The sequence below is a fragment of the Paenibacillus lacisediminis genome (assembly GCF_046567315.2).
Genome location: NZ_JBKIAX020000007.1, coordinates 1 through 57,671, shown reverse-complemented (window position 1 = coordinate 57,671; position 57,671 = coordinate 1). Strand labels below are relative to the sequence as shown.

The following is a 57,671-nucleotide window of genomic DNA, read 5'->3' as shown; positions in this document are numbered from 1 at the left end:
GGAAATCTCAAAATAACGACATAAATTACCTCTATTTTCGGCAGAGGTTCAGTTTGCACATAAGAGGGCCGCCCGGAAATCCGGACGGCCCTTCAATTTTAGATGAAAAACTTCTCCTTAACCAGCGGGCTGTTTTTAAAATTGAGCAATCTTCTTAGACGCCTCATGCCCTCGATGACGTAATTGGAGGGATCCGGATCGATGGAAACGAATTCCAGACCAACGGCAAAGCCGATGCAATAGTCATGCCAGTTGGAATAATGCTCTCGGGTCAGGCTTACGCTCTCCTGCACGTACATCCGCGCTTCATCGGCGGTTAACCAGCCCAACCGCTCGCCGGCCACACATTTCAGTACGTTGACGGCAAAATCGTACGATCCCACTCCGCCGGACGGCATGCGCCGCAAGTAATAATCGGCTACGGCCAGCTTATGCTGTACGTATGGACTGGCCTCGGCTTCAATTCTGCGTGCACGCTCCGTTTTGGGCAGCAGACACAGCTCCCGGTACATTCGTTTAAATTCATCGCGAATCCCTTTGGAGGCTTGCCATTCCAAACTCATCTTAAGCTGCTCAGGGTTTTCCACCCCATGCGGAGCTAAAGTCCTCTTCAAATAGAGCTCGCCTCGATACGTTTTCTCCGGATTGTTAATATAGTAATCCGCCGCTGCCCCTACGGGGATCACAGCCAGCATGGTGTATGCGTCAGCTTTCCAGCTTTCCATATTAATTGTTGGCCGCAATTGCCACGGCACTTCCTCCGTTTCTCAGCTTATTTATACATTAGGAAACGCTTGCTTCGGTACAGCAGTATGATAAACCGGCAATATAATAAACATAAAATAGCAGCGAGCCAATGGAACATTACCGGGAATTTCTCGTTATCGCCGCCTAGACCGTCCCTGGCATTCACATAAAGAACGAGCGAAGACGAGGAATCCGCACTTCCTTGCTTCCCTTCCCAATAATCACGTAATGACTGTAATGCCGGGCCGGAAAAATCCTGGACAATCCCCTGAAGTTCAATCTCATGGTTTTCGTAGATCCGCTTGCTCTCGTCATAGCCGGTCAAAGCAAGAACGGTGATATCCCCCGCCTTACCCTGGCTAATGTATCCTGTCATATGGTCCATCAAGTTCCTCTGGGTCGCTGCACTTTGCAGCATATAAGAGGCGGTCGCTCTCCCCTCGGCATCCTCCTGTTCAATCTCAAGAATGCCTGTAAAAAACGCGTTCGTCAGCTTCAGCCGAACCGCGCTTCCGGGAGGAACGCTTTGCAGTTCTTCCGCCGTCGTGACCAAAGGCGGTTCGGACGGAAAGACCTCCTGCTTCACATATTCCGGGAAGGAAACTTCCATATTGGAGTACCAGACAATCGGCAACATAATATGCAGCAAAACGATACAGAAAAAGAGTCCTTTTCTCAGCCATAAAAAACTTGCCAGCTTCTTTAAAAATCCCGTCAGCGAATGCTGGCCCCATTCTTTTTGGAGCTGTCGCATTTGCTTGCGGCGGCCCTTACCGAACCGCGGCAGCCCGCATATGTATGCATCGATTTTGGCCAAGCCCATGGCCGCTTCGCTATCCCCCGGATGAAGCCGCAGCATCCGATCGTATGCCTCCCGGGCTGAGTCCATGCGCTCCAGCCGAATATAACACCGCCCCAACAACGACAGAACTTCCGCGTCATCGGGCCTTGCGGGCCTGATCCGCTCAAGCTCATCCCGGGCTTCATCCGTACGTCCTATGTTCATCAGTATGGTGGCGCGAACGACCATCACTTCCTCATCTTCGCCAAATTGGCGAACCCACAGGTCGCAGGCAGACAACGCCTGCTCCAACTCACCATTTTGCCGGTAAAACTCGATTTGCAGGCGAAGGAGATTTGGATCTCGTTCAAAAATGCCAAACGCCCGCTGCAGCGCTGCCCGCGCTTTCTCCGTTTCGCTTCCCAGCATCGCCTGGATAAAATCTTCGCGGGCATGCAGATAGGCTTCAACATCGATCCCTTCCGCTCCGCTCGGGACGGAATATCCCAATGCTGCCGCAGGCGAGCTCCTAAAGGCATATTCGCATACCTTAGGGTATTGCTCTTTGAAGCCGGAAGGATCGTTAGTGAACCTCTCCTCCAGCCCGAAGGCATCATCCAGCAACTCCCACACCGCTTCGGGCAAAAAATAGTGCTCATTCAAATATTCAAGCATCCGGTTAGCCAATAAACTCTGATTCCCCAGCTCCCAAATAATGTCGTCGTTCAGCAGTTCCGCCCACAAGGAAACATTGCAGCGGGAAGCAAAATTCAAATATAAATCGTCCAGCTCCTCTATAAATTCCGCCACCAGCTCTTCAGGCGACTGCCTCAATGGTGGGCCTTCTCTCCGGCTGTCTTCCAAATTCCAAACCTCTTCAAACGCCGGAAATTCCAAAGACTCCGCATTGGGCTCCTCTTCCTCAGTTTCCCCCTTCTCTTCGGCGCCTTCCTCTTCCAAGGCTTCGTCTTCCTCTTCCTCCGTTTCCTCTCCGTCCAGGAAAACGTCCAGGAAAACTTCGCCCTGTTTAGCCAGCTTCATCGCCTCGTCAAAAGCTTCCCGAAGCCGTTGATAACCCTCCGGGTCATCCTCCGGATGGTATTTTTTAAGCATCCGGGCATATGCCTTACGAATTTGCGATTGATCCTGTGTCGGATCAATCCCAAGGATTTTCCATATGTTCAAACCGTCATTTCACCGCCGGGCATCTTAATTTTCATCTGTCTTTACAGACAGCAACTAGTAGAATGATCCGGAAATAATATGGCTTATCTGCGGACAGGGGCCATGGATCACTTTATTCTATATTAGTCTTGTACTCAAGTATCGTCTGTCCCCATAAAATAGAGGAACTTTTGGGTCTTATTTTCCGAACTTGAGCCTATTCATCACCATAGGGGAACTTTTGGGTCTTATTTTTCGATGAACACGTCGAAAGGCGGCCTTTCGCCACCAAATCGTAAAAATAGCGCCATAAAATTCCTCTATTTCCGCAACATGGGGGATATCGCCGAAATAGCGCCCTTTTTTTCCTTTATGTTGTCACCCGAGATCTTCAATAGACTATTTTTCCGTATTCTCAAGTCCAGAATCGTCTACTAGTTTATTATCGACATAGATTTTCCCCGGGTTAACAGTTATTCGTTATTTGTATAATGAAATTTTCAACAATTTCAAAATCAGCCGCTTTTATCCGATAAACTTAATATATAAAATGAACTACGAGGTACATAACTATGGCAAAAATCGGTATCGACCTGGGAACATCGAATTCCCTTGCAGCTTATTGGACAGAGCATGGTCCGGTCATTATTCCTAACTCGCTCGGCAAGCATTTAACGCCTTCCGTGGTCAGTTTGGACGACAACAACGAAGTTTTGGTAGGCCAAATCGCCAAGGAGCGGATGATTACACACCCCCATCTTACAGCCGCCACTTTTAAACGTTATATGGGAACGGACAAGATGTACCGGCTTGGGGAGCATGAGTTTTCTCCCGAGGATTTATCCTCTTTTATACTGCGGGCCTTAAAAGAAGACGCCGAAGCCTACTTGGGCGAAGAGGTCGAAGAGGCCGTCATTAGCGTGCCCGCCTATTTTAACGACGCGCAGCGGAAAGCGACGTTGCGCGCGGCGGCTTTGGCCGGATTGCATGTGGAGCGGCTCATCAGCGAGCCTACCGCGGCGGCGGTGTCTTACGGCCTGCACCAGCAGGAAGCGGACACTAGGTTCCTTGTTTTTGACTTGGGCGGCGGCACGTTTGACGTATCCGTGCTTGAATTGTTTGAAGGCGTGATGCAGGTGCAGTCGATCGCCGGGGACAATTACCTTGGCGGGGAGGATTTTACCGGGGTGCTGCTGTCGCATTTCGCGGAAACTCACGGAATTGATTACGCGAACCTGGCCACCAAAGAAAAGACGGCGCTCATTAAACAAGCGGAAATGTGCAAACTCGTTTTAGGGAACGAAAACACGGGGGAAATGGTGTTTGTGCACGAAGGCCAAACCCTGCAGCTGACGGTGAACCGCAGCCAATACGAACAACTGGCCGCGCAGCTTCTCCTGCGGCTGCGGAGCCCGATTGAGCGCGCGCTTCGCGATGCGTCGCTAGCGCCGCATGACCTCGACGCCGTCATCCTCATCGGAGGAGCCACCCGGATGCCGATCATCAAATCGATCGTCAGCAAAATGTTCGGAAGACTTCCCTTTTCACAGATTAATCCGGACGAAGCGGTCGCTTTGGGCGCCGCCATCCAGGTGGCCTTGAAAAACCGTGACGCCAGCCTGCAGGAAATGATCCTGACCGATGTATGCCCGTTTACGCTGGGAACAAGCATAGCCAAAGAGATTAAAGAAGACGTTTATGAAAGCGGCCATTTTCTCCCCATTATCGAACGCAACACGCCGATTCCGGTCAGTAAAGTGGATCGCGTATATACGATTCGGGACAATCAGACATTCGTTCGCGTCGACATCTACCAAGGCGAAAGCCGCAGAGTGGAAAATAACGTCCGGCTGGGCAATCTCGATATCCAGGTGCCTGCCGCTCCCGGAGGCGAACAGAGCATCGACATTCGGTACACCTACGACATCAATGGCGTGCTTGAGGTTGAAGTTACGGTAGTAAGCACCGGCGAGAAAAAAACGATGATTATCGAGAAAAACCCGGGCCAAACTTCCCCGGAACAGATCAAAGCCCGGCTGGAAGAGCTGAAGCATCTGAAAATCCACCCGCGCGACCGCAACGAAAACCGCCTGCTGCTCGCCCGCGGAGAACGCCTATACGAGGAATCCCTAAGCGAAAAACGAGATTACATCGCTAGTCTGATCCTGGATTTCGAACGGGTTCTCGCCTCGCAGAACGAACAGGAAATCAAGAAGAAGAGCGTCATCTTCAAGCAGAAGCTCGACTCGCTGGAAAGGTGGACCGAGTTTTAAAAGTTTCAAAAGCCGCCCCTGAATAAACTCGGGGATCGGCTTTTTGTTTGTTGACACGGAAAATGGAACCTGATATAGTTCTTTTAGAATTTTGATAATGATTATCATTATTGATTTAACGAAAATGAAAATACTAGATTACATATGGGGGAGGTTTATCATGTTTAAGAGAAAATCCGTACTTTCCGTTGCGGCCTGCGTCTTTACGCTGACCCTGGTCTTAAGCGCTTGCGGCGGCGCCAATCAGGCGGGCGGGAGTACGAACACCACCGCACAAAATACGGGCACTAAAGCCGCTGCCGAGGCGAACGGCCATGCCGAGGTGACTGCCGCCGGGACTCGTACTTACGATACGGTCAAGGGGCCGGTCGAAATTCCGGTGAAGCCGAAACGGATCGTGACCGACTTCTACGCCGGAGAGCTGCTGGCTGTGGGTGGCAACGTGGTAGGCGCCGAACCGGACGCCTTCAACAATCCGTTCCTCAAGGATCTGCTGGCGAACACCGAGGATGTCGGGGCAAACCCTGTCAATTTGGAAAAAACGCTTGAGCTGGCGCCCGATTTAATCGTGGTGATGTACGACGAAAATTACGACGAGCTGTCCAAAATCGCGCCAACGCTGTACCTGCCTTACGGTACGACCACCGACATCCACAACACCGTGGAAACGTTCGGCGACATCGTAGGCGAGCCCGAGAAAGCCAAAGCCTTCCTGGCCGACTATGACCAAAAAGCCGCCGAAGGCCGGGAAAAGTTGAAAAGCGTAGTGAACGAGGACGACACGTTTGGGATCTATGAGCTGACCAATAAAGGCGAGTTATGGATTTTCGGGGACAACGCCGGACGCGGAGGCCAGGTACTGTATAACGCGCTGAAGCTTAAGGGGCCGGAAAAATGGGATCCGAAGGAATCCACCTTCCAGCTATCGCTGGAGGCGCTGCCGGAATATGCCGCCGATTACATGTTCCTGACGACCTACGATCCGGACAAAACCGGGGAAGCGCTGAACAACCTGAAAGCCTCCCCGGTTTGGAGAAACATCGATGCGATCAAAAACAATAAAGTGTTTTACAATGACTTCGACACGTTTTACCGCTACGACCCGATCGCCATCAAGGAACAAATCGGCCTGTTCGTCGATATGATTATCGCCAGCAACAAAGGAAAATAAAAGCGGGGGTCGCCCAGGCGGCCCTTTCCCCTTCAGGCGCCATCGACATAAAGCCGGTTCCCCGGCCGCGCTTTTGGGGCATCGTTTTTGGACTGCAGCAGGCCGGCGTACCCTCAAAATTCCGGCATAACATCCCGTTCATATTTTAAGGCAGCTTCCTGACCGGTTTTTTAGGCTGCCGGGGCTTCCAGGCCACGAGCAGCCCGGCCGCGCCGCAAGCTTGATTAACGGAGTCAAGCCGTTCCTCCCCTACTTCCCACATCCACTGATCATTGCCGATCCGGGTCAACAAGCCGCGTTCTTGGCTGCCGGTAATCCAATCCTCCAGCTTCACGCCGTCTATCACCATGTTTAAATGCCGGCTATTCAACAGATTGCACGGATATATCATCCGCAGCATTTGATCTACATAACGGCCTTCTCCGTTATACAGACCCGGCGTTTCATGTTTAAACGCAAAACCGTTCTCGTACGGGAACAATGCCGTGCCGTTGTCTCCGCCCGCATAGTAATACGAATTCGTCATTTTGCCCGCAGCGTATAATATCCCATAGGGAACTTGGGCCCTCTCCGCCACATCTTTAAGCCAGCCCGTCAATTTTATGTATACGCTGTCGGCCGGAAACTCGCACAAGGCGGCAAGATGCGGGAAGCTTCCGAACCCGCCGGTTTGGCGGGAGAAGGCGGCGTGCCAAGGCACGGAACCTTTTCTTTCACAGTAAAGCCAGAAAGAATCGGCCTCCCCTGCGAAAATCTTCTCTTTTAACCGGTCCAGGGGCACTTCCACGAGATCGTGGTCCCCTTCATGGTCGCCTGGAACCGCGGAATCGGTAGGTACTAACGGACTGAACCCGTCTATTTGTGTTAAATGCAACGCAACGCCGAGGAACCCATCGTCATGAAAAATCCCTTGCCTTTGATCAAACGGCTGGGCCTTGCTCTCAGCCAACCTGCCCCGCTCAGCTCGCTTTTCTCCCGTCCCCCGCCGCCGATAAAGCCTTGGGGCTTTTGCCCTCGAGGTTCGTGGTCTCTTTTCCGTACCTGATAAAAATCCACACCCCGCATAGGATCAACACGCCCGCCGAAAGCTGCAGCGCAGTCAGACTTTCCTTCAACAACAGCCAGGCGAGCAGCGAAGCGAACACCGGTTCGCCGAGCACAGCCATCGACACGGCCGAGGCGCTGAGATATTTCATCAGCCAGTTAAACAGATAATGTCCAAACAAGGTGGGGACGATAGCAAGCAGCAGGAAAATCCCCCACTCGCGTGGAGCATACCCGGTAAACGGCTGCCCGCAGATGACGTTAAATACCGCCAGTGAAGTTGCCGCGACAGCGAACACCAGAAAATTGTAGACAAAAGCGCTGATATGCTTTAGGAGCTGCTTGCCGGCCAGCATGTGGATGGCGACGGCGACCGTCCCTAGCAGGGACAGTAAATCGCCGGTCACCGCTTGCCCGGACAGCGAAAAATCCCCGGAACCGATGGCGATTGAACCGATGAGCGCCATGCCAATGCCAAGCATCATCGCCTTGTTGATTTTTGCCCCAAACAGGAAAAAGGAACCGAACATGACCAGGATCGGCTCCAACGTCAAGATGACGGTAGAACTGGCTACGGTGGTCAAACGGAGCGACTGCATCCACAGCAAAAAATGAAGCCCCAGCATACAGCCGGAGAAAAGCAGCTGCGCCCACTGCTTGGCGCTAAGCCGGAATATCTCCTCGCGGTATTTCCACAGCAGCGGGAGCATCAACAAATTGGTTAAATATAAGCGGTACATCGCGATCACCGACACTTCCGCGCTCGACCAGCGGACAAAAATCGAAGAGAAAGAAATGGCGATGATCCCGATGATGTAGAGGATTTCGTATTTCGCCGATAGTTTGGCACTCGAATTCATACTGGCAGGTCCCTGCTTCCGTGGTTAGTCTATATCCGTTCATAATGCGAATCGCAAACCCCTATATTATAGCGAAACCGCGAAATATCCTCAATCAAATTTGGCAACGAAAAATGGTGAAATTCCGGTCCGGCTTTCCCCGGCAGGCAGATCGGGTTACAATGAAGATACAAACGATTCCCCGCTTAAAAGGAGCCTTACATATGCCAATAACAAGAGAGTTGTTTACGGACGCCGACTTTCAGGAAGCCCTTGACCGCAAGCAGCGCGTTCGTGTTTTCCGGGACGACCATCTTATCGAAAATAACACGCAGATCATTCGTTTTACCGAAGAGACGATTATTACCCAATCCGGTGTCAGCGACATTACTTACCATCCGCGCCGGGAATGCCAGTTTTTCGAGATTCGCAAATAAGGGAGGTTATTCGAGATGAATCCAACGCCTTTGATCCAACCGATCGTATCCAAATCATGGGTCCTTGCCCGCATGTACGAGCCCGACCTTGTCATTGTCGATTGCCGCTTTGAGCTCGGCCATCCGGAGGCGGGGCGCGAAGCTTACGCCGCCGCCCATATTCCCGGTGCCGTCTTTCTCGATCTCGAGGAAGATCTCTCGGCACCGGTAGACGTGCACGGCGGGCGCCATCCGCTGCCCGCCCCGGAAACACTCGCGCAGCGGCTGGGCCGGGCGGGAATCGGCAATGCCTCCCGGGTCGTCGCGTACGACGACCAAGGGGGCATAAACGCCGCCCGGTTATGGTGGCTGCTGCGCTGGTTGGGCCATGACGAAGTCTACGTCATGGATGAGGGCTTTGCCGCCTGGCAGGCCGGCGGCTACCCGGTCACCGATGAGCGGCGGACTGTCGTACCCGCCGCCTTCACTCCCTCCCTCCGGCCGGACATGCTGGCCGGCGTGGAGGACGTCCGCCGGTCGCTCGGCAATCCCGGCACCGTGCTCGTCGACTCGCGCGCCGCGGAACGCTATGCCGGCCTCACCGAGCCGCTGGACGCCAAGGCCGGGCATATCCCCGGCGCGCTCAACCGCTTCTGGAAGGAGCTGCTCGACAAGCGCGGAGCCTGGAAAAGCGACGGCGAACTGCGCGAGCTGCTGGCGCCGGTAACCGCCGCGCTGAACGAAGGCCGAGAGGTCATCGTGTACTGCGGCTCCGGTGTCAGCGCCTGCCCCAACGTACTCGCCTTGCACAAGCTCGGCTATCCGCAGGTGAAGCTTTACGCGGGAAGCTGGAGCGATTGGATCAGCTATGCGGAAAATCCAATTGCTCCAGGAGAAGAATAAGAGCCGAGATGCCGCGTCGGACACTGGCTTGGGGGCTTTGACAGGTTAGGGGCAAGTGACCTGTTTCGACCCTTATTGGCGTTCTCGTTCAACAGCTTGAAACAAAGAAGAAGAAAATAGTTTTTTCTCCGATGGTAATTGCTGTATCAATTCACTTGTCTATGCGTTACCGCATATGTTAAAATCGCAATAGAAAGACCGAGTGCAGCGAACACTCGGCCTATACAATTGGCTTGGATGGGTTTCCCTTCTAAGCTGAAAAGGACAAAAACCCACCTTTGGCCGCTAGACCTTGGGGTGGGTTTTTACTTTCTCTTGTATTATTCGCGATGTATGTTAGAAGAGCAATGACAAATGTTGAAAAAGCGATCATGATGAGACTTGCATCGTTTATTTCCATGGTTTCACCTCCTTTCGAAGGGAAACCACGCCCACCCAAGGTTCAATTGTACAACTCTATCTTTAACGTTTATTTGACATGCTCTCAGGCGTTCCCGTTTCTCGAAAATCTCAATTCTCGTATGATTTCACTTTCATCACGACCTACTTCTACAAAGCCCAGAGAAACATATAAATTGGATGCTCGTTGGTTTTCAGGCCGATGCCTAGGTAGGATTTTGGGTACAGTCGTGTTTTTTCCGGTTCAACCTAATCATCAGTGCTTGACAGTCAAGCCGACAACAGACCGTGGCCTGGAGCGAGACTCGCTATCCGGAGGCTTTGCACGATTATCCCGTTTGACCAGGTGACTGGATTTCTGAACCAAAGGGATGATCGTGCAAAGTGGTTTGGAGAGACACCTCCCTCCCCCCATCTCCGTCATCATTTATTTTGTCAAGCACTGATTTTGGTCTTGAGCCGTTTTTCGTTCCATCCACCATCCCCCACTTCAGTTTTGTTTCATTTGGCTATAAAAGAAGGCCGCGCTGAGTGCGGGCCTTAGTTTGGCAATATGTTGGGGGTGGAATTCGTACATCTCAGCCCTCAAACTTGTTTTGCCATTTGGTCGGGAAACAACACTATGTCCATTTGTATGACTTTCAACACCGGACGATTTAGTTTTAAACAAGTTTCGGAAGGTTCCTCTAAAAAGTACGATTCCCGACTTTAACTTTCAAACGCTGCGGAAAAATAGGAGATGAATATGGATATCATAATCCGAGAACTCACAGTTAAAGATTATTGTAGATTCCACCCTCGTCTTGTCTTTGACAGGCGGGCAAATCGATTTCACGGTGAAAAAAATCCCCGGCTATACAAAAAGTTATTCTGATCCTCCATTTGAAGACGCGGAGGAAGAAAACTACTCGGATTACATCGACAACCCCGATCAAATCGTGTATTTGGCTTGCTGGGGGAATCAGGCTGTCGGCCGTCTCGTATTGAAACGAAACTGGAACAACTATGCTCTTATAGAAGACATAGCCGTAGACAAAAACTACAGAGGGTACGGAATCGGGCGCAAACTGATCGAACAAGCGCATTCATAAAAATAGCGATGAAACTGCGATATTTTGGTATCTCATTTTTGAATGAGCATAGTCCCCAAATTGCCGGGCGGCCTGCGTGGCCTTAGCACAATCGCACAGCAGAACCGCGGCCTCTACGTAATTCCAATAATTTTAGCGTCTCCGCATACCTTCCCGTTCTATTGAATTCCTCAGCTTTATCCCGTATAATTCCCACCGCCTTGCACCCCCCGCATTTAATTTGCTGAAGCTTTGATCATCTTCAAAAAGCCGTACACCTGCTTCATAGAGATTCCGAGTTTCCTTGGGGCGGCAGCTTTGATTATACGATGAAGGTCGCTCATATCGGCGAACTGGATCGGCCCGAGCCTTCCGAATTTAATTTGGAAGAAGCGGGCAGCGAGAGGCCCTGCGACCTTGAACCATGTAAGCAGAGGCAAGAGCCCGCGTATGAACGCAGGCTCTTGCCTTCCCCCGGCCGGCTCGGCTTATTCCAACAACGCAACATTTAAAGCGAGAGCAGCTGTCCCAGGCCTTCTTTTAGCGGCGGTTGGGCTTTTTGAGCCGCTCCGGCCAGTTTTTTCACACTCCCGAAGATCCGGCATAGAACCAGCTCGCGTTCATAAGCTTCCTTGCCTTTCAGTGCCTCGAAGAGCGCTTCGGCAAGCTCAGGGCGGTCGATGGCTGCATTTTTAACCGGTCTTCCCTCCTCGTTGCCTCCCAGCAAAATAGACACGAGCACCGGCATATGTTCCTCATTCATGCCATGCGCCTCAATAAATGCCTCCGCATAGCCATCCTGCACCATTTGATGCTCCGTGTCCACAAGGTCCATATAGCGGCAGACCAGTTGAAAGTAAGACTCGCTGTACAAGCCGAGGCCCAATACGGCATAGGTGCCCGGCATCACCGATTTCTCGCCCGGTTCCACATCCCGGTACCAAGCGAACTCTTCCATTGCGGCATCCGCATATTCCGCCAGCTTGGGGAACAGGGCCGGGTAACCAAGCGCATTAGCAAAAAATTGATGCAGCTTGGACTTCGCCAGCTTTTTTATCGGCAGAAAATGCTTTTGGCTACTCTTCAGCTTAAGTTCGTAGCTTTTAGGAAAACCCTGCCGCAGAAGGCCGATGATGTAATCCAGCGCTTCTTCGTAAGCAGGCTCCTCTTCGGATAAGATTCGAATCTCGATCGTCTGCGTAACGTCGTTATTCCTGCCTTCGACCCGCGCCCCTTTATAGGTACTCGCAAATTTTCCGCTGCCCGCTTTCAAATAATCGGCTGCCTGTTCCGAACCCAATTGGACCGCAAGCTCCAGGTATTTTTGCCGGGTATCCGGTTCGGTGAAACCGATCTGCAGGGCCGCATATAAGAAGAATTCCATTTCGCCAACATCCAGGGTCGGCCTGTTCGGCTCCTCCTTCAAAATCCACTCGTTTCCATAATCATTGGCACAATCAAAATGCCGCGATAAAAAACGATCCTGCGCCCAGCCCTTAAACGCCGATGTATAATGCCGGATCCATTCGTTTTTGCGGTTCTGGTTCTTATGCAGCTTGGCGGAAAGACGGCGGATCAAGGGATCAATCTCTCCCGCTTCCTGCTTCATCAGATCGGGATTGACCAAATGTTGGGCGAAAAAGAACATGTCCTGCTCACCCGGCCGCACGGGCGGATCAGGGAGAATCTTGGTTTGGATAAACTGTTCCAGCGACTTTTGCAGTTGGCTCCGCTTGGGCTCATTAAACAACTGGCGGTTCAACGTTAGTTTCGATCTTTCCCGTTCAAACTCAAATACAATTTCAAACTTGTAATCAAAAAAACGGGAACCAAGCTCCTCCGAGCGGAACAGGCCGTCTACAAGCCCGCACAAGGCAGGAAAGAACTCCTCGGTCAGCAGTTCATCGCTCAACTCCGTTATATAAGCACCTGCAGCAATTTTGTAGGAACTGTCGCTCCAGGAGAACGGCTCATAAACATCGATGTGAATTTTCCCCGCTTCCCAGGTATGCTTGCCTTTTCTCCAGGCTACTTGAAGATAATCCATGATTCCTGCCTGCAGCCTGCTTTGATTTCTAAGTTCATTGATCCGCTTGCTTTCTTTGGCGTATATCGCGGTGACTTCTTTCCACACCTCATTCAAAAAAGCTTCCACGGCCTGGTTCATTGTCTGTCCTCCTGTTTCACTAAAGCGATGACGATATTTGCAACTATTTCAACGATAGGCCATGAGACATGACTTTCTCTTTATCCCAGCATTCCCCGGATCGGAGCAGCTTTCGTTTCCCCAAAGGATACATTGATTTCACTGCGGATTTCAATCCCCTGTTCAAAAAGTTCAACTTCGACGCTCAGCGCAAACGGCGTTTCAATCTGCCGAATCGTCAGGAGCAGCGTTACCTCGTTTCGCCAGGTAAAAGAGGCGGCGATCCGTTCCTCCGGTCCGGACAGGGACGACCGCCCGATGATCCATTCGGCCCGGCCCAATTCAAGGGTATGTTCTCCTTGCTTGTTTTGGATCAGCAGACTGGCCTTATTTTCGTTAAATTCCACGCGGAAACTTGTCAGACCCAACTCGTTTTCTTCAAGGCTATAGTTTTGCCCGTTTATCCGCTTTTCGGCGTCCGAGCAACGCTCCAGCCGCGGCGGTTCAAGGCGAAGCTCCCGCAGCCGGCGCTCCAGCTCTCCGGACGAACCATCAGGAACAGCCGGGACCGGCCCAAAGGCGCCAAGCAAATGATCCCATACCCCGTTCAGCACGCCCTGAAGATCGTTCGTGCCCGAGGTCATCGCAATCACCGCATCCTGCTCCGGCAAAACGATGCAAAACTGTCCGAACGCCCCGTCCCCCCGATAAACGCCATGACGGCAGCGCCAAAACTGATATCCGTACCCTTGCGCCCAGTCGCTGTCCCCGCTGTCCCCGCTGTCCCCGCCGTCCCCGTTGGAAATCTGCTTCGAGGTCGCCGCGTCAATCCAGCTTTCTTCCACTAGCCGCCGGCCGTACCATAACCCTTTTTGCAGATACAATTGGCCGAATTTGGCGATATCCTCGGTCGTAACTTTTAAGCCGTAGCCCCCCGTATGGATGCCGCGCGGACAGGTTTCCCAAGTCGGATGTTCAATGCCAAGCGGCTCAAACAACCGGGGCTGCAAAAACTCAAGCAGTGTTTGACCGGACGCCTGCTGCAAAATCGCCGACAGCATATAGGTAGCCCCGGTGTTATACAGGAAAAACGTTCCGGGCTCATGTTCCACCGGCTGCTTTAAAAAAGCCTTGACCCAGTTGCCGTCCTCCGCTTCGTGCAGCGCTTCCGTTGTATCGGCGGCATGGCCGGTGCCCATCATCAGCAAATGGCGGATTTGCATCGCGCCCAGATTGGGTGGAACCTCGTCAGGCAGATCATCCGGAAAAAAGGAGATCACCGGGTCGTCCAACGTCAGCACCCCTTCCTGCACCGCCATACCGATCGCGGTCGAGGTGAAGCTTTTGCTCAGCGAAAACAGCATGTGAGGAAGCTCAGGTCCATAGGGTGCCCACCAGCCTTCCGCCGCCACATGTCCATGGCGCACCAGCATAAAGCTGTGCAGCTCGATTGATTGCGTTTTCATTTTGTCCAGAAAATCGATGACATGACGAGCCGAAATTCCCAGCTCCTCCAAACTTTTTCTCGGCAGCATTTTTCCCAAGGTGTTCATGTTTCCATCTCCCTTATTTGGAATTTTTGGAACTTGAAACGGGCTGATTCAATTATAGATAAAAAACGGCGGCTTATGTTACGATAATTACAGAAAAAAATCAGGAGATTACGACCATGCGCAAAAAAATTGTAGCCATCGATATGGACGATACGATCTGCCATCTCGTGCCGAAAGCGATACACTATCACAATTTGCTGTACCCCGGCCAGCCGCTGACCATGGAGAAGATGACCAGCTTTGATATGACGAAAATTTGGCATCCCGATTGCAATGAGGACATTTTTTTCGGACGGCCGGGTTTGTATGAAGAGCTTGAAATTTTTGACGAGCACACGGTTGAAGAAGTGCGGAAAATCACGCTCGAACATGACGTCATCATCGTTACGGCCGCCAGACCATCCGCGGTTCCGGAAAAATGGAACTGGCTGCAGCGGTATATGCCCTTTATTCCGTACGAGAACTTTTTTATCGCCAGACGCAAGTCCCTGGTCAATTTCGACCTGCTGATCGATGACGGACCGCATAACCTGCTCCCCGCCAAGGAAGCCGGCAAATTAACGATCGGCATTCCCCGCCCCTGGAACGCGCCGATTCAGGAACGGTTCCTGATGAAAGATTCCTGGGATGGCATGAGTGAGTTGGTTAACCGCCTGCTGGCCGAAGGTTCATGAAAATGAACGTTCGGCCTCGCTTCTTTTATATCGATTTCCTATCAAGCATATAAGAATCATATATTTCTCCTCTTCGGGTTTTGGCGTTATGCTGAATGCAGCAGGAGCGTAAAAAGTTCCCATGCCGAAAATGAAGGAGCTGGGCCAAAATGAACGTTTACGACTTTCAAGCCGCGTCGATCGACGGCAAGCAAATTGAATTATCCGCCTATCGCGGAAAAGTTCTCCTGATCGTCAACCTGGCCAGCAAATGCAGCTTTTCGCGCCAATTCGCCGGGCTGCAGAAGCTTTACGAAACCTGGAAGGACCATGGTTTTGAAATTCTCGGATTTCCTTGTAACCAGTTCAATGGTAAAGAACCCGGGAGCAATGCTGAAGTGCGGGAAACGTGTCAGCGGGATTTCGGCGTAACGTTCCCTCTGTTTGAGAAAGTGGATGTTCGCGGCGAGACGGCGCACCCGCTTTTTCAATATTTGACCGAGCAGGCGCCTTTTCAAGGATTTGATCCGGAAAGTGCTGACGACCGGTGGATGAGGGATTTTTTGCGGCAAAAATATCCCGGCATCTACGCGGGCAACGGGGTGAAGTGGAATTTCTCGAAGTTTTTGATCGATCGTGACGGCCAGGTGAAAGAAAGATTCGAGCCCACGATACAGCCGGAAAACATCCACTCTTTCATTGAACGGGTCATCGGATAATTGACGGCAACCCTCTTGACAACATTACTTGCCTCCTGTATTTTTGTTGTACATACAAAATAAATTCGGAATAGATTCGCAGCTTCGATCCGATAAGGAGGAACTTTCATGCCGCAGGAACCAAACAGCGCCACAGAGCCGGCCTCTGAACAAGACGGCACTTTTTTGCACACCTGTATGTATTTCACCACCAACCGCTTGAGCCGGGCGATTACGCGCCTCGCCGACGAGGCGTTTGCCATGACGGGGCTCGCCCCGGCTTACGGTTACCTGGTGCGGCTCGTCATCGCCAACCCCGGCATCACCCAAAAGGAGCTTTCCGAGAAGCTGTACATTACCCCCTCCACGTTGACGCGTTTCATCGACAAGCTGGCGGGAAAGCAGCTGGTGGAGCGCAAGGTCCAGGGAAAAACCGTACTTGTGTACCCGACGGACAAGGGGATCGCCATGAAGGAATCGCTGCTTGAAGCTTCCAAAAAGCTGAAAGCCTCCTACGAGGCTATCCTCGGCAAAGAATTGGCCGAGGCGCTGACCCGTCAGCAGGAATCCGCAAGCGAAATGATCGAGCGCTAAAGTGTGATGTACGAGGCATAACCGCGGCGCCGGCGTGCAGAGCAGAGCACAGTACGCAGCGCGCAGCAGGAAAAGCGCCAAGGGCTTTTCTATTTTCAATAATTTTGTATGTACAAACAAAATAGAAAAAAAAGGGAGAACCATACGATGAGCTTAACGAAGGAACAAGGCCAAATCAGGCCCAAATCGAAGATTTATTACGGCTGGATTATCGTCCTGCTGACCTTTGCGACTTTGCTCGTATCGGCGGGCATCCGCTCGCTGCCCAGCGTTTTGCTCGTTCCGTTTGAGCATGAATTCGGCTGGAGCCGCGGCAGCATTTCCAGCGTCATCTCATTAGGCATTTTCCTATACGGGCTGGTCGGCCCCTTCTCGGCAGCCCTGCTGCTGAAGTTTGGATTCCGCAAAGTCATCGTATGTTCGCTGGCCATTTTAGGACTTAGCCTGGCCGTTACTCCTTTTATCCGCTCCTTGTGGCAATTCGAGCTGCTGTGGGGGCTCGTCTCCGGGCTGGCGACAGGTATGATGGCCAATGTGCTGGGCGTGACGGTCAGCAATCAGTGGTTCGTAAAGCGCAGAGGGCTTGTCGTCGGACTGCTGACGGCCAGCGCCGCTACCGGTCAACTGCTGTTTCTGCCGCTGTTCGCCAAATTGACATCCGATTTCGGCTGGAGATACGCGGTTTATATCGCCGTCGCGAGCATCGTAATCGTGCTTGCGGCCGTAGCCGTCTGGATGCGCAATCACCCGTATGACGTGGGCACCGCGCCGTACGGCTCTGACGAACTGGTGAAACCGGCCCCTTTCCAAGGAAATATTTTTCTCGCGCCGCTGCAAAATTTACGGTTGGCTTTGGGGAGCGCAACGTTTTGGCTGCTCGCCGGCACCTTCTTTTTTTGCGGCTTGTCCACGAACGGGCTCATCGGCACGCACCTGATCGCCGCTTGCGGAGATCACGGGATCCTAGAGGTGGCGGCTGCCGGGCTGCTTGCGATGATGGGGGTGTTCGATTTGTTCGGCACCACGATTTCGGGCTGGTTGTCCGACCGGTTCGACAGCCGCAAGCTGCTGTTCTGTTATTACGGGCTGCGCGGGTTGTCCCTGCTGTTTCTGCCCCTTGCGCTGAATAGCGCCTCGCCTTACATGCTTGTCGTCTTCTCCGTATTTTACGGCCTCGATTGGATCGCGACCGTTCCGCCAACCGTCAAGCTTGCGGGCGAAGCGTTCGGGAAGGAGAAATCCGGCATGATCTTCGGTTGGGTCGTCGTCGCCCACCAGATCGGCGCTTCGGCGGCGGCTTACGGCGCAGGCGCTCTGCGCGACGCACTCGGCAGCTACTCCCAGGCTTTTGTCATCGCCGGCTTCTTATGCTTCGCCGCCTCGGTGATGGCGGTGCAAATCCGCAAAAACCAAACCGGCAGCACCCGGGCGGCGGCTTAATCCGCCGTAAGAAAAACTTCTATAGAGTAAGTGAGTTTGCGTCAGAACTTCAGGCAGAATTGTAGTTGGGGAGCTCCGTAAGTGAGTTTGCGGTGGTAGCCACTACCTAGCGATAGCGGTAATTTTTACCGCTATTTTGATGTTCTCCCCCTTGTCAGCGGAATAGAGGAAATTTTTGGTCTTATTTTGATAAAAACCTTGGGTAGAACCCCAAACAGCCCCCATTTTCCAATAATAACGGTAAAAAGTTCCTCTATTTCGAATAAGCACCCTGCTTTGGCAAAAATAGAGCCCTTTTTTACCGTTATTTCCGCAGACAAGGTACGCCTACTCCCAAATAAACTAACTCCCTTGACCATTCAAGGGAGTTTAACCGGTTTCCCATACTTCACCAGCACATGCCACAGCAGCTTAAGCTCCTGCAGCACTTCCGCATAGGTGCCCCGGTCGCCCCAGGCCGTTGGGTCGCGCTTCAAATCCATGGCCGCCTCGCCGATCATGCGAACATCCACGCGCCCCTGACGTGCAATACGCTTTGCCAGGGAAGGCATCGCCGGCCCCCGAAAATCGCTGGGCACCTCCTCCACCGGAAGCGCAAAGCCTTGATGCCAATATAGCTTAATCGAATACCGGCGGCACAGCTGTTCCAGCGTTTCTCCCACCGGGGCATTTTTGAACGAAGGGTCGGCCACCAGCGCCTCGACGTCTTTTTCCAATGAAATGTCGCCGTGTACCTGGGCTTCGATATAATGGTTCAAGTTGCGCTGCGGCTCCCTCCCCGCCGGGTCGGGAAACGGCTGATCCAACCGGGCCAGCAAATGCTCGAAAAATTTCCGCGGTGTCAGCTCCTTTTCGCCAAGCGCGGAATCCCTGAGAAAAATCTCCTTCAGCAGAGCCGCCAAAATCATCTCAAACTCCGCCAACGTCCCTTTTTCCTTCGGGTCATCGTGGGAATCCATATACGTAAAGGTAGCCCGGCAGGTAACTTCCGGCGCCAGCAGGAAATAACACGACCCGAACCGTGGCGCCGGCCCGTCCGGATGGAGCATCAGGTTCAGGGCGCCGTATTTGGGCCGTTCGCCTGGCGCGGTGCTTTCCGATGGATAGGCTCCGCCGAATAGGCGTTGCTCCCAAAGATCCCGCGCCCCGCCAGGGTAGGCCGTCACGCTGCCGCTGGACAGCAGAGTCTCGAACTGGCTTTTATATAAGCCCTGCTCGACCATCGCCTCCGCAACACTGCGCATCATCGGATCCGGCCGGTCCGGATGAAAATGCATCGCGATCCGCGCATGCGCCTTCAGTTTATTCATGGCCGCCTCGCATGTAACGGGAGCAATATTCGCCATATGCAAAATCTCCTCGATTTCTTGCCGCGCACCCTCCTTATGTTTTGCCGCGTAATCCGTAACATGCTCTAATGCCAAGCTTTGCGAATGCGTTAGATTCATAGACAAGTACCTGCACTTTCCTCGTTTAGCTTCTCAACATAAACTATTAATTTATTAGTATAGGCCCAATCTTTAGAAAGCGAAATGATGTTGATCTTATAGACATTAAGCTTCCCACGAAATTTCAGGATTGACAAAACGCCTTTCTTTATAATAAATTGGTGTCTTGTTGAAAAATCAATGTGATGCAAAGGAGCGATACAGGAATGATTCGTATTGGATTGATCGGAGATTATGACCCGCAAGTTAAAGCTCATGTCGCCATTCCGGAAGCGATCCGGCTGGCGGCCGCGGATTTGGGAGGCGAAGCGCAGTTTGAATGGATACCAACGCCTTCGCTGGAGCACGATGCAACACGGAAGCTGGCCGGTTGCCATGCGTTATGGACCGTTCCTGCCAGCCCTTACGCCAGCACGTTGGGCGCGTTAAACGGAATCGAATACGCCCGGACGCAGCAAGTCCCCTTTTTGGGAACATGCGGCGGCTTTCAGCATATGGTGCTTGAGTTTGCCAGAAACGTGCTGGGCGTGAAAGAAGCCGATCATGCGGAAATGAACCCGGAAGCCTCCAAACTGTTCATTACTCCGCTTACCTGTTCGGTTAGTGAAACCACCCATACCTTCCGCCTGAAGGATGGTTCAAAAGCTGCGGCTATTTACGGAGCCCAAGAAATCAGCGAGCAGTATGGCATATGCAACTACGGGATAAATCATGAATATGCCCCTTTCCTTGAAAAAGCGGGTCTGCGGGCCGTTGGCGTGGATATCGAAGGGGAAACCCGGATCATGGAGCTGGAGCAGCATCCTTTTTACATGGGGACGTTGTTTCAGCCCGAGCGATCGGCGTTTAAAGGCATCGTTCATCCGTTGATCAAGGCATTTGTGCAGGCGGCGATGATCATTAAATAACACCAAAATTCGCGGCTCCTTTATCTATGCGATGGACTGATTTATGATAGAATAATCATGTTTAACGAAATGAATTAGAGAAAGGGACGGCTTGGATTGGCACAGTTATTTTTCAAATACGGGGCAATGAACAGCGGCAAATCGATCGAAATTTTGAAGGTTGCCCACAATTACGAAGAACAGAACAAACCCGTGCTTATTTTTACTTCAGGCATCGACAACCGCGATGAAGTCGGTTTCGTCTCGTCCCGGATCGGCTTGCGCCGAGAAGCCATCCCGATCTACGAGGATACCGATATTTTCGAAATCGTCCGAACCCACATCCCCAAACTGTACTGCGTGCTGGTGGACGAATGCCAGTTCCTGAGCGAAGGCAGCATTAAGCAATTGGTCCGGATCGTCGATGAGCTAGATATTCCGGTGATGGCGTTCGGGCTGAAAAACGACTTCCAAAACCACTTGTTCGAAGGAAGCCGGCTCCTGCTCATCTACGCCGACAAAATCGAAGAAATGAAGACAATTTGCTGGTTTTGCGCACGCAAAGCAACGATGAACCTGCGGGTGGAAAACGGCAAACCCGTCTACACGGGCGAGCAAATCCAAATTGGCGGCAATGAATCGTATTACCCGGTCTGCCGCAAGTGTCACACGAATCCGCCGTTGTAATTGTATAAAGTGAGTAAGAGAAACGCCTGACGGCGTTCTTTGATGGCTTTGACTTCTACTTTGGAGCGATTACACGACTTTAATGGCGGGCCGAACAGTAGTGTCGAGTACCTCGGCCCTTTCCAATCTGTTGTCCACATCCAGTGGACGCTGCTCTAACGGACACCAGCGACCTTATCCGCCCATTTCCCGGGTATTGCCCAGCCTAACGGACACACATGCTTCTATTTCGCTCTAAACCCGTTCATCCAGGCCGATTTGAGGTAAATAAGGTCGTCTGTGTCCGTTACATTTTGCAAACCTCCGTTTTTCCGAAAATAACGGCCCTGGTGTCCCTTAGCCCCCTCCAGGTCCCTCTTCTCCTCCCCTCTCTACCTTAGCATCGCCCTACCATGCCCGAAATTTTATAAATTCTAGAAGGTAAAAAAAGGGCGAGGGGCATCCCCCCGCCTTCTTGCGTTAAACGGACAAGCCGGAACCGTTACACCGTAGATTGCTCATCGGCCCGTATTCCCCGCTCCCCTTCAATCACGAATACCCCCATCCTTTTCAGAAACGGCAGGTAAAACTGGTAAGGAGGCTGGTTTACGGGGACGATCCGATTTAGGAACGCTTCCGCTCCCGCAGGGAACCGCGAACCGTGCTGCCCGTAGAAGTCGGCCGCGTCCTCGCGGGATACAAAAGGCTGGCCAAATTCCAGCGCTGCCTCTTGCCGGGAATAGCGGACTCCACTTTCGCGCAGACGCTCCTCGAGCTTGCCCGCCGTGAGCCGCATCCGGCCCGCTCCGGCCCCGCTTTGTCCCGTCAAGTTGCTGCCTTCATCCCAATCGACAATAACAATCAGCTTGCGGCAATACGGTAAAAAGCGTTCGGCCGACTGGCTGCCGAAATAGGACAGCAAAATGACGTCGCACCATGGCTCGCTTTCTAAGCCGTCGTTAAGCCGCACTTCGATATTGCCGATTTGCTTGGCGGCTATATCTTCGGTCAGCGAAGCCAGGGCGGCTTCGTTGATATCCACGCACACGATTTTGCCCACGCTGTCATGCCACTGCTGCGACAGGAGCCCGAGGCCGCAGCCGATGTCAAACAAAGTTTCGCTGCCCGCAATGAGGGGGCGTAACTGCTCCGCCAGCTTTTCGTGAAATCTGGTGTAGGCACTGGCTGCCTTAAACCAGCCGATCGTATTCGCATTCCAGGTAAACTGCATCGTTATCCCCCAATTCATGATTGAAATCTCAGGCTTGTTTTCTGAGCCGACGCGTAAATTTTACCGCTTTCTTGGCCGCAGCAGATACGCCGGGCCCGCTCGCCGTCCTTGATCATGATCCCGGACAGATCGGAGACGCCAAACTGCTCAAGCACTGGCGCCATGGGCGTCGAGGGACCGACGATGACCACCTTGGCCCCCCGGGACAAGGCCAGAAGGCGTGGCATCGCTTTATTGGTCAGAGCGGCGCTGGTGATGACGACAAATTCGGCCTCCGGCAAAATATATTCGGCGGCGGTATACGGAAAATCGCCCTCCTTCGGCTCGAATTCCAGAACCGACAGGTCGCACACCGGCCGGAACAGCTGATCCAAATAATGAAAATGCCCCACCACCGCCACTTTTTTGTCTCTGATGGCCGCTTGGTAGGAGATGAACGGATCGTATATCCGATCCTCCGTAAAGCGGGCGCCCAAAACGGGGACCCCGTTGGCCGTGGCGACGGGCAAAGCATTGTAATAGGCGTTGATCGCCGCCTGGCCGATGCCGGCTTCCTGCAGATTCCACGACTTCACGCATGCGGCAAGATCCCGAAGCTTCATTCCCGGATTTTTATGTCTGAGAGTGGTCGGTCTAGTCCTTCCCGCCGGCGCTCCGCTGAAGCCGCAGCCCACATTGCTGCGTACGAATGCCGTGCCGGGTCCGCACACCAAATCCTCCACCGTACAGGAGTCTTCAATCCCTTCAATTAACGCGTCGTATAGTTCCCACATACCCATTCCTCCCGTCTATTAAAGAGGTGTCATCTTTTGATCACGAAGCAGGTCATGAAGCGGATCGGGCGTCGAATCTTGAATTCAGCCGGGCCTTCCGTTGCTCACGTACCCAAAACGTACGCTCCGCTACTCAGTCCCTAGCTTCATCCAACCTTCTCGGTGCTCTAAACCTGACAAGCCTGACTTTTTGAACTCGCACTTAAAGTGCCGGGGCGTTAATCAGCTCGCCCTGGCGCAGCCGGCGGCGCACCTCCATCAGCACCTCGTCAAGCGCTTCGATCCGAACCAGGCTCTCCTGCTCTTCAGCCGTCTTTTCGATCACCTTATGGATGCCGCCGCCCCGGATCACGATCCGTTTGTGGGCACTAAGCGCCAGCAGCGGATCATGAGTGGAAATCAGTACGATTTTATCTTTGCTGGCCAGCAAATTCACCGCCTGTTTCCGGTCAATGCCGGCATTCTCGATCTCATCGATCAAAACGATCGGCGAAACGCTCATATAAGCCGTATCGGCAATCATTAAAGCCCGCGATTGGCCGCCGGAAAGCTGGGTTACCTTCGTGTCCAGGCCAAACTTCTCTCCCGCCAGCCGGTTGGCGCAGTCGAAGCACTGCTGAATCACCGCTTCTTTGTCCGCACATAAGCGGCTTTGGGCATGCATATCCAGGAACTCCCCGACACTAAGGTCTACCACAAAGTTCATATTCTGCGAAAGCTGCGCCACCAGCTTCCCCTCCATCCCAAACCGCTCCTCGTCCTCCAGCGGCCTGCCATTGACCAGAATTCGCCTCCGCGTAGGCGTATCGCCTTGGGCAACGCATTCGATGTCGGCAAGCAGCCGGCTTTTGCCTGAGCCCGTAGGGCCTACGATGCCGATGATTTCCCCGGTTCGGATCGTCAGGCTGATTTGCTCGGGATTGCCGCTTTTATCCCGGCCCCCAAGCAGGGTAATCGAACGGATTTCGCTTTCAAGCGTTTCGCTCTCCAGCATCGTCTCCAAAAAAGCGGCAAACTGAAAAGGGATTTCCACACGGGTGCAGCCGAACTCCAGCAGGCGTTCCTCATTCACCTGTTCCAACGCGGCGAACAGCGTTTGCTCCCAAGCCAGGTCATCCAGACCGAAATTAAGCAAAAAATCGCGTGCAATCGGATACAACTCCACAATCTTAGCGATTGGACTTGTTTCGATCAGCTGTTGAAATTTCATCACCATCCATCATCACCTGAACTCCATTTTTTTCATCATGCCCATCTGGTAGCTCTCGCCAATACGCATTTCACCCGTACAGTAGGAGCATACCGAGGCCGGCGTCGTAAACCGCAGCCTGGCATCCCTTAGCGTCATTGTATCGGGGGCCTTAGCCACATGCTTGCCAAGCATAAAAGCGCCCTGGCCGGTAATGCCGTTGACAAACAGAATCGCGGCCCGGCCGTTCACCTGGCGGACATTGAAACGGAACACTTCGCGCTCCGCCTGCGAGACGATGTCTCCCTTCGTGATCACGATCACATCCGCCAGTTTGAGCATGCCGATTTTGCGCGGCGTCTGCACGCCCGATAAACAGTCGATGACACAAACTCCCAAAACACCGCGGATATAAGGGGAACAGCGATTGCACAGGCCGGCGCTCTCCGTAATCAGCACATCCACCCCGATTCCTCTCCCCCACTCCACACCGTCCTCGATGTTGCTGACGAAAAAATGATCAGGACAAACTTTGCCGGAGTACCCTACCTGTACGGGCAGGCCCGCTTCCTTGTACCGAAGCTGGTCGAAGGTCGTAAGGCAGTCGAATTTAATCACGCCAAGCGTTTGTTTCTGCTCCCGCAAGCTCTTGGCAAGCTGTAAAATTACCGATGTCTTCCCCGATGAAGGCGGGCCCGCTACAGTAACCAACTTCATGCTTCACCCTCCGAAAAATTTATTATCTTTAAATTTACAGAAAAAAACTGCTAATCGGCAGTGTTGTTGATCACTAATTATAACTAAATATATTTATTTATATCTAATTATAATTTTCAATTGACAACTTATGCAGCCGATTGCTACAATGGGCGACAAAAATGAGCATTAACGGAGGTAGGGAAACCGATTGAATAGTTTACGATATCGATGGACGCTGCCGGCGCTGGTGTTGCTGCTCTTGCTCATCATCCTGATTTCCTTGAACCTGGGCCGTTATCCAATTACGCCCGGCGAGGTGCTGAAGCTGATATTAGCGGCGGTTGGTCCCGCCGAGGGCAACGCCGATGCGCAGCAGCAAGCGATTTTTTACAATGTCAGACTTCCGCGCATCATTCTGGCCTGCCTTGTCGGCTGCTGCCTTTCCGCGGCGGGAGCCGCCTATCAAGGGATTTTTCAAAACCCGATGGCCGCTCCGGACGTGCTTGGCGCCTCGGCTGGGGCCGCTTTTGGAGCGGCGCTGGCTATTTTGCTCGGAGGCGGCAAGCGGGAAATCACGTTCAGCGCGTTTTTGTTCAGCATCCTTTGCGTCCTCCTTGTGCTTGCCATAAGCAGAAGGACGAAGGGCAGGCAGGTGCTCAGCCTGATTTTATCCGGCATCATGGTCGGTTCGCTGTTTTCCGCCTGCACCTCCTTTATTAAGATGGTGGCGGATCCCAATGAACAGCTTCCGGCTATTACATACTGGCTTATGGGGAGTCTTGCGGGTACGAAAAAAGAGGAGGTTCTCTTCATTGTCATTCCAATGGTTTTGGGACTGGTGCCGCTGTTGCTGCTGCGCTGGCGCGTCAACGTGCTGACCCTGGGCGATGCCGAGGCCCGCACGATGGGCGTCAACGCCGGAGCTGTCCGGCTTGCCGTCATCGTGTGCGCCACGCTCATTACGGCCTCCAGTGTGGCGGTCAGCGGTATGATCGGCTGGGTAGGCCTCGTGATTCCGCACCTCACCCGCTTCCTGGTCGGCAACAACTATCAGCGCCTGCTGCCTGCCTCCATGCTGGCCGGAGCGGTGTTTCTCCTGATCGTGGACAACTTTTCCCGCAATTTGTGGACGAGTGAAGTACCGATCGGCATCCTCACCGCGATTATCGGCGCTCCGTTTTTCATCAGCCTGATTCTGAAAGCGGGTGATGCCGCTTGAGTCTTTGCGTGGAACAGCTTAGCTTCTCCTATAAAAAAGATCGGGTGCTGGACAATGTCACTTTCACCCAACAGGACAGCAGCCTCTTATGCCTGCTCGGGCCCAACGGTGTAGGCAAAAGCACGTTATTCCGCTGCATCCTTGGTTTGCTTCCCGGTTATACCGGGGAAATCGTCATCGACGGCAGAAACGCCCGTTCTATGCCGCCGCGCGAATTAGCCCGCCATATCGCCTTTGTTCCTCAATCCCACGCTCCTGTCTTTGGCTATTCGGTGATGGATATGGTGCTGATGGGAACGTCGGCAAGTTTTTCGGTATTTTCCGTCCCCGGCAAACAAGAACGGCTGATCGCGGAGCAAGCCCTGGAGCAAGTGGGGATCTCCCGGCTGGGCGGCAGAGCGTTCATGGAGCTAAGCGGCGGAGAACGGCAGCTCGTGCTGATTGCGAGAGCTTTGGCGCAGCAGGCTCGCATCCTGATGATGGACGAACCTACGGCCAATCTTGATTATGGCAATCAACTGCGGGTGTTAAGCAAAGTTAAGCAGTTGACGCAAGCGGGTTACACGGTGGTCCAGTCCACCCATAACCCCGATCAGGCCCTGCTGTTTGCCGATACAGTGATGACGCTGCAAGAGGGCCGGGTGACCGCCTTTGGTCCTCCTCGCGATGTGCTGAACGAAGAAACGCTCCTTTCGCTTTACGGCGTGGACATTAACCTGGCCCGCCTGTATGACGGGAAAATCTCCGTTTGCGTCCCCCGGTTTGCGATTTCCGATACATAAAACCCGAGGCGGAATCGAGATGCGTTCGTTTTGGAAAATTTAAAAAATGGTTTGAGAGAGGATGTGTACCGCTTGAAAAGAAAATGGTTTAATTTATCGAAAATCTCAATTGCGTTGTTGGCAACAGTCATGTTGCTGGCTGCCTGCGGGTCCGCAGGGGAACAGCCATCGCCGTCAGCCTATCCGGAACAGGCCGCGCCCGGCGCTGCGGAATCGGCGGCGGGCGATCAAAGTGCAGACCCGTCGCCAGATGGCGCAGGAACCGTGATGTTCACCGATTCGGCGGGACGAGAGGTGGAAATTCCGAAACATATCGAACGGATCGCCCCTTCGGGATCGCTGGCGCAAATCGTGCTTTTCTCCCTGGCCCCGGATAAGCTCGTGGGATTGTCCGGCAAATGGAGCGACGAAGCTGGCGCTTATCTCAATGACAAGTATTTGCAGCTGCCCGTATTCGGCCAATTTTACGGTTCCGGCGATTTGAGCATGGAGGCGCTGGCCGCCGCCAAGCCGCAGCTGATCATCGATATCGGCGAGAAAAAGGACGGCATCGCGGAAGATCTCGACGCCCTTCAGGAACAGCTTGGCATTCCGGTGATTTTCGTGGAGGCAACGCTTAAAACGATGGCCGGCAGCTACAACACGCTTGGCGAGGTGCTCGGCATGCCGGATGAAGCCAAAGTCCTGGCTGATTATTGCGACGAGGTTTATACCAACACCGTAGAAGCGATGGAAAAGATCGGCGATCATAAAGTGAAAGTACTGTATAGTTTAGGCGACACCGGTACCAATATCATTTCCAAGGGTTCTTTTCACGCCGAAATTCTCGATCTGCTTGGGGACAATGTGGCCGTCCTGGACAACCCGTCCAGCAAAGGCAGCGGCAATGAGGTTTCGCTGGAACAAATTGTCCAATGGGACCCTGATGTGATTTTCTTCGCTCCGCAGAGCATTTACGGCAGTGTGGCCTCCGACGGCACGTGGAAGCAAATGAAAGCGATTCGTGACGGCAATTACTTTGAGGTGCCCGGAGCGCCGTACAGCTGGATGGGCTCTCCGCCTTCCGTTAACCGTTATATCGGGATGATTTGGTTATCCCAAACGCTGTATCCGGATGTTTTCAATTACGATCTCCGGGCCGAAGTGAACCGTTTCTATAAGCTGTTCTACCACAGCGGCGATTTGACGGATGGGCAGTACAAAACGTTAACGCAAAATGCGATAAAATCCTAAATGCGTTAATCCATATCGTAAATCGTGCCGACCTTTAGCCCGTAAAGCTCATTGTAGATTTTCTCCGCGTAAGCGTCTGTCATCCCGGCAATATAATCGATGATCATATGCTCCCAGGTCCAGATTGGCCGCGTCTTTTGCTGATCCCGGTCAAATCGGCGCAGCCAGTCGCCTGGGATGATCGACTTGGACGTCTGCGGATCGACGAAGGCGTCCCACAGCCGCTTGATGATCCAGGCGCTGCGCTTCTGGAGACGCTGCACCCGCAGATCGCGGATCATCGTTACCCAGGCGAAGCTTTTCAGCACGCTCACCGTACGCAGCATGTCCTCGTCTTCCCGGCCCTCCTTGACGAACGTCACCTTTTTCCAGCTATCGCCGTCGATGACCCCAAGGCTGCCCACAAACAGGCTTACCCAATAGGCCTTGACCTCCCGGCGCGTCCGGGAATAATCGTGATCGCAGACCGGCATCTTCGTATTCCAGATTGTCAGGAACGAACTGAGCACTTCCTTCACCTTGATCAAAATGTTGTCCGGCGTCCAGCCAGCCCAGAAAAAGTCGTCAAGGGTCATGATTTTTTCCACAATCAGCCGCTCGATATGCGAATCTTTCAGAAAATGCTCGTGCACTTCAATTTTGCCGGCCTTGATGCCGTCCTCCAAATCGTGGGCCGAATAGGCGATGTCGTCGCACAAGTCCATCAACTGCGCTTCAAACGTCTTTTTGCCTTCGGGAATCGCCCAGCGGTCCCGGATGTAAGAAATGTACTCCCATTCATGCAGGTACAGGCCTTTTTTGTTCACGGTGCCAGGGTAAGGGTATTTGTTCGTGCCCAGCAGAACGGCGTCGGATAAATTCAGGCCATCGATATTTTCCCGTTTCTCCAAAAACATCATCAGCCGGAAATTGTGCGCATTGCCTTCAAAATGCTCATATTTCCGCCGCATCGCCTCCCGCGTATGCTGCTCCTCTTCGGGAGTGGCGTTCCGGCCCTCCAGCGCCTGCTTCACCTTATCCTCCACCAACTTCTCAAGGATGCCGTCCAGCACCTCCTCCCCCTTATGGCCAAACGGCGGATGTCCAAAATCATGGCAAATCGCAGCGCACTCCACCACCTCGGGATCGATGATCAGCCCCGGATGCTCCGCCTTGTCCGCTGCAACCTCCGGGTACGCCCGCAGCAGCGCGCGCGCCGCTTCCCGGGCGATCTGCGCCACCTCCAGCGAATGCGTCAGCCGCGTGCGGTAATAATCGCCCGTTCCCGCGCCGAATACCTGGGATTTGCCTTGAAGCCGGCGGAAGGTTGGGGAATGGATCAGCCGCGAATAATCGCGTTCAAACGTCGCGCGGCTTGTTTCTTGTCCGATATTGTCCGGATACTGCCGGTGTTCTCTTAACTCCTGGATGTTCATGTTCTCGCACTCCTTAAATCTCTTTTTCGCTTGATGTTATTGTAGCCGTGGAAGTACGGAACTTAAAGTCCATTCGGAAATAATTTATGCTTGGGCATCAAAAAAAGGCCGCTCCCCGGCGGTTTCCGCCAGCAAATGCACATAATCCAGCGATTGCTTAAAATCCAGCTTCTCCTTCGTAATCGTATATTTGCGGTCGTCCAACAGGGCGAAAACTTCGATTTGATCCGGCGCTTCGCCAAAAGCGCTGTTCCAAAATACGTTCGTCATATGCGTAAAAGCCCGCACCAGCTCCGGGTGATCCTCCACCAGAAACTTTTGTACGGTGATCCACGGTTTTTGGTCCTTTGACCGCTGCCAGACGGTTTGAAAAATGACGGACAAATGCAAATCAAGCTCGGCAACCTGGGTTTCCCATGTTTCATATAACGCTATTGGATGCTCGTAAATCTCTGGCCCCGAGATCCGGATCAGTTGCCCCACAATGTCGTTGTATACTTTCCAATAATGCAGCGGGTCGGGAAAATCGTCCCTGTTCCGCGGCCAGCGCCGGTTCAGGAGCACCTGAATCGGGGTATGTAAGCGAACTGCGGGATCCAGCGTAAAATAGTCGTTGATCGCGTAACTTACGGCGTATTGAACGCGATGCTGCCAGGTTAATTTGGGGCATTCGGGACAACCCGGCGCCTTTTGCGACCGCAACCACTCCTCCAGCTCATAATCCAACACGCAGCGGGCCATGGCTTAGATATCGGCGCTCAGGCTTTTGGCGAAATTGGCGCCAAATTCCCGGCACAAGTCCTTCTCCTCTTGGCTTGGACCATACTCCACCTTCAGGCTCTCCTGAGGAATAACCGCGCCCCAGTCCTTCAACTTCTCCTCCAGCAAGTCCACGGCTCCGCAGTACAGCCGATAGCTCGTATCGCCGCTGCCGAATACCGCAGTCATGCGCCCCCGGAGGTCCAATTCCTTCATTTCATCGACAAAATCCTCAAACTCATCCGGCAGTTCTCCGTCTCCCCATGTATATGCCCCCAGCATATAACCGTCATATTCCAGCAAACGCACGGCATTGCAGTCCTCTACCATTTTTATGTCAGCTTTCGATCCGGCGCTGCGAACCCCCTCAGCAATCAGTTCGGCCATTTCTTCCGTATTGCCCGTCAAGCTGGCATAGACGATAATGATTTTGCTCATGCCTATCCTCCCTAATTCTTATGGTTTGATATTACGAAGTATAATTGATAATGATTATCATTGTCAATTGATGGTGATCTATTGCTGCGTTCCATTACGTTGACCGTTAGCAGGATAACAAGTAGCATGGGGAGAAGCATTACTCATGTTGCTGACCACTTCTAAAGAAATGAGGAGTTTATTTGGATATCGAAGTCTACACTTTAAATGCTTTTGCAGTGGATGAGGGCGGCGGCAATCCCGCGGGTGTCGTCCTGAATGCCGATCCCCTGTCCGAAGCCGCCATGCAGAATATCGCCAGAATCGTCGGTTTATCGGAAACCGCTTTTCTTGCAAAAACAGCGGGCGCCGATTTTAAAATCCGCTACTTCACGCCGAATAGCGAAGTCGATTTATGCGGACATGCGACGGTAGCCGCATTTTATCTGTTGTGGACCCAAGGGAAGGTTGGCTTGGGAAGCCATTCCTTGGATACCAAAGCCGGAATTCTGGAGGTAACGCTGCAGGAAAACGGTGAGGTATTTTTAACCCAGGCTTTGCCGCGTTTTTTCGAACATGTGGACCGGAATTGGATCGCCGACTCCTTGCGAATTGGTACCGACGAACTGGATGAGGAATTGCCTGTGCAAATTGTGTCGACCGGACTTCGCGACATTTTGGTTCCGATCAAGAGCCGCCGTATATTAAAACGAATTGCTCCCGATTTCGCCCGAATTTCCGAAATCAGCCGCAGCCATCAAGTCGTCGGCTACCATCTTTTTGCTCTTGATGCAGAGGCGGGTGTTCAAGCGGAATGCCGAAATTTTGCCCCGCTGTACGACATACCGGAAGAAAGCGCAACCGGCACCTCCAACGGAGCGCTGGCATGTTACTTGTATAAGAACGGAAAGCTTCCGGACAATTTGGCAGGGGATTTGATTTTTAAACAGGGTTATACGATGAACCGCCCCTCGGAGATCAAAGCTAAATTGACCGTCAATATGAATCGGGAAATCGAAAAAATTCAAGTTGGCGGTACGGCGGCAAACATCGAACTCAAAAAAATAAATATCTAAGGCTGACCTGCACCGTCCGCTAACTTATATCAACTCGATCTCATTCCCGAGACCGAGTTTTATTTCATTCCCGGGAACCTTTGGACGATACCCGAATTTTACTATGATAAAAAGCGACCGAGACAAGAGACTGGTTCGAACCTCTCGCCCGGCTTAGCCGCCGTTTAAATTCAGTTTAAAAATCCGTACTACGATAACTGCACTAAGAACTAAGGAATGGAGAGAAATTTGGAAATGACATTAGTGAAAAACAACAGAAGCCTCGTCCTGCTTGGCCTGCTCATCGGTTTGATTTTCGCCGAACTGGACGAAACCGTCGTCTCGACGGCGATGCCGACCATTATCCGCGAGCTGCACGGACTCTCACTCTACGGCTGGGTGGCCGGCGTTTACATGCTTGCGGTCACGCTGTTTATGCCCATTCTCGGCAAATTGGCCGATTTATACGGACGCAAGCGCGTATACCTCAGTTGCATGGGACTGTTCATTCTCGGATCGATCGTCAGCGGGATCGCCCCTTCGATGGCCGTGCTGCTGCTGGGACGCGGCATTCAGGGGATCGGCGCCGGCGGACTGATGCCGATCGCGCTCGTCATTATCGGCGATGCTTACCCGCTGGAGCAGCGGGCCAAAATCCAGAGCCTGATCGGGCCGATGATGATTCTGCCCCAACTGCTCGGGCCGACGGTCGGCGGGTATTTGGTGGGGCACGTCAACTGGCACTGGGTATTTTTGATCAACATTCCCGTCGGTTTGCTCGCGGCTGTAGTTCTTTCCATCGGCATGCGTGAATCCCGGGGAACCGAAAGCAAAAAAATCGATTGGGCGGGCGCAGTCACGCTCGTACTTGCTCTGCTGTCGCTGCTGCTCGCTCCGGTGCTGATCGACAATCAAGGTTTGTCGTGGTCGTCACCGATCATTATCGGCCTGCTTGTGTTGTCCGGGCTGTTGATCGCGCTGCTCATCCGCATCGAATCAAGAGTGAAGGAACCGATCATACCGCTGCATTTGTTCCGGAATCGCAATATCGTCGTTTTGTCGCTGATCGTCTTTATTTTGATGCTCGGCGTGATGGGCGGAACCTCGGCATTCCCGTTTTTTGCACAAAATGTGATGGGACTAACCCCGACGGCGGCGGGTTACCTCATGATGGCTTTTATGGCCGGCGCGGTTCCTTCCAGCATCGTGAACGGGTTCCTGATCACCAAGGTGCCTTACCGCTCCTTGTTTATCGTCTGCTTCACGCTGCCGATCGTCGGGTTCTTCCTGCTGTCGCGAATCGGGATTGACACCACCGTGCTGTACGTGGTCGTCACGTTTTTCATTCTCGGTTTGGGGCTCGGCGCATTGTTTGGCGGCGACAATCTGATCGTGCAGGAATCGGTCGATAAAGAGCACAGCGGCGTGGCCCTCGGGACGGTGCAGCTGTTCCAATCGCTTGGGGCCACGATTGGACTTAGCGTTTTCGGCAGCCTGCTCGCCCGCCATATCTCGGACGGGGTTTCCGGGCTGGCCGACCAACTCCCGGCCGGCACGGCAAGCCATATCGCCACCGGCGGAATTCCCCAGGGACTAAATCCCGAGCTGCTGGTCAAAATTCAGACCGTGTTTGCCGGCGCTTTTCAAAACATTTTTACGATTTCGCTCGGGTTTGTCATCGCCGCCTTTTTTATCTGCTGGTTTCTGAAAAAAGAAGTGCTGGCGAAAAAAGAGCCGGAATCCGCCGCTGCAGGGGAGCCGGTTTTGGAGGCACGGCCTTAAGCAAAGAGAGCGGGAAGCAAAGGGCCAGTAATGTGGGTGACGAAGTGGGTGACGAAGTGGGTGACGAAGTGGGTGACGAAGTGGGTGACGAAGTAGGTGACGATATAGGTACGAAAAGGCGCAGGAAATGTGCGATTCGTGAAGGCCACGTAAGGGTAGCAATGTGAAGAAAATAGTGTAAGGGCAGGAATGCGGGGTAACAATGTAAGAGGCAGTTTGAAGATAGTAATGTGGAAGACGTAGTGTCATTGTAGTAATGCGAGTGGCAATGTGAAGCGCAAAGTAGGTGCGGTGAGAGAGCGCAAAGTGGATACGAAGTAAGCTGCAGGACCCCACGAAATGCAAAAGTGCATGCGATTTTCGTCGAAACTCCCCGAAATGGGTGGTTCAAATGCAAATGTGCAGTCCATTTTACCCTTAAAAACACTTTTTTATAAAATGGGCTCGAATCAACTGCACTTTTGCACGCGAATGGCCTTGGAAAGGGGAAGCTGCGGAAAATCAAATGCACTTTTGCCGTTGGTCCGCTTAGGAAGCAAATTAGGTCGGCCTGCTATCCCAATTACTTTGTAATCTCCGACACTTCCAGCGTCACCGGGCAATGGTCGCTGCCCATGATGTGGCAGTCGATGCCGGCGCCGGCCAAATGCCGCTCCAGCCGGGACGAGGCCAGGAAGTAGTCGATCCGCCAGCCGATGTTGCGCTCGCGTACCTTCGGCATGTACGACCACCAGCTGTACACCCCTTCGCGGTCGGGATAAAAATAACGGAACGTGTCCGTAAATCCCGCCGCCAGCAGGTCGGTCATTTTGCCGCGTTCTTCGGGGGTAAAGCCGGAGTTGCCTTCGTTTGACTTCGCGTTTTTGATGTCGATTTCCTGGTGGGCGACGTTCATGTCGCCGCAGACGATGACCGGCTTGACCGCGTCAAGCTGCTTCAGGTATGCGCGGAACCGATCCTCCCACTCCACCCGGTAATCCAAGCGTGAGAGATCCCTTTTGGCGTTCGGCGTATAAACGGTAACCAGATAAAACGTCTCGAACTCCAAAGTAATGATCCGCCCCTCCGGCTCAGCGTCCTCCTCCATGCCGTAACGCACCGACAGCGGCTTGATCCGCGTGAACACGGCGGTGCCGGAGTACCCTTTTTTCTCCGCATAATTCCAGTACTGCTCATAGCCCTCGCCGAGATCAAGCTCGATTTGCCCTTCCTGCAGCTTCGTTTCCTGAAGGCAGAAAATATCCGCGCCCGCCTCGTTAAAATAGTCCATAAACCCTTTATTCACGCAGGCTCTTAACCCGTTGACGTTCCACGATACAAGTTTCATATTCATCTCCTTGATGTATAAAAAGACTTCCTATCTCTTAAGTGTACCATTATCCGTTCAAAAACGCCTTTCCTTTCTTGACCACTTGAGCGTCATAGAGGCCCACCGTCGTGCTGACAATATAGGCTGGCGGCTGCTGGCCTTTGCTGTTCCGGTGCCCCTGAATATGCGCGTCGCTTTTCTCCCAGTTTTTCCAGGCCTCCTGCGATTCCCAGCGGATCACGACCACCACCTCTTCATGCTCCTCCTGGTTTTTTCGGTTGACCATGACGCTGATATCGATCAGACCGTCCATTTGGTCCATCGGCCCTTCCTTGCTGAAGCGCTCCACTACTTTATCGCTGTTTCCTTTTTCAACGACTATCGTTCTTATCATCACGAACAAATTAACCGCCTCCTCCTATATCAGAGAATCTATCAAATTGCCCCGACTTAATGATAATGATTCTCAATTAATATACCATGTTCCGCTCCAGTTCACAAACGCTGCAATATTCTCCATTGTCAAAATGGATTTCTATGCTATTATAGTAAATATGCAAAGATTCAGAGATATAAATATTTAAAAATTAAGGAGTTTATTTTGATGGACGTGAACCTACAGCAGTTTAAAGCCGAATTTTTCAAAGCTCTCGCCCATCCGATGCGAATCCGTATTTTGGAGGTGCTGAGCGAAGGCGAACGGAACGTCAATGAACTGCAAACGATACTCGGCTCGGAAGGCTCCGCCGTGTCACAGCAATTAGCCGTTTTGCGCGCCAAAAATCTGGTCAACACGGTCAAGGAAGGCACGACGGTCATTTATTCGCTGCGCGATCCGCTGATTAAGGATTTGCTCGCGGTCGCCCGGCAAATTTTCGATAACCATTTGGTAGAATCGATCTCCTTGCTGAAAGGAATCCGCAAACAATAATAATACGGCCCCATGCAAGTTTCCCCGCCGGACCGCGGGGGATCTTTTTTGTGTCCGGGAATGCGCGGGCTTGGGGGCAACAGAAATATAATCAGAAAAAGAAGGGTTATAGGATGAAGTGGACAGGACGTTTTAAAAATTACGGGATGGCGGCTTTGCGCAAAGATTTGATCTCGGGGTGCATCGTTGGCATTGTGGCAATCCCGCTGGGCATGGCGTTTGCGATCGCTTCCGGGGTGAAGCCGGAATATGGCCTTTACACCACGATCGTGGCGGGGATTCTGATCTCTTTGCTCGGAGGTTCCCGGTTTCAAATCGGCGGACCGACGGGAGCGTTTATCCCGATTTTGCTGGCGATTGTCATGCAATACGGTTACGAGAACCTGCTGATCGCCGGCTTTCTCGCCGGGATTTTTCTCGTGTTGATGGGGCTGCTGCGGCTCGGGGCGCTGATCAAATTCATTCCGCGGCCGGTGACGATCGGGTTTACGGCCGGCATCGCGGTGACGATTTTTAGCGGCCAAATCGGGAATTTCCTCGGACTTCGCGGGGTGGAGCGGCATGAATTTTTCTATGAAAATATGAAAGAGATCGTCCTGCGGCTGCATAGCTTAAATATCTACAGCGTGCTGACGGCCGGCATCTGCCTCGCCGCCCTGCTGCTTACGCCCAAGTATTTGCCGAAGGTGCCCGGTTCGCTCGTCGGCATCATCGTATCCACGCTGGCGGCGGCCTGGCTGTTCCCCGGCAAAGTGACGACGATCGGCTCCGCATACGGTGCCATTCCTGGCGGTTTGCCGGGACTTCACCCGATATCGCTAACCTGGGACAGCATCCGGCCAATGCTGCAGCCGGCCTTGATCATCGCCCTGCTCGGCAGCATCGAATCGCTGCTCTCGGCCGTGGTCGCCGACGGCATGACCAGGACCCGCCACAACAGCAATCGCGAGCTGATCGGGCAGGGCATCGCCAACATCGCCGCGCCGCTGTTCGGCGGCATACCGGCAACGGGGGCGATCGCGCGCACGGCGACGAACATCAAAAACGGGGCGGTTTCCCCTTTTTCCGGGGTCATTCACGGCGTGGTCGTTCTGCTGATCGTCGCCTTGTTCGCCCCTTACGCCTCCAACATTCCGCTCGCCAGCATGGCGCCGATCCTGATGCTGGTGGCGTGGAACATGAGCGAGCGCAAAGCGTTTGCCCATATGCTCAAAACGCGGACCGGGGACTCCCTCGTCCTGCTCGTCACCTTCCTGCTGACGGTGTTCACGACGTTAACGACGGCCGTCGAGGTCGGCCTGATCCTCGCGGTTGTGCTGTTCGTCAAAAGAATGAGCGAACTGCTGACCGTGGACAAAGTGCTGCCCGATCCTTCCTCCGCCAACGCAAAGGTCAAAGCGTATGTGGTAACGGAGGATCACGACTGCCCGCAGGTGTCCATCTTTACTGTGGACGGGCCGTTGTTTTTTGGCGCATCGCAGGCGTTTGACCGCTTCGCTTCGCAAATCGAAGGCGGTTTGCAACGGGTTGTGCTGATTCGGATGGGCAAGGTGCCGTTTATGGATACGACCGGCGAAGCCAACTTCGCAAACCTGGTCAAACAGCTTCACGATGCGGAAATCACGGTGCTCGTCTCCGGCCTGCGTTCCCAGCCGCGCAAGCTGCTGGCCAAAACCGGATGTTTGTATAGGATGGGGGAAGAGCACTTTTTTGAAAACACTGGGGATGCGCTGAATTACGCGCTTGGCCAAATTAACACCGACAAGTGCCGTGGTTGCAAGCATTTCGCTTTCCGGGAATGCGCTGGGTTGTGCGGGGCAGCAGAGGGAGCCGGGTCCCCGGCCATGCCGCCGGCCGCTTCGCGGCACGTACTACCGGAACGGCCGGGAGCGCTTGTCCGGGAAGGCAAAGCTACGGTTTAGGCGGTCTGTTTGTCCGCTCCGCGCCCGGAATACTAGCGCGTAAGCACAACTTCGTCCAGCTTGTTGCCGTCCGCGTCATAAGCTTCGTAGCGGAGCGAACGCTCGCTGACGGTGATGCCGGCGAACATCTGTTTATCATTTTGAAAATGAACCGCATGATAAAATTTATCTTTCTTCAACTCGTTAAATTTGGGACCGGCGGTGTTGGTCACGACATACACGGTCCCTTCCCCTGCGGGGACGATTTCCCCGCTCCGCAAAGGGTAGGACCTGGAGTATTCATGGTTATGTCCCTGCAGCACCAAATCCACGCCATATTCGTCGAAGATCTTGATCCATTCCTCCGCTTTTTCGTACTGGTTGCCGCCGTAGGCCGGCCGGTGCATGGCCACGATCGTCCACGGCTTGCCGTTCTTTTGCAAATCGTCCCGCAGCCAGTCCGCCTGCCGCTTCAAATTCGACTCCGTGTCGAGCATCACGAAATGAGCATGGCCGTAATCAAACGAATACGTCGTCCCTGGAGCCGATCCTTTCGCCCCGTTGTCCGGCAAATTAAAGTGGGAGGTAAAACGCTCCGCTTCTCCCGCTATTTCATCGTGATTGCCCGTCACCGGCAGCAGCGGAACCCGCTTCAGCCACTGGCCGGCTTGGCCAAAAAAAGCATCCCACCCTTGCTCATTCTCCGGTTCTTCCGTTAAATCCCCGTTATGCACGATAAATCGGGCGTCCGGGAAAACTGCAAAAGCTTTGTCCAGCGTCCGCCCCCACAGTTTGAAATCCGCTTCGGTCTCCCCTTGCGAATCCGCTACGTTAATAAATGAAAACATCTCCGGCTTCGCAGCCTCCGTGACAAATCCGGCCGGTTCGCTCCAGCCCCCGTCCCTCCCGCTGCCTAACCGGTACACATAGGCCATCCCGGGGACGAGGCCAGTCGCCTCCGCTTTATGAACGCCTTGCCGCTTTCCGTTCCCGGTGACAATCTCCGCCGATTCCGCCGCAAAGGTGAATATCCGCTCCCCTTCCCAGGAAACGGGCGGCTGCGTCCCTTCGGCAACCTGCACAATGCCCTGTAATCCCGGGGTTTCGGTGTACCAGGTAAACGCCAGGGAATTGCGCGCATCCCCCTTGAATGTCAGGGCGACCGATTTCGGCTGCGCGGCCTGATGCCGCTCTATTTTTTGCAAACCGAAAATTGCCGCCGCCAGCAGTAAACCCACGATAACAAGCCACACCATATCTCTACGACCTCTCATGTAAATGACTCCTTCCGATTCTCCTAAAGATAAAGCCCCTCCTTCGCCGCTGTCAACTATACATTTTCCTAAATTTGACATTTATTAACGCTATGTAAAAACATTCAGTTGATTTTCAGGTTTCCTTAAGTCAATTATCAGCCAACATTGGTAGGATAAGTTAAGTAACAAGCTTCACATGAAAACGAGGTGCAGTTTATGAAGCAAAAGCTGAAATTCCGCCACGAACTAAAATTCATAATCAACCGCCACCAATATTTTGTGATTCGCCAAAGGTTAAGGAGCTTGGCGCAGCATGACGAGCATGCGGGCAAAAGCGGCGAATACCATATCCGCAGCCTTTATTTTGACGATATTGACAATTCGGCGCTTCACGAGAAATTGGGCGGCGTCCATGGCCGGCGCAAATACCGGATCCGCATTTACAATTGCCGGGACAACTTGATTCATTTCGAGAAAAAAATCAAGCAAGGCGACTACATCGCCAAGGTAAAGGAACCTTTAACCCGGGAGATGTACGACGAGATCATGGCGGGCCGGATCGAAGCGCTCCGTGTTCCCGATAAACCGCTGTTGATGGAGCTGTATCATGAAATGAAGGATCGTCTCCTCGCCCCCAAGGTCATCGTCGATTACGTGCGCGAACCGTTCGTCTGCCAAACCGGCAACGTGCGGATCACGTTTGACAAAGAACTCCGGACAGGCCTGAGCGCCGTTGATATTTTTGACGCGGACCTGCGGGCCATTCCGGCGATTGACGACAACTTGATCATCCTCGAGGTGAAATACGACGAGTACATTCCGGAATATCTCCGGGCGGCCCTGCAGCTGGAAGGGCTGCGTCAGCAGTCGGCATCCAAGTACGTCATTTGCCGCAAATATTCGAAAACCAACGCATGGGAGGACTATTGATTTATGAATACAACAAACAATACGAGTACTACCAATTTTAGCGACATCATTAAAAATTCAATTTTGGACAATTTCGCTTCAGACATCAGCATCTCCAAAATCATCATTACACTGGGCGTTTCATTCCTGATCGGCTTGTTCATTTACATTTTGTACAGGCGGGTATTCAGCGGGGTGCTGTACTCGAAAAGCTTTAACGTCTCGCTCATCGGCATGACGATGGTAACCGCGATGGTGATCATCGCCGTCAACTCCAACCTGGTGTTGTCTCTCGGGATGGTCGGCGCGCTGTCGATCGTTCGTTTCAGAACCCCGATTAAGGACCCGACCGATCTGATTTTCTTGTTCTGGGCCGCTGCAGCCGGGATCGTCGCCGGGGCCGGATTTTACACGCTGGCGGCGCTCGGTTCGGCAATCGTCGGCTTGATCCTGTTCCTGTTTATCAAGAGCAGTTCGCTGGAAACGCCGTATTTGCTGGTGGTCAATTGCGAAAACGACGAAAGCGAGCAGCTCCTTCATACACAGATGGGCAATCTGGTGAAGCGGTATAATGTGAAGCAAAAAACCGTGACTCCCGGCAACATCGAAATGACGCTGGAGGTGCGCCTGCGCGACCAGGAAGGGAAGTTCGTCAACCGGATTTCCGAGCTTGGCGGGGTCAAAAATGCCGTCTTAATCAGCTATAACGGCGACTATGTGGCGTAGACGGAAAGCGAGGTGAAGAAGATGAAGCGCAAAGGGACCCGGCTTCTGGCCTGGATCGGCGCCGCACTTCTGTTCTTCGGCTTGATCGCGAGCGAGGCCGTTTACAACGCCGGTGTTTTCGCGAGCGGTTCCGTTGGTCAAGCCGACGGCGGGAAAACGGCGGTCTCGGCGGAGGAGCAGAAGCTGGATGAAGAAGTGTTTCCGAAAGACAAGGTCGTCGATGTGAAGATCACGATCGATGAGGACGATTTTCAGGATATGCTGGACAACGCCAGCGCCGAAGAGTTCAAGGCGGCTTCCGTCGACTACAACGGGCTGCATTTCGATAACGTCGGCATCCGCACCAAAGGCAATCTTAGCTTGCGCAGCGTCGTGCAAATGGACGATTCCGACCGCTACAGCTTTAAGCTTTCTTTTGACGAATATGTCAATCAAACGCTGGATGGCATTCAAAAAATCAATCTGAACAACAACTACAGCGACGCTTCTTATATGCGGGAGTTCCTGACCTATGAGCTGGCCGAGGAGATGGGGCTGCCGACGCCAAAGCATTCGTTCGTGAACATCTATATCAACGGCAAGCTGTGGGGATTTTACCTGGCCGTGGAGCAGGTCGGCGACGCATACCTTGAGCGGAATTTCGGGAATTCTTATGGCGCTCTGTATAAAGGGGTAATGACCGGCAGCGGCAGCGATCTGCTGTGGCTCGGCGACGACCCGGATGCCTACACCGGGCTTGAGCGAAAGTCAAAAACGACGAATGGCAACATTCTGATCGAAATGCTGGATGAATTGAACAACGGCAGCGATTACGAAAAATACATCGATGTGCAGGAAGCTTTGGGCTACATCGCGCTGAATGTGCTGACGAACAATATGGACAGCTACATCGGCGGCAACAAGCAAAACTATTACCTGTACGAAGATGACGGCGTCTTCTCCGTTCTGCCTTGGGATTATAACATGGCGTTTGGAGGTTTGGGCGGTGGCATGGGCCGCCCTGGCGGCAGAGCGGCCGGCAGAGATGGCGGAGCGAATGCGCCGGCGGGCGCGGATGGCGCGGCGAATGCTTCAGCGGGCTCGGATGGCGCAGCGAATGCTCCAGTGGGCACGGACGGTGCGGCGAGTACGCCGACGGGAGCGAATGGTACGGCAAATGCTCCAGCGGGCGCAGAGGGCGAGGCCGGGACAACTTCCGGCAAGAACGATGCTGCTGGCGCCGGGAGCAGTGGCGGTGCCGGTGGCACGGATGCGGCGGGCAGTGCTGCCGCAGACGGCGCGGCGGACGGAGTTGCCGTGGGCGAAGCTGCCGTAGGCGGCGCGGCAGACGGAGTTGCCACAGACGGCGCGGCGGGCAATGCCGGAGGCACGGATGCCGAGGGCGGCAAACCAGCCCAAGCAGGGGCTGGCGCTAGCCGGAGCAAAAGCAGCCTGCTGATCGATGAGCCGACCCAAGGCGCCGTTTCCGAACGGCCACTCGTAGCGAAACTTCTGGCAGTTGATGAGTACAAGACCTATTACCATGAAGTTCTTCAGCAGGCGGTGGACGGCTTTTTGGCCAACGAGGCGTTTAGCCAGCGCGCAACGGCACTGTCCAAGATGATTGCACCTTATGTCAAAGCTGATCCTACTGCGTTCTACACGTATGAAGAATTCGAACAAGCCGTCACGCAATTAATCGCCACAAACGCCAGCCAAGTAGAGAACATCTCACAGCAACTGGACGGAACGCTCCCCTCGTCCGGGGACGGCTCCGGCAGCGGCGGCGGTATGGGTGGTATGGGCGGCATGGGCGGCGGTATGCCCCCTATGGGTAACGGCGGCATGCCCGAGGCGGGCGGTAATCCCGAAGCCGGGCAAAATGTGCCGGGCAACAGAAACGCGCAGGGTGACCAGCAGAGCGATCAGCAGGGTGATCAGCAGGGCCAAACCCAAAGCGGGCAAGTTGAGCAAAGCAAAACTGGCACATACGCGGCCGCTCTAACCGGCAACTACAGCTCTAACGTTCAGAGCTGGCAAAGCGTAGAGCCCGTGGCAGCTGCAGCCAGCGCGCAGAGCGGGCAATCCGCCGATAACTCTACTCTTGATGCGCTGACGGATGGACAACCGGTGCAAAGCGCTCAGGATGAAGCCACGCAGCAAGGCAATGGTGCGGCCGGCGATAATCAGCAGCAAGGAGGCCGGAACATAGGCGGAGAACGAGGACAAGGTCAAGACGGTTTTCCCGGCGAAGGCGACCTCATGGGCGGCGATGGTCCAATGGGTGGAGGAGGCCCGATGGGTGGAGGAGGCCCGATGGGCGGTGGCCCAGGCGGTTTCGGCCAAGGGGCCGGGAACGGGAACGACGACGCCTACCGCAACGAGGCGATCCTCACCGGCGTTTCTCTGCTGGTGCTGATCCTGTCCGCCACATTTATCGCCTTCTACCGGAGAAAACGGCTATGAGAAAACGTCGGCCAACGTAGCAACTTAAAGAAAATCGGCATGGGCTAACCCGCGCCATAAAGTTAAAAGGCAGCCTCATCCTGATCATTCAGGTAGGGTTGCCTTTTTCACGCGTTAGATTGCAGGCGTTAGATTGCAGGCGTTAGGATCGCAGCATTCACACTCACATTGGAAAAAATCCAACAGATTGCTGAAAATCGAACGTTATCGGGAGCTCTCATTGGATAATATCCAATAGAATTCGCTAAAAGCACCCGTTTACCGCCTAACCAAGCCTCATCTATTGGAAATATCCAATCAAGCTGCTGTATCTGCCACTTTATTTCCAATTCTATTGGATATATCCAATGACACTGCCGATATCTAGTTTAGTTTCAGGTGCATTACTCCCAAATCCCCCTAAGCCCCTAAGACCCTAAGACCCTACGCCCCCGCCTCCCGGAACTCGGTCGGCGTCATGCCGGCGACTTTTTTGAACACTTGCGTGAAGTAGCGCGGGTCCTGATAACCGACCATCGGCGCGACCTGGTACACTTTGACATGGCTGTTCTTGAGAATGAATTTCGCTTTCTCGATACGGCATTGGGTCAAGTATTCCAGGAACGTATAGCCGCTTACCTGCTTAAACAGCAAGCAAAAATGACTGATGCTGAGGCCGGCCAGCTCGGCGACCTCGTCGATGCTGAGGTCCTTATGGTAGTTGCTCAAAATGTACTCCTGGGTTTTGCCGATCACATTCTGGATATTTTCTTTGGACGGGTTCTCCCGGCTGTCGGTGATCCACTTGCCAAAATTGCTTTTCAGCAGTCCGATCATTTCATGCAGGGTGCCCAAAGAGTGCAGCTCCTGCAGCATCCCTTCCAAGGGCCATTCCATCGACAGATTCAAATGCTCAAACTGACGGTACAGCACCACCGTCAATTCCACGATCATCCGCTCGGCCATCTCCTTGGAGAACGCCTGATCCTCGATATACCGCTTCGTCTCGTCAAAAGTGCCCAGCAGCCGCTCCTTGTTCAGCGTGCGAATGCTCTCCAGCATCGCCGCCTCCAGATGCTTCGGATATTTCACTTCCCGCACCGCCTCTTCCCCGGAAACCGCAGCGGAATCAAGAAACACGCCTCCCCGGTCGCTGTAAAACCGCTGGTACAGCGCTTTGGCCGCGCTTTGGTAAGCCTCGCTTAACTGTTCCATCCCCGCCGCCAGCTGGCTGAACCCGATGGAACAGGACAATTTCGTGTTCATCTTGATTTGACGGATGACGTCGCTGCCAAGCTCCTCCTTCTTCGCACTGAGCGAACCCGGAAACAGCAGCACCCACTCCCCGCCATGAAAAGGAAATACCGTCAGCGCACCGTTTGCCATCGACCATTCCCCCAAAATGTTGCGGATCGCAAACAGCCACAACCGCCGCTCCTCCGGAGTCCATTGCTCGTTTAATTTCATATAGTGGTCCAACTGGATGACCGCCATAAAATAATCCTGTGCAAGCTCGCTGTTTTCCAGCCAGCGCATATGCTGAATCGGGCTCTGCCCTTGATTGCCTTCGATAAACTCCGCAAACAGCCGCTCGCGCGCGAGCACCGACAAAACCTGGACGGAATGCAGCAGCTTATCGTTCTCCATCTGCTTCTCCAGGTTTTTTTTCGCCCGCTGGATCATCTCGATCAGCTCATCGTGGTCGATCGGTTTCAGCAAATAGTCGAAGGCCCCTTCGCGCAGCGCCTCGCGGGCGTATTCGAACTCCCCGTACCCGCTGATGAATATAAACAGCCGCTTGTCATTTTCGGCCAGCACCTTTTTCATCAAAGCGATCCCGTCGATGCCCGGCATGCGGATATCGCTGATAATCATGTGCGGGGACAGCTCCCGGACGAGCTGCAGCGCTTTTTCCCCGTTCCGCGCTTCCCCGACGATTTCCAAATTCAGCTCCTCCCAAGGCACGGCCACCTTCAAGCTGCGTAAAATGACCGGTTCGTCATCGACCAAAATAACCCGGTACTTCTCCGCTTTACCCTCCACTTGCTTCACCTCCAAGCCGATTCTTCGGGGGCGGAGCTCCTGCGCAGCCGCCAATACTGTTCCGAAGTCTGTTCAATTTGCTCCAGCGCTTCTTCCGGAGAGCTCCCCCTGTCGATCATTTCCTCCAGCACCTTCAGGAACGTTTTATTCACCTCCGGAGAGAGGACATTATCGTAAGGCACAAAACTCGGCGGGCTCTGTTCCATTAATCGGGTGACCTGCGCGAATACCGGCCCCGTTTTTTTCGAATCGTAAGAAATTTTCATCGACGGAATCCGCAGCGCTTCGTAAACGATCCGCCGTTGAACTTCATCCGTGTAAAAAGCCCGCAGCAGTTCCAATGCCGGCTGTAACTTGGCTTCATCCAGATTGGAGGACAACCCGATGCCGATCGTGTATCCCCCGGCGATGGATTTCTCCCCGTCCGGCGTCAAGGCAGGAAACGGGAGAACACCGACCTGGTTTTGGAATTCGGCCGGGGCCTTCCCATTATGAAACAGGTTGATGTCCCAGTTCCCGTTGAGATACATGGCTGCTTTTCCACTGGTAAAAAGCTCAATAGCCTCTTCGGTCGACATATCGTTGGCCGGGATGCTGAACGCGTTTTGATCAATCCATTCCTCCAAATGCGTAAACGCTTGCACATAACCTGGATTAACAAAGCTTTGCTTCTCCTCACCCTGCGCCAGCTCATTGATCAGCTCGGGCCCAGCATACCGGTCCATCAAATAATGGGCAAAAATCGCCGCCGGCCATCTTTCCTCATTGCCCAACGCAAACGGCGTAATTCCGCTTGCCGCGATGACCCGGACCGCCCGGTTCAACTGGTCCAGCGTTTGCGGCGGATCCAGATGCAGCTCGCGGAAAATCTCCTTATTGTAAAACAGCGGCTCCGCGTTTCCTTCGATTGGCAGCCCGTATATGCGATCGTTAAACGTCCACAGATGCAGATCCTGAAACTCTCCCTGCAGCCCGTTTTCGTCCACGAATTCGGTCAAATCCATCAACCGGTTGGAGCGGACGTACGGCTCGATTTCGGCGCCGCCAAACAACACGAACATATCCGGCGGTGTCCCCGTCACCATTTCGCTTTTCAGCTTCTGCTCGCGATGGACGGTCTGGTCCATCCCTTCAAAATTCACCTTGACGTTCGGATGCGACTGCTGGAACTCATTCACGACGTCCTCGACGATGCTCAGCATCTGCCGGTCATGCTCCTTGATCCAAAAATGACGGAACGTCAGCGTAATTTTGTCCGCCTGGCTCTCCTCAATCGGCTCATGCCCGTCGGCGGCGATCACCAGCACCGAACCGGCAAGCACCAACCCGTAAACCACAATCCAACCCCAATTCAAAAACCATCTTCGCATGGCGGCTCCCCCTTCATCGTATGACTTTCGCCTAAATCTCATGGAAGTATCTTCGGAATGCGGATGCGAATAATCGATCCGAATCCGGGAGAGGAACAAATCATAATGCCGTAATAACCGCCAAACCGGATACGCAGCCGTTCGTGGACGTTTTTCAATCCGACGCCGTTTTCCCGGTATTTTTTCAAGTTGCCCCAGTCCTTGCTCCATAAATGCATCAGCGTATCCGAGTCAAAGCCCGGACCGTTGTCCATGACGTCGATCAAAATATCCCGCTCGTCTTCCCTGGCGGTAATGGAAATGATCCCGTTCTCTTCCATCGGCTCAATCGCGTGATACAGCGCATTTTCCACGATCGGCTGAACGATCAGCTTCTGGGTTTTGTAGTATTTCAGTGATTCGGGGATTTCGATATGGTAGGCGAATTTGTCCTCAAAGCGGAATTTCTGGATATCCAGATAATGCCGCACATGCTCCATCTCCATCGAAAGCGGGATCAGCTGCTGATTTTCGCTAATGCTGATGCGCAGCAGCTTCCCCAGGGAAACGACCATTTTGCTGATATCCCTGTTCCCCTGCAAAACCGCCAGAGAATTGATCGATTCCAGCGAATTGTAAATAAAATGCGGATTGATCTGGGCAACCAAGGCCTGCAGCTCAACTTCCTTTTTTCTCGCCTGCTCCGTTTGCACCTGATCGATCAGCTCGCTGATTTGCGTGCTCATCCGGTTAAACCCGTCGACCAGCAGATCCGTTTCATCTCCGGTGCTCACCTTGGACGTGATTGGCACGAAGATGCCCTGCTGGACCCGTTTCATCCCGTTGACCGCGCCGATGATGCTGCGCACGAGCCGGCGGACGAAAAAGCGGTCGAACAGAAACGCGGAAATCAAAGAGACGAGCACCAACACAATGGCGATGTTGCGAATGGACAGCGATTCCGACGCGATCAGCTTGCTGGGGGTGATCGCCACCAGAAACCAATCCTTATTATGGGAGGGCAAATAAGTGATCAGCGACTTCTCGCCCTGATATTTGTCCGTATAGTAGCCCTTACCGCCGGAATCCTCCCGGGTCAAAAAAGGAAACTCCGTTTGTTCCCCAATATGCGCGCCGGACTTGTCAAAGACGATATTCCCCTGCTTGTTGACCAGCAGAATATCCCCCTGCTTTAACGTGGCGGCATCCCAAAATACCTGATCCAGAATATCGGGTTTGACGTAAATAACGACCGCGCCGATATCCTCCAGCGAATAGTAATCCTTAATCAAACGCGCCTGAATTAAAACCCGTTTCCCCGCTGAGGCCGAGCCGTTTTCGCCGGGACCGACCCATACCGGGCGGCCTTCGGCCGCTACCATCGCCCCATACCAGCTTTGTTCCGTTAATTCTTCAAACGACATCGCCTCATTTAATTGATACTTAAGCTTGTCTTTCGAATACAGGCCAAAGGAGGTGATCATCGGATGGTTGATCAAGTTATTGATATCCTGTTTCTGCTCATACGTTACGGCAAAATCCGGCTGTTTCAGCAGCTTCTGAATGACCGGCTGTGCGATCGCCGAATTGGACACGGTCGTAACCTCGTTCAGCGCAAACTTCAATTTGCGGTCGGTCTCCAGCAGCGAAACCCAATAAAAATTGCTTGATTTATTCTCCATGGCGTTCGAAAAGCTGTAATACGAAATGGAGCCCATCAGGATCACGGGAATAAACACAAGAAGAATAATAGCCAGCAAGATTTTTCGACGGAGCTTCATGTTTGGTGTCCCCCTAAGCCTCTCCTTACTCTATTATTCTTCATCGTGGTATATATTCCTTGCCAAGTTAGCAAACTCTCGGCATGTTAACTTTTAATCGCCCCCGAGGTCAGCCCGGCGATAACCCAGCGGCTGAAAAATAAGAACACGATCAATAACGGCAATGTCGCCGTAAAGGTCGCGGACATAATCATCCCGAAATCGAGGCCGTCCTTGTTGGTAAAGAGCTGCTGCAGCGCCAGCTGGAGCGTATAGTTTTCTTTGTTTTTCAGCACGACCAGCGGCCAGAAGAAGTCGTTCCACACGTTCATGAAGTTCAAAATCCCCAGCGTAGCCATAGCGGGCGTGACGACCGGCATCGCGATGCTCCAGAAGATGCGGAAATGCCCGCCTCCGTCGATCCGCCCCGCTTCGATCAATTCGGAATGGACGGCGGAAGTGATGTATTGCCGCATCCAGAATATCCCGAAGGCGTTGACCATGGCCGGAACGATCAGCGCTTTGTAGCTGTCGATCCAATGCAGCTTGGCCATAATGACGTACTGCGGCAGCACGCTGAGTTGCACGGGAACGAGCATCGTGGCGATGACGAACACGAACAGCGTTTTTTTCAGCGGAAACTCATATTTAGCAAAAGCATATCCCGCCAAAGTGCTCAGAAAGACGACGGATACCGTCACTGCGGTCGAGACGACAACCGAGTTGAACATCGCGCGGAAAAATTCCGTCCGCTCCAGCACGCGGTCGAAGTTGTTGAAAAACTCCAGCCCCGGCGTCATCAGCGGGGGGATGTGGAAAGCCGCATCCTTCTCATTGGTGGCGACGACAAACATCCAGTAGAAAGGGAAAACGGACAAGACGGCCCCGATGATCATGACGATATAAAACAAAGTTTTGGCCAGAACGCCCGGATCGTCAGGTTTGCGTTTTTTGATGGCAGTGGCACTCATGCCTTTCCCCCTCCCGTATCTCCGCCCATGCGGCTTGACAGCATCATGTTAAGGAGCGAAAAAATAATCGTGGCAATAAACAGCAGCACCGCTGTGGCGGCCGCCGTTCCGAAGAAGCCGTTCTTAAACGCTTCGCTATACAAATACGTAACCATTGTAACGCCTTCCTGGCGTGTGGAGCCGGTGCCGCCTTGGCCGAGGAACACATACGGTTCGGTAAAAAGCTGCAGCGCTCCGATCGTGGACACCAGCGTGACGAAGAGGATAAACGGCCGGAGGAGCGGCAGCGTAATGTTGATCAATTGCTGCCAGCGGCTCGCCCCGTCAATCCGTGCGGCCTCGTAAATATCGGTCGGAATGCTTTGCAGCCCGGACAGGAAAATAATCGCGTTATAACCCATCCAGCGCCACATGACCATCGTGGAGATGGCGATTTTAACACCCCACCAGCCTGAGTTGAACGGGACGCTTTCCAGGCCAAAGCTGTTCAATAACCAGTTCACCATCCCGTTATTGCCGAACATCGTGCTGAACACCAGCGTAACGGCGACGATCGAAGTGATGTTGGGCATGAAATACAAAACACGGAATGTGTTTTTGTATTTGTTGAGCGCTGAGTTGAGCATCACGGCGACCAGCAGCGCAACGATCAGCTGCGGCACCGTCCCCATGATGCCCATGAGGAGCGTATTGCTGAAGGAAATCCAAAACGTCGGATCGGACGTGATCAGTTCATAGTTTTTGAAGCCGACATATTTCATCGGGCCCAGGGCGTCCCATTTAAAGAAGGACAAATAGATGGTGAAAAAGATCGGATATAACCCAAAGATCGAAAATAAAATAAAGAACGGCGATATAAACGTGTATGCCGTAAGCCGGCTCCGCCTCGTTTCGTTCCAGAACGTTTTTTTTCCGGGAGCGGGCTGGAGCGGGCTTGCGGTAGCTGCTGTGTCAGCCATGGACGCACCTCCAAGGTGTGAATTAAAGGTAAATCCAAATTCGCAAGAGGGTATGTTCCCCCTTGCGAATCGGGATGAGTGAATGGATTTCGTTACTGCGAATTGTTCATATTAGCTGCGGTCAACCAGCGTTTTTGCTTGCTTCATCGCTTCGTCCCATTCTTTTTGCGGGTCAGCTTTTTTCTCCAGCACGTTTTTGAGCGCGTTTTTGATGATCGTGTCGACCTGGTCATGCAGCGGTCCGTAGTAGACCGGTTTTACGCGTTCCGCCGATTTGGCGTACGCCTCGGCAATGACTTGGCCGCTGAAGAATTCGTCCGGTTCCGAACTGAAATCCGGTTCATCGTATACGGCCGGAATCGACGGGAACAAGCCGCTTTCTTTAAACGATTTCAACTGGTTATCTTTGTTCACCAGCCAGGAAATGAATTCGTATGCTTCCTTCGGATGTTTGCCTTCTTTCGGCAGCGTCAGGAAGGAACCGCCCCAGTTGCCCGCGCCCTCCGGAAGCTGAGCGATTTCCCATTTGCCTGCGGAGTCTTTGGCGTTGCGGATCGTACCTGCAATCCAAGCCGGGCCGAGCATTACGCCGAAGTCGCCTTGGTTGATCGCGTTTTGCCATTCCGGCGACCACAGAATCCAGTTGCCGATCCAGCCTTCTTGAATGCCTCTTACCGTAAAGTCGTATGCTTTCTTCACTTGCGGGTTTGTGTCACCGATGAAAGCGCCATCCTCTTTATTGAAGTAAATTTGATCCGGCGATTGGTCGCGCAAACCGTTGTAGACGAGATCCGTCAAATCGGCAAACGGTTTACCGGTTTTTTCCTTGAACTGCTTCGCCACCGTAGCGAATTTATCCCATGAGTCGATCGCTGCACTAAAGCCGTCCGGATCGGTTGGGAGTCCAGCCTGCTCGGCCAGGTCCGTCCGGTAATAAACAACCGTCGGCCCGATATCCGTAGGCAACCCCAATTGGAAAGACCCATCGACCGAAGTCGCTTGTTTCCATTTCCAGTCGAGATAGTTGCTTTCGATGTCTTTCGCGCCCAGATCATATAGGTTGTGGAACTTGTCTTTGGCGCTGATGAAACGTTCCATGAAGGCGATTTCCAACATAAAGATGTCAGGTGCGCCCGAACCGGCGGACAACGCTGTGGTCAGGTTGTTATGGTGCGCCGTTTGGTCGGACGTGTTTTGGAACTTAACCGTAATGTTCGGATGCTCTGCCGTGTATTCCTTGGCCAGATCCTCGTAGTTTGTCGTACCCAGCGACCAGAAGGTCAGTTCGATTTTTTCTCCGCTGTCGGTTCCGGAGTTTGTCGAACCTCCGCCTTCATTCGTGGTTGCCGGAGCGCTGGCGTTGCCGTTGCTTGTCTTGTTGCCCCCGCCTCCGCCGCAAGCGGCCAGCAAGGACATCATCATGACCGCAACGAGCAGGATGGCCCACGGTTTTGATCTCTTCATTTCATGTACCCCTTTCTTCGGTTTCCGGATTTTTCATTTCCAGTCTAACGAAAACGGATACATTTTTTGAGGAGGCAATATTGCGATTTGAGGTTTGAATTTTTCTGATTGAAGAAAATTGGAGAAAAAAAGACCGATGGACATGGGTTGTCCTCGGTCTTGTCTTTTTTCCTGTATACTTGTCAAAAAAAGTCCAATAAAGCCGTCGCGCTAACCGGGATCAGCCGCTCCAGCGTCTCCACATCCCGTTCCGGGCCAGTGAGGCGGCCGTAAGCATACATCTCGCGTGGTCTTTTATAACCCAGCAGTATGGCCGTCAAGGTTTGGATATCGCAGGTCAGCCCGGTATCCTCGCCGGACTGTTCCGCCGTGGCCAGCTGCCCGTGCCCCTCGGCATCCACTTCAAGCATCCATGAGCCGTCATTCCATGAAGCAAACCCGTCGATGATACGAAGATTCAACCGAGCCGTTTGGGTTTGCGAGGCCTGGGCAACAAACGAATACTGACCGACAAAAGCGCCGGCGTTTACGATACGGGCCATAAAATAAGGTGCGATTTCCTGTTTGCAGCGGGGGTCGTGCAGCATAAACGGCAGCAAATCGTCCGCAGGGACATGATCAACCACGGCCTGGGTCACCATCGAATCGTGATTGGCCAAATACGTCCACAAACCTTTTCTCGCTGTATCATTTAGAAATACGAATTCGTCAATTAGCAACTCCCTGTTTTTAACCTGGTATATCGTATAACCTTCCGGTTCGTCCGCTTCGGAAAAATAAACGGCGGTATGATCATCGGTACCGATCACCATTCTCTCCCACCAGTCTGTATCGCGAACTAGGGTACCGTTATACTTAAGGGCAAACTTGTGGTAAATCCGGTTCAGCAGCTCGATATCTTTAATGTCGCGTTTTACCGAACCGCCAACTTGTGTTTTGACCGGGAAATTGCTTGGGCTGATCGTATATTTTTTGTGATCGGTATACACTTCCCAGCCGAATTTGCGGTAAAAAGGAATGGAGAAGGGATGCAGGCAGGACAACACCTGACCTTCCTCGTTCATTTGCACCAGCGCCCTGGACAACAGCTTGCTGACGAGCCCGCCCCGGCGACTCTCCGGCCAGGTGGCGACACCGGCGATGCCTCCCATCGGCAAAGCTCTCCCTTGTATGTATATTTGCAGCGGAAGCAAGGTCAGCTTGGCCAGCAATTCGCCACCCTCAAAAGCCCCCCAGGTCTGCTCGGGGTTAAACCGGGCTTTTTGCTTCTCCCGATCCTCCGGCGGTAATTTGTACTGGAAGGCATACTCGGATAAATTCAAGCTGTCATCAAACTCGTCTGCGGTTAACTGTCTGATTTCCACAAACCCACCTCTTTTCCTCAAGTTTGATTCCGCCGGTTTAGCGGCAATCCTATGATGAGTTTGTCAGAAATATCTATAAGTGTCAATCGCTCTAAAGCTGTTGTTTGTCCGCTGGTTACTCCAGCGATAACGCTTACAATTTGGTGAGTTAGATCATAGGCGCCAGTCTTAAGAACATGTTATGAATAAAAGGCAAATATTTAATTTTTATAGGGGGATATGTAATCATGTTTGTGAAAAAATTCTCATTATTGCTGCTTAGTCTGGGACTGGTCGCCGTTTTTGCCGGATGCTCCAGCAACAGTCAAGCGCAAGGCGGCTCCACCAAAGCAGCCGATGACTCAACAACGGCGGCAGCCACAACCACCGCTGCGGACTCGGCGCCCGTCAAAATGGGACGTGTCGAATACGCCGCACACGGTACTAAATGCTTTACGGTTGCCGTAGTGGCCATGCAGGGCGACAAAATCGTCGGCGCATCCTTGGACGACTACCAGTTTATGAGCACCGACGTAGCCAAAGGCGTCCCTAATTCGGACCAAGATTTTGGGCAAAACTACAAAGACCCGAAAATGGTGCTTGCCTCCAAAAAAGCCAATGCCGAGTATTACAGCGAGCACATGAAAGAGGAAGCCGGCGCAACTACGCCTGTCGACGAGTCGCTGACAGCGATTGAACAATATGTGACCGGCAAAACCGTCGCCGAGCTCGAAGACGAACTGTCCAACAAAAGCGCGGAACAATGGGTTGACGCCGTCAGCGGAGCGACTTTGGTGGATACCCAAGGATATGTCAAAGCGCTGGTTGAAGCGGCCAAGAGTGTGAAATAATTCAGTAAATTTTAGCGAATTGCCTTTGAACCGGAGAGGCTCCCCTTGTTGGGAAGCCTCTCCGGTTTTTTGGCGTATGGTCAGCAGCTTATGGTCAGCAGCTTATGGTCAACCTCTATAATAAACCGGCCACTTCCCCGTTCTCGTCCAGATAGATTTGTTCGGCCGCCGGAGATTTGGGCAAGCCGGGCATTGTAACGATATTTCCGGTATGCGCGACTATAAAACCTGCTCCGGCGGAGAGCGTTACGTCACGCACCTGGACGACAAAGTTTTCCGGCGCTCCAAGCAGAGCCGCCTGATCGGAGAAAGAATACGGGGTCTTGGCCATGCACACTGGCAAGCGGCCGAATCCGAAACGCTCGAATTCTTGAATTCTCGCTTCCGCTTTGGCGGACAGTTTGATGCCGGCGCCGCGGTAGATTTCCCGCACGATGGTTTCGATTTTCTCCCGGAGCTCAAGCTCCTCCAGATACAGCGGCGCATACCGCGAAGGCTGCTCTCGCAAAATATCGCGCAGTGTCCGGGCCATTTCCAAACCTCCTGCACTGCCTTGAGCCCAGACATCGGACAGTTCGGCCCGAACCCCCAAATGGCGGCATGCTTCAATAACCAGTTGGACTTCAGCTTGAGCATCGCCCGCAAAATGGTTGATGGCCACCATCACGGGAACGCCGAATTTTCCGATGTTCTCCAAATGCCGTTTCATGTTGGCCAGACCTGCCTCCAGCGCGGCTGGATTCGGTTTATCCAGTTCCGCCTTGGGGACGCCGCCATTATATTTCAGCGCCTTTACGGTAACGACGAGCACCGCGGCGTCCGGCGTTAATCCGGCCTGGCGGCACTTGATATCCAAAAACTTCTCCGCGCCCAGATCCGCTCCAAAACCGGCTTCCGTCACTACGATTTTCGCCAGCTTCAGGGCGGTTTTCGTTCCGATGACGCTGCTGCATCCGTGGGCGATATTGGCGAATGGGCCTCCGTGAACAATGGCCGGGGTTCCTTCCGCCGTCTGCACCAAATTGGGCTTAATCGCTTCTTTGAGCAAAACGGTCATCGCATCGACCGCACCGATTTGCAGCGCGGTCACCGCTTCCCCGGACATGTTGTAGGCCACCACCATCCTGCCGAGGCGCCGCTTCAAATCGTCCGCGCTTTCGCTGAGGCACAGCACCGCCATGACCTCCGATGCCGCCGTGATGATAAAGCCGGAGTCATGCACCCTGCCATTTCCGTCACCCAATCCGACAACGATTTGCCGCAGGCTCCGGTCGTTCATGTCCATCGTACGCTTCCACACAATGCGACCCGTGTCGATTTGCAGCGCATTCCCCTGAAAAATATGATTGTCGATCATCGCCGCGAGCAGGTTATGCGCGGAAGTGATGGCGTGCAGGTCACCGGTAAAATGCAAATTGATATCTTCGGACGGTAAAATTTGCGCCTTGCCTCCGCCGGTCGCTCCGCCCTTCATGCCTAAGCACGGACCCAGCGACGGCTCCCGCAGCGCAGCGATCGTCGGCTCCCCAATCGCATTCAGCGCCTGCGTCAGGCCGATCGTCGTCAGCGTTTTTCCTTCCCCGGCCGGCGTAGGGTTCATGGCCGTCACCAGCACTAATTTCCCGTCGGGGCGGTCATGCATATCGTTTAGCAGATTAAGATCCAGTTTGCTCTTATAACGGCCGTACAATTCCAGATATTTGTCCGCAATCCCAAACGATGCGGCTACTTCCATAATCGGCTTCATTCCCGTAAGTTACCTCCAGCAATATGATCGTGAATAATAAGGCGAACTACAAAACGCACAATCATATTGTACATGAAAACAACCGGGAAAAGCGTGACGGAATTGGCAGGCTTGCGTTATTTTAAAGAACCAAACGGATTGGCGCCTTTCGGGAGCAGCTCGTTCCAGGCAAAGCCAAATTCCGGAAAACCTGCGGCATATGCCGTGTATTCATACAATTGGAAAAAAATTTGTACGCGGCCCGGCAGCAAATAAAAATCCGGTTGCTCCTTCAGCCCTTTAAAGCCTCCCAGGTAACCAGGGTTTGCTTTTAGCTCCTTGCTTAGCCGTGTGTTTAGTTGTTTTTTATAATCCTTATTCGCACTCAAAAGATCATTTAACCCCAGGGCTTTGCCATCTTTCAGCGAAAAAGTGTATCCTGTGCGATACGTCATGCCATGGGCTCCGCCGGTATACTCTGTGTATTCCAGTAACAGGCTGAGTACGCCGTTTTGATTATAGGTGACAAGATACGAGCTGCCAAAAGTATACGGATCCGTTACGCTCTGATCGCCGGCTTCCTTCATGACCTCGGCGATATGCTCCTTGTAGTCACCGATCTGTTTTTCAAAAACCGCATTGATCGCCTTCTCCGCCTCAGCATTCCCCGTGCCGCTCAGTTGAGGATATTGGAGATGAACCGAAGCCTGCTTGCTCTCCTGGTCATAGCTTGAGGTGGTCACTGTCACTTTATTCTCCCGGCTTTTCATGACGTTCAATTGCTCGGCGTCCTTAATCCATACCGCATCGTATCCAAGATAGTCCTTCACCCATTGAAAAGGAACGTAGAGCCTCCCGTTAATAAGTTTGGCCTCTCCTACATAGAAACCATTAATGGAAGATATCACGCTTCCTCCAGCCATTTCGATAGTTAACTGCCGGTAACCTTGGCCGATCTTATAAGTCTTTGATTTGGAATCATAGCTCGTGGGAATTTTTAATGCATCTCGAAAAAAGGCGGCCGGAACGAACGTTTTTCCGTCCAGCATCAGCCCCTGTAGACCCGTTTTTTCGCCGTTTACTAGAAGAGCAACCGTATTGGAGGCGGTATTTTTATTCGTGGTTGTAGCCGCGTTGGCATTCCCCTTTTGCACCGCTTGAGGTTTTTGCGCCGCTGCAGTCGCATGGCCCGGATCAACCGGAAGCAGTATTCCACCGCATAACAAGCTTGCCCCCATAGCAATAGCTCCTAAACGCATCATTTTGTTCATGTTAGTCTCCTCCTGATGATCATCTTCTGTTGTATGTACAGAGCCGCTATTCGTCCTCCGCCACTTTTACCATTATAGCCGCTGTTTCGACAGAATTGATAACAGCCAAGCTTACAGTTTCTTTTCCCTTTCGTCTAAAAGTTGACGTTTTTTTCACCGCTTTTTAACCGGTTGAGCGATAGAAGCCCCTCACTGGATGGATTACCCCCGAACCGGCCGATAAGCGATCCTGGTTGTGATCTCATGTTTAAACAAGTTTCGCCCCCCGTAAAACCCGTAACGGACAGGAAAGACCTTATCGCCCCATTTCCCGGGTATTTCCCGTTCTAACGGACTCAGACGACGCTATTGGGCCAAAAATACGGACTTTGACGCCAATTTGAGTGAAATAAGGCCCGCTCAGTCCGTTAGAATTTCTAACCCCTCGTTTTCGACCCAATAACGTCGCTCAGGTCCGTTAGCCTCGTCCGTTAAGTTTCACCTCTCCATCCCCCCAGTGTCCGCAATAACGTTGCTATCCGTTTCATCACGCCGTTTCGTTTCATTACGCTGCAAACACTCAACAATGCTGTAAACCTTTCAACAATGCAAAAAACACCGCCGAGTTATCGGCGGTGCTCTTCTTTCTTGCTTGGCGGCGTCCTACTCTCCCAGGACCCTTCGGTCCAAGTACCATCGGCGCTGGAGGGCTTAACGGTCGTGTTCGGGATGGGTACGCGTGGAACCCCTCCGCCATCGCCACCAAACGTTTCAAGGTGTTAATCCTTGAAAACTGGATACGAAACGAATTTGTGTTTTAGATGTTTTTGTGGATAAGCCCTCGACCGATTAGTACCTGTCAGCTCCATGCATTGCTGCACTTCCACCTCAGGCCTATCAACCTCGTCGTCTTCAAGGGGTCTTACATACTGGGAAATCTCATCTTGAGGGGGGCTTCACGCTTAGATGCTTTCAGCGCTTATCCCGTCCGCACTTAGCTACCCAGCTGTGCTCCTGGCGGAACAACTGGTGCACCAGCGGTGCGTCCATCCC

General features: G+C 53.0%; 50 protein-coding genes and 2 rRNA genes. 22 read left to right on the top strand and 30 right to left on the bottom strand.

Translation table 11 applies throughout. The features are described from left to right. Positions 1–98 precede the first annotated feature (98 nt). Positions 99–725 (bottom strand): DUF1266 domain-containing protein, encoded by a 627-nt coding sequence (locus ACLD72_RS15165; protein WP_458475862.1) that lies wholly within the window; start codon positions 723–725, stop codon positions 99–101. A 47-nt stretch (positions 726–772) separates the two neighbouring features. Continuing rightward, entirely contained in the window at positions 773–2,713 is a 1,941-nt protein-coding gene (locus ACLD72_RS15160; protein WP_411002977.1) for a J domain-containing protein, read from the bottom strand. Positions 2,714–3,264: 551 nt separating this feature from the next. Between ACLD72_RS15160 and ACLD72_RS15155 the strand changes: the two genes are divergently transcribed. Both ACLD72_RS15155 and ACLD72_RS15150 read left to right on the top strand, forming a co-directional pair. Further along, entirely contained in the window at positions 3,265–4,965 is a 1,701-nt protein-coding gene (locus tag ACLD72_RS15155; RefSeq protein ID WP_411002976.1) for a molecular chaperone HscC, read from the top strand. 160 nt (positions 4,966–5,125) lie between these two features. Next, on the top strand, positions 5,126–6,136 hold the full coding sequence (locus ACLD72_RS15150) for an iron-hydroxamate ABC transporter substrate-binding protein (RefSeq protein ID WP_411002990.1): 1,011 nt from the start codon (positions 5,126–5,128) through the stop codon (positions 6,134–6,136). A gap of 145 nt (positions 6,137–6,281) precedes the next feature. Here ACLD72_RS15150 and ACLD72_RS15145 read toward each other — a convergent pair whose 3' ends face one another. Both ACLD72_RS15145 and ACLD72_RS15140 read right to left on the bottom strand, forming a co-directional pair. Then, positions 6,282–7,085: a hypothetical protein gene (locus tag ACLD72_RS15145; RefSeq protein WP_411002975.1), complete on the bottom strand. Its 804-nt coding sequence runs from the start codon at positions 7,083–7,085 to the stop codon at positions 6,282–6,284. A gap of 10 nt (positions 7,086–7,095) precedes the next feature. Continuing rightward, on the bottom strand, positions 7,096–8,040 hold the full coding sequence (locus ACLD72_RS15140; protein WP_411002974.1) for a DMT family transporter: 945 nt from the start codon (positions 8,038–8,040) through the stop codon (positions 7,096–7,098). A gap of 203 nt (positions 8,041–8,243) precedes the next feature. Here ACLD72_RS15140 and ACLD72_RS15135 point away from each other — a divergent pair, with 203 nt between their 5' ends. Both ACLD72_RS15135 and ACLD72_RS15130 read left to right on the top strand, forming a co-directional pair. Next, on the top strand, positions 8,244–8,456 hold the full coding sequence (locus tag ACLD72_RS15135) for a hypothetical protein (RefSeq protein WP_128631733.1): 213 nt from the start codon (positions 8,244–8,246) through the stop codon (positions 8,454–8,456). 15 nt (positions 8,457–8,471) lie between these two features. Then, positions 8,472–9,338 carry a sulfurtransferase gene (locus ACLD72_RS15130; protein ID WP_411002973.1) on the top strand — a complete coding sequence of 289 codons (867 nt, stop codon included), beginning with the start codon at positions 8,472–8,474 and terminating at the stop codon, positions 9,336–9,338. A 250-nt stretch (positions 9,339–9,588) separates the two neighbouring features. Here the strand turns inward: ACLD72_RS15130 and ACLD72_RS15125 are convergent, their stop codons facing one another. Beyond that, positions 9,589–9,738 carry a putative holin-like toxin gene (locus ACLD72_RS15125; RefSeq protein WP_411002972.1) on the bottom strand — a complete coding sequence of 50 codons (150 nt, stop codon included), beginning with the start codon at positions 9,736–9,738 and terminating at the stop codon, positions 9,589–9,591. A gap of 802 nt (positions 9,739–10,540) precedes the next feature. Between ACLD72_RS15125 and ACLD72_RS15120 the strand changes: the two genes are divergently transcribed. Further along, positions 10,541–10,828 carry a GNAT family N-acetyltransferase gene (locus ACLD72_RS15120; protein WP_411002971.1) on the top strand — a complete coding sequence of 96 codons (288 nt, stop codon included), beginning with the start codon at positions 10,541–10,543 and terminating at the stop codon, positions 10,826–10,828. A gap of 487 nt (positions 10,829–11,315) precedes the next feature. Here ACLD72_RS15120 and ACLD72_RS15115 read toward each other — a convergent pair whose 3' ends face one another. Both ACLD72_RS15115 and ACLD72_RS15110 read right to left on the bottom strand, forming a co-directional pair. Next, entirely contained in the window at positions 11,316–12,974 is a 1,659-nt protein-coding gene (locus ACLD72_RS15115; RefSeq protein ID WP_411002970.1) for a DUF6138 family protein, read from the bottom strand. A gap of 80 nt (positions 12,975–13,054) precedes the next feature. Further along, entirely contained in the window at positions 13,055–14,506 is a 1,452-nt protein-coding gene (locus ACLD72_RS15110) for a serine hydrolase domain-containing protein (RefSeq protein WP_411002969.1), read from the bottom strand. Between the two features lie 116 nt (positions 14,507–14,622). On the opposite strand from ACLD72_RS15110, the gene ACLD72_RS15105 reads away from it, so the two are divergent. The 4 genes from ACLD72_RS15105 (at position 14,623) to ACLD72_RS15090 (ending at position 17,891) form a co-directional block, all read left to right on the top strand. After that, positions 14,623–15,180, top strand: a complete 558-nt coding sequence (locus tag ACLD72_RS15105) for a 5' nucleotidase, NT5C type (RefSeq protein WP_411002968.1) — start codon at positions 14,623–14,625, stop codon at positions 15,178–15,180. 149 nt (positions 15,181–15,329) lie between these two features. After that, complete coding sequence (locus ACLD72_RS15100; protein WP_411002967.1) at positions 15,330–15,878, top strand: glutathione peroxidase; 549 nt, start codon at positions 15,330–15,332, stop codon at positions 15,876–15,878. Between the two features lie 108 nt (positions 15,879–15,986). Continuing rightward, a complete protein-coding gene (locus ACLD72_RS15095; protein ID WP_411002966.1) occupies positions 15,987–16,451 on the top strand; it encodes a MarR family winged helix-turn-helix transcriptional regulator in 465 nt (154 codons plus the stop codon). A gap of 147 nt (positions 16,452–16,598) precedes the next feature. Further along, the gene (locus tag ACLD72_RS15090; protein WP_411002965.1) at positions 16,599–17,891 is read left to right on the top strand and encodes an MFS transporter; all 1,293 of its coding nucleotides are present in this window, start codon (positions 16,599–16,601) and stop codon (positions 17,889–17,891) included. A gap of 131 nt (positions 17,892–18,022) precedes the next feature. On the opposite strand, the gene ACLD72_RS15085 is transcribed toward ACLD72_RS15090, so the two are convergent. Beyond that, positions 18,023–18,211, bottom strand: coding sequence for a hypothetical protein (locus tag ACLD72_RS15085; RefSeq protein WP_411002964.1), 189 nt, complete (start codon positions 18,209–18,211; stop codon positions 18,023–18,025). Between the two features lie 39 nt (positions 18,212–18,250). Continuing rightward, positions 18,251–19,339 carry a DUF3626 domain-containing protein gene (locus ACLD72_RS15080; protein ID WP_411002963.1) on the bottom strand — a complete coding sequence of 363 codons (1,089 nt, stop codon included), beginning with the start codon at positions 19,337–19,339 and terminating at the stop codon, positions 18,251–18,253. Between the two features lie 206 nt (positions 19,340–19,545). Between ACLD72_RS15080 and ACLD72_RS15075 the strand changes: the two genes are divergently transcribed. Continuing rightward, positions 19,546–20,247: a CTP synthase C-terminal region-related (seleno)protein gene (locus ACLD72_RS15075; RefSeq protein WP_411002962.1), complete on the top strand. Its 702-nt coding sequence runs from the start codon at positions 19,546–19,548 to the stop codon at positions 20,245–20,247. Positions 20,248–20,343: 96 nt separating this feature from the next. Further along, on the top strand, positions 20,344–20,913 hold the full coding sequence (locus tag ACLD72_RS15070) for a thymidine kinase (protein ID WP_251595729.1): 570 nt from the start codon (positions 20,344–20,346) through the stop codon (positions 20,911–20,913). Positions 20,914–21,394: 481 nt separating this feature from the next. Here ACLD72_RS15070 and ACLD72_RS15065 read toward each other — a convergent pair whose 3' ends face one another. The 4 genes from ACLD72_RS15065 to ACLD72_RS15050 form a co-directional block, all read right to left on the bottom strand. Next, complete coding sequence (locus tag ACLD72_RS15065) at positions 21,395–22,141, bottom strand: methyltransferase (RefSeq protein WP_458475854.1); 747 nt, start codon at positions 22,139–22,141, stop codon at positions 21,395–21,397. Continuing rightward, positions 22,138–22,896, bottom strand: coding sequence for a Rossmann-like domain-containing protein (locus ACLD72_RS15060; RefSeq protein WP_411002960.1), 759 nt, complete (start codon positions 22,894–22,896; stop codon positions 22,138–22,140). The genes ACLD72_RS15065 and ACLD72_RS15060 overlap by 4 nt, the downstream gene beginning before the upstream one ends. 202 nt (positions 22,897–23,098) lie before the next feature. After that, a complete protein-coding gene (locus tag ACLD72_RS15055) occupies positions 23,099–24,106 on the bottom strand; it encodes an ATP-binding cassette domain-containing protein (RefSeq protein WP_458475852.1) in 1,008 nt (335 codons plus the stop codon). 12 nt (positions 24,107–24,118) lie between these two features. Beyond that, the gene (locus ACLD72_RS15050; protein WP_411002958.1) at positions 24,119–24,802 is read right to left on the bottom strand and encodes a GTP-binding protein; all 684 of its coding nucleotides are present in this window, start codon (positions 24,800–24,802) and stop codon (positions 24,119–24,121) included. Between the two features lie 190 nt (positions 24,803–24,992). Here ACLD72_RS15050 and ACLD72_RS15045 point away from each other — a divergent pair, with 190 nt between their 5' ends. From ACLD72_RS15045 to ACLD72_RS15035, 3 genes are all read left to right on the top strand, one after another. Further along, a complete protein-coding gene (locus ACLD72_RS15045) occupies positions 24,993–26,003 on the top strand; it encodes a FecCD family ABC transporter permease (protein ID WP_411002957.1) in 1,011 nt (336 codons plus the stop codon). An 8-nt stretch (positions 26,004–26,011) separates the two neighbouring features. Continuing rightward, positions 26,012–26,785 (top strand): ABC transporter ATP-binding protein, encoded by a 774-nt coding sequence (locus tag ACLD72_RS15040; RefSeq protein ID WP_458475851.1) that lies wholly within the window; start codon positions 26,012–26,014, stop codon positions 26,783–26,785. 114 nt (positions 26,786–26,899) lie between these two features. Next, the gene (locus ACLD72_RS15035; RefSeq protein WP_458475850.1) at positions 26,900–28,018 is read left to right on the top strand and encodes an ABC transporter substrate-binding protein; all 1,119 of its coding nucleotides are present in this window, start codon (positions 26,900–26,902) and stop codon (positions 28,016–28,018) included. 5 nt (positions 28,019–28,023) lie between these two features. Here the strand turns inward: ACLD72_RS15035 and ACLD72_RS15030 are convergent, their stop codons facing one another. From ACLD72_RS15030 to ACLD72_RS15020, 3 genes are all read right to left on the bottom strand, one after another. After that, positions 28,024–29,433, bottom strand: a complete 1,410-nt coding sequence (locus tag ACLD72_RS15030) for a deoxyguanosinetriphosphate triphosphohydrolase family protein (RefSeq protein WP_411002954.1) — start codon at positions 29,431–29,433, stop codon at positions 28,024–28,026. 84 nt (positions 29,434–29,517) lie between these two features. Beyond that, on the bottom strand, positions 29,518–30,162 hold the full coding sequence (locus tag ACLD72_RS15025; protein WP_458475848.1) for a hypothetical protein: 645 nt from the start codon (positions 30,160–30,162) through the stop codon (positions 29,518–29,520). Positions 30,163–30,177: 15 nt separating this feature from the next. Then, on the bottom strand, positions 30,178–30,630 hold the full coding sequence (locus ACLD72_RS15020) for a flavodoxin (RefSeq protein ID WP_411002952.1): 453 nt from the start codon (positions 30,628–30,630) through the stop codon (positions 30,178–30,180). A 182-nt stretch (positions 30,631–30,812) separates the two neighbouring features. Between ACLD72_RS15020 and ACLD72_RS15015 the strand changes: the two genes are divergently transcribed. Then, complete coding sequence (locus ACLD72_RS15015; protein ID WP_411002951.1) at positions 30,813–31,685, top strand: PhzF family phenazine biosynthesis protein; 873 nt, start codon at positions 30,813–30,815, stop codon at positions 31,683–31,685. Between the two features lie 234 nt (positions 31,686–31,919). Continuing rightward, complete coding sequence (locus ACLD72_RS15010; protein WP_458475846.1) at positions 31,920–33,446, top strand: MFS transporter; 1,527 nt, start codon at positions 31,920–31,922, stop codon at positions 33,444–33,446. 562 nt (positions 33,447–34,008) lie between these two features. Here ACLD72_RS15010 and ACLD72_RS15005 read toward each other — a convergent pair. Both ACLD72_RS15005 and ACLD72_RS15000 read right to left on the bottom strand, forming a co-directional pair. Beyond that, positions 34,009–34,773 (bottom strand): exodeoxyribonuclease III, encoded by a 765-nt coding sequence (locus ACLD72_RS15005; RefSeq protein WP_411002948.1) that lies wholly within the window; start codon positions 34,771–34,773, stop codon positions 34,009–34,011. 49 nt (positions 34,774–34,822) lie between these two features. Then, on the bottom strand, positions 34,823–35,158 hold the full coding sequence (locus tag ACLD72_RS15000) for an antibiotic biosynthesis monooxygenase (RefSeq protein WP_411002947.1): 336 nt from the start codon (positions 35,156–35,158) through the stop codon (positions 34,823–34,825). Between the two features lie 201 nt (positions 35,159–35,359). Between ACLD72_RS15000 and ACLD72_RS14995 the strand changes: the two genes are divergently transcribed. Together ACLD72_RS14995 and ACLD72_RS14990 are read left to right on the top strand one after the other, a co-directional pair. Then, positions 35,360–35,686: an ArsR/SmtB family transcription factor gene (locus ACLD72_RS14995; protein ID WP_036625940.1), complete on the top strand. Its 327-nt coding sequence runs from the start codon at positions 35,360–35,362 to the stop codon at positions 35,684–35,686. Between the two features lie 113 nt (positions 35,687–35,799). Beyond that, complete coding sequence (locus tag ACLD72_RS14990; RefSeq protein WP_411002946.1) at positions 35,800–37,608, top strand: SulP family inorganic anion transporter; 1,809 nt, start codon at positions 35,800–35,802, stop codon at positions 37,606–37,608. Between the two features lie 32 nt (positions 37,609–37,640). Here ACLD72_RS14990 and ACLD72_RS14985 read toward each other — a convergent pair whose 3' ends face one another. Then, entirely contained in the window at positions 37,641–38,861 is a 1,221-nt protein-coding gene (locus tag ACLD72_RS14985) for a metallophosphoesterase (RefSeq protein ID WP_411002945.1), read from the bottom strand. 198 nt (positions 38,862–39,059) lie between these two features. Here ACLD72_RS14985 and ACLD72_RS14980 point away from each other — a divergent pair, with 198 nt between their 5' ends. Genes ACLD72_RS14980 through ACLD72_RS14970 form a run of 3 tightly spaced genes read left to right on the top strand, consistent with a single transcriptional unit; the run spans position 39,060 to position 42,923 of the window. Then, positions 39,060–39,773, top strand: coding sequence for a polyphosphate polymerase domain-containing protein (locus tag ACLD72_RS14980; RefSeq protein ID WP_411002944.1), 714 nt, complete (start codon positions 39,060–39,062; stop codon positions 39,771–39,773). Positions 39,774–39,776: 3 nt separating this feature from the next. Further along, complete coding sequence (locus ACLD72_RS14975; RefSeq protein ID WP_328273621.1) at positions 39,777–40,478, top strand: DUF4956 domain-containing protein; 702 nt, start codon at positions 39,777–39,779, stop codon at positions 40,476–40,478. Between the two features lie 21 nt (positions 40,479–40,499). Continuing rightward, entirely contained in the window at positions 40,500–42,923 is a 2,424-nt protein-coding gene (locus ACLD72_RS14970) for a CotH kinase family protein (RefSeq protein WP_411002943.1), read from the top strand. A gap of 423 nt (positions 42,924–43,346) precedes the next feature. Here ACLD72_RS14970 and ACLD72_RS14965 read toward each other — a convergent pair whose 3' ends face one another. From ACLD72_RS14965 to ACLD72_RS14935, 7 genes are all read right to left on the bottom strand, one after another. After that, positions 43,347–44,945 (bottom strand): response regulator, encoded by a 1,599-nt coding sequence (locus ACLD72_RS14965; protein ID WP_411002942.1) that lies wholly within the window; start codon positions 44,943–44,945, stop codon positions 43,347–43,349. Between the two features lie 5 nt (positions 44,946–44,950). Further along, positions 44,951–46,315: an ABC transporter substrate-binding protein gene (locus ACLD72_RS14960; RefSeq protein ID WP_411002941.1), complete on the bottom strand. Its 1,365-nt coding sequence runs from the start codon at positions 46,313–46,315 to the stop codon at positions 44,951–44,953. Between the two features lie 38 nt (positions 46,316–46,353). Beyond that, entirely contained in the window at positions 46,354–48,075 is a 1,722-nt protein-coding gene (locus ACLD72_RS14955) for a sensor histidine kinase (protein ID WP_411002940.1), read from the bottom strand. 86 nt (positions 48,076–48,161) lie between these two features. Then, on the bottom strand, positions 48,162–49,025 hold the full coding sequence (locus ACLD72_RS14950) for a carbohydrate ABC transporter permease (protein ID WP_411002939.1): 864 nt from the start codon (positions 49,023–49,025) through the stop codon (positions 48,162–48,164). Then, positions 49,022–49,984, bottom strand: coding sequence for a carbohydrate ABC transporter permease (locus ACLD72_RS14945; protein WP_411002938.1), 963 nt, complete (start codon positions 49,982–49,984; stop codon positions 49,022–49,024). The genes ACLD72_RS14950 and ACLD72_RS14945 overlap by 4 nt, the downstream gene beginning before the upstream one ends. Before the next feature lie 111 nt (positions 49,985–50,095). Beyond that, positions 50,096–51,448: an ABC transporter substrate-binding protein gene (locus ACLD72_RS14940; protein ID WP_411002937.1), complete on the bottom strand. Its 1,353-nt coding sequence runs from the start codon at positions 51,446–51,448 to the stop codon at positions 50,096–50,098. A 182-nt stretch (positions 51,449–51,630) separates the two neighbouring features. Next, positions 51,631–52,812, bottom strand: a complete 1,182-nt coding sequence (locus tag ACLD72_RS14935) for an enhanced intracellular survival protein Eis (RefSeq protein ID WP_411002936.1) — start codon at positions 52,810–52,812, stop codon at positions 51,631–51,633. A 227-nt stretch (positions 52,813–53,039) separates the two neighbouring features. Here ACLD72_RS14935 and ACLD72_RS14930 point away from each other — a divergent pair, with 227 nt between their 5' ends. Next, positions 53,040–53,642 (top strand): hypothetical protein, encoded by a 603-nt coding sequence (locus ACLD72_RS14930; protein ID WP_411002935.1) that lies wholly within the window; start codon positions 53,040–53,042, stop codon positions 53,640–53,642. 115 nt (positions 53,643–53,757) lie between these two features. Here the strand turns inward: ACLD72_RS14930 and ACLD72_RS14925 are convergent, their stop codons facing one another. From ACLD72_RS14925 to ACLD72_RS14910, 4 genes are all read right to left on the bottom strand, one after another. Further along, on the bottom strand, positions 53,758–55,389 hold the full coding sequence (locus ACLD72_RS14925; protein WP_411002933.1) for a formate--tetrahydrofolate ligase: 1,632 nt from the start codon (positions 55,387–55,389) through the stop codon (positions 53,758–53,760). A gap of 116 nt (positions 55,390–55,505) precedes the next feature. Further along, positions 55,506–56,639 (bottom strand): PdaC/SigV domain-containing protein, encoded by a 1,134-nt coding sequence (locus tag ACLD72_RS14920; RefSeq protein ID WP_411002932.1) that lies wholly within the window; start codon positions 56,637–56,639, stop codon positions 55,506–55,508. Between the two features lie 629 nt (positions 56,640–57,268). Continuing rightward, positions 57,269–57,385, bottom strand: a 5S ribosomal RNA gene (rrf, locus tag ACLD72_RS14915). A 62-nt stretch (positions 57,386–57,447) separates the two neighbouring features. Beyond that, positions 57,448–57,671: ribosomal RNA gene (locus tag ACLD72_RS14910) — 23S ribosomal RNA — on the bottom strand; the annotation flags it as partial.

Coding starts and splice junctions, on each gene's coding strand:
- ACLD72_RS15165 (WP_458475862.1), bottom strand. CDS start 725: ATGGAAAGCTGGAAAGCTGACGCATACACCATGCTGGCTGTGATCCCC.
- ACLD72_RS15155 (WP_411002976.1), top strand. CDS start 3,265: ATGGCAAAAATCGGTATCGACCTGGGAACATCGAATTCCCTTGCAGCT.
- ACLD72_RS15150 (WP_411002990.1), top strand. CDS start 5,126: ATGTTTAAGAGAAAATCCGTACTTTCCGTTGCGGCCTGCGTCTTTACG.
- ACLD72_RS15140 (WP_411002974.1), bottom strand. CDS start 8,040: ATGAATTCGAGTGCCAAACTATCGGCGAAATACGAAATCCTCTACATC.
- ACLD72_RS15135 (WP_128631733.1), top strand. CDS start 8,244: ATGCCAATAACAAGAGAGTTGTTTACGGACGCCGACTTTCAGGAAGCC.
- ACLD72_RS15130 (WP_411002973.1), top strand. CDS start 8,472: ATGAATCCAACGCCTTTGATCCAACCGATCGTATCCAAATCATGGGTC.
- ACLD72_RS15125 (WP_411002972.1), bottom strand. CDS start 9,738: ATGGAAATAAACGATGCAAGTCTCATCATGATCGCTTTTTCAACATTT.
- ACLD72_RS15115 (WP_411002970.1), bottom strand. CDS start 12,974: ATGAACCAGGCCGTGGAAGCTTTTTTGAATGAGGTGTGGAAAGAAGTC.
- ACLD72_RS15110 (WP_411002969.1), bottom strand. CDS start 14,506: ATGAACACCTTGGGAAAAATGCTGCCGAGAAAAAGTTTGGAGGAGCTG.
- ACLD72_RS15105 (WP_411002968.1), top strand. CDS start 14,623: ATGCGCAAAAAAATTGTAGCCATCGATATGGACGATACGATCTGCCAT.
- ACLD72_RS15100 (WP_411002967.1), top strand. CDS start 15,330: ATGAACGTTTACGACTTTCAAGCCGCGTCGATCGACGGCAAGCAAATT.
- ACLD72_RS15095 (WP_411002966.1), top strand. CDS start 15,987: ATGCCGCAGGAACCAAACAGCGCCACAGAGCCGGCCTCTGAACAAGAC.
- ACLD72_RS15090 (WP_411002965.1), top strand. CDS start 16,599: ATGAGCTTAACGAAGGAACAAGGCCAAATCAGGCCCAAATCGAAGATT.
- ACLD72_RS15080 (WP_411002963.1), bottom strand. CDS start 19,339: ATGAATCTAACGCATTCGCAAAGCTTGGCATTAGAGCATGTTACGGAT.
- ACLD72_RS15075 (WP_411002962.1), top strand. CDS start 19,546: ATGATTCGTATTGGATTGATCGGAGATTATGACCCGCAAGTTAAAGCT.
- ACLD72_RS15065 (WP_458475854.1), bottom strand. CDS start 22,141: ATGAATTGGGGGATAACGATGCAGTTTACCTGGAATGCGAATACGATC.
- ACLD72_RS15060 (WP_411002960.1), bottom strand. CDS start 22,896: ATGTGGGAACTATACGACGCGTTAATTGAAGGGATTGAAGACTCCTGT.
- ACLD72_RS15055 (WP_458475852.1), bottom strand. CDS start 24,106: ATGAAATTTCAACAGCTGATCGAAACAAGTCCAATCGCTAAGATTGTG.
- ACLD72_RS15050 (WP_411002958.1), bottom strand. CDS start 24,802: ATGAAGTTGGTTACTGTAGCGGGCCCGCCTTCATCGGGGAAGACATCG.
- ACLD72_RS15030 (WP_411002954.1), bottom strand. CDS start 29,433: ATGAACATCCAGGAGTTAAGAGAACACCGGCAGTATCCGGACAATATC.
- ACLD72_RS15020 (WP_411002952.1), bottom strand. CDS start 30,630: ATGAGCAAAATCATTATCGTCTATGCCAGCTTGACGGGCAATACGGAA.
- ACLD72_RS15010 (WP_458475846.1), top strand. CDS start 31,920: ATGACATTAGTGAAAAACAACAGAAGCCTCGTCCTGCTTGGCCTGCTC.
- ACLD72_RS15005 (WP_411002948.1), bottom strand. CDS start 34,773: ATGAAACTTGTATCGTGGAACGTCAACGGGTTAAGAGCCTGCGTGAAT.
- ACLD72_RS14995 (WP_036625940.1), top strand. CDS start 35,360: ATGGACGTGAACCTACAGCAGTTTAAAGCCGAATTTTTCAAAGCTCTC.
- ACLD72_RS14990 (WP_411002946.1), top strand. CDS start 35,800: ATGAAGTGGACAGGACGTTTTAAAAATTACGGGATGGCGGCTTTGCGC.
- ACLD72_RS14985 (WP_411002945.1), bottom strand. CDS start 38,861: ATGAGAGGTCGTAGAGATATGGTGTGGCTTGTTATCGTGGGTTTACTG.
- ACLD72_RS14980 (WP_411002944.1), top strand. CDS start 39,060: ATGAAGCAAAAGCTGAAATTCCGCCACGAACTAAAATTCATAATCAAC.
- ACLD72_RS14975 (WP_328273621.1), top strand. CDS start 39,777: ATGAATACAACAAACAATACGAGTACTACCAATTTTAGCGACATCATT.
- ACLD72_RS14970 (WP_411002943.1), top strand. CDS start 40,500: ATGAAGCGCAAAGGGACCCGGCTTCTGGCCTGGATCGGCGCCGCACTT.
- ACLD72_RS14960 (WP_411002941.1), bottom strand. CDS start 46,315: ATGCGAAGATGGTTTTTGAATTGGGGTTGGATTGTGGTTTACGGGTTG.
- ACLD72_RS14955 (WP_411002940.1), bottom strand. CDS start 48,075: ATGAAGCTCCGTCGAAAAATCTTGCTGGCTATTATTCTTCTTGTGTTT.
- ACLD72_RS14950 (WP_411002939.1), bottom strand. CDS start 49,025: ATGAGTGCCACTGCCATCAAAAAACGCAAACCTGACGATCCGGGCGTT.
- ACLD72_RS14945 (WP_411002938.1), bottom strand. CDS start 49,984: ATGGCTGACACAGCAGCTACCGCAAGCCCGCTCCAGCCCGCTCCCGGA.
- ACLD72_RS14940 (WP_411002937.1), bottom strand. CDS start 51,448: ATGAAGAGATCAAAACCGTGGGCCATCCTGCTCGTTGCGGTCATGATG.
- ACLD72_RS14930 (WP_411002935.1), top strand. CDS start 53,040: ATGTTTGTGAAAAAATTCTCATTATTGCTGCTTAGTCTGGGACTGGTC.
- ACLD72_RS14925 (WP_411002933.1), bottom strand. CDS start 55,389: ATGAAGCCGATTATGGAAGTAGCCGCATCGTTTGGGATTGCGGACAAA.
- ACLD72_RS14920 (WP_411002932.1), bottom strand. CDS start 56,639: ATGAACAAAATGATGCGTTTAGGAGCTATTGCTATGGGGGCAAGCTTG.